The organism is Helicobacter sp. 23-1045, assembly GCF_053654655.1.
Genome location: NZ_JBSIUR010000001.1, coordinates 171,232 through 228,902 on the forward strand (window position 1 = coordinate 171,232; position 57,671 = coordinate 228,902).

62 protein-coding genes (2 of these 62 only partly in view) are annotated in these 57,671 nt (G+C 40.3%); 47 read left to right on the plus strand and 15 right to left on the minus strand.

The genetic code is table 11. From position 1 onward, the window contains the following. The 4 genes from polA to ACWIUE_RS01010 all read left to right on the plus strand — a co-directional run. A protein-coding gene (gene polA / locus ACWIUE_RS00995; RefSeq protein ID WP_454134047.1) for a DNA polymerase I crosses the window boundary here: on the plus strand, positions 1 to 980 show its 3' portion. Its footprint begins 2,479 nt before the window's first position; the window shows 980 of its 3,459 coding nt (coding positions 2,480-3,459); its start codon lies off the left edge, out of view; it ends in the stop codon at positions 978 to 980. A 68-nt stretch (positions 981 to 1,048) separates the two neighbouring features. Further along, positions 1,049 to 2,215, plus strand: a complete 1,167-nt coding sequence (locus ACWIUE_RS01000; RefSeq protein ID WP_454134520.1) for an FtsW/RodA/SpoVE family cell cycle protein — start codon at positions 1,049 to 1,051, stop codon at positions 2,213 to 2,215. Continuing rightward, positions 2,216 to 2,842, plus strand: a complete 627-nt coding sequence (gene thyX / locus ACWIUE_RS01005; protein ID WP_454134049.1) for an FAD-dependent thymidylate synthase — start codon at positions 2,216 to 2,218, stop codon at positions 2,840 to 2,842. It abuts the gene before it with no gap. A gap of 98 nt (positions 2,843 to 2,940) precedes the next feature. After that, on the plus strand, positions 2,941 to 3,075 hold the full coding sequence (locus ACWIUE_RS01010; protein WP_454134051.1) for a hypothetical protein: 135 nt from the start codon (positions 2,941 to 2,943) through the stop codon (positions 3,073 to 3,075). Here the strand turns inward: ACWIUE_RS01010 and ACWIUE_RS01015 are convergent. The 3 genes from ACWIUE_RS01015 to ACWIUE_RS01025 form a co-directional block, all read right to left on the minus strand. Next, the gene (locus tag ACWIUE_RS01015) at positions 3,044 to 4,189 is read right to left on the minus strand and encodes a methyl-accepting chemotaxis protein (RefSeq protein ID WP_454134053.1); all 1,146 of its coding nucleotides are present in this window, start codon (positions 4,187 to 4,189) and stop codon (positions 3,044 to 3,046) included. The two genes, ACWIUE_RS01010 and ACWIUE_RS01015, sit on opposite strands and share 32 nt — an antisense overlap. Before the next feature lie 89 nt (positions 4,190 to 4,278). Then, the gene (ruvA, locus tag ACWIUE_RS01020; RefSeq protein ID WP_454134054.1) at positions 4,279 to 4,827 is read right to left on the minus strand and encodes a Holliday junction branch migration protein RuvA; all 549 of its coding nucleotides are present in this window, start codon (positions 4,825 to 4,827) and stop codon (positions 4,279 to 4,281) included. Positions 4,828 to 4,851: 24 nt separating this feature from the next. Continuing rightward, positions 4,852 to 6,660, minus strand: a complete 1,809-nt coding sequence (locus ACWIUE_RS01025; RefSeq protein ID WP_454134056.1) for a hypothetical protein — start codon at positions 6,658 to 6,660, stop codon at positions 4,852 to 4,854. Positions 6,661 to 6,832: 172 nt separating this feature from the next. On the opposite strand from ACWIUE_RS01025, the gene ACWIUE_RS01030 reads away from it, so the two are divergent. Together ACWIUE_RS01030 and ACWIUE_RS01035 are read left to right on the plus strand one after the other, a co-directional pair. After that, entirely contained in the window at positions 6,833 to 7,090 is a 258-nt protein-coding gene (locus ACWIUE_RS01030) for a hypothetical protein (RefSeq protein WP_454134058.1), read from the plus strand. Then, positions 7,074 to 7,361: a type II toxin-antitoxin system YafQ family toxin gene (locus ACWIUE_RS01035; protein ID WP_454134060.1), complete on the plus strand. Its 288-nt coding sequence runs from the start codon at positions 7,074 to 7,076 to the stop codon at positions 7,359 to 7,361. The genes ACWIUE_RS01030 and ACWIUE_RS01035 overlap by 17 nt, the downstream gene beginning before the upstream one ends. Positions 7,362 to 7,377: 16 nt before the next feature. Here the strand turns inward: ACWIUE_RS01035 and murI are convergent, their stop codons facing one another. The 4 genes from murI to ACWIUE_RS01055 all read right to left on the minus strand — a co-directional run bounded on the left by murI (position 7,378) and on the right by ACWIUE_RS01055 (position 11,707). Continuing rightward, the gene (gene murI, locus ACWIUE_RS01040; protein WP_454134062.1) at positions 7,378 to 8,136 is read right to left on the minus strand and encodes a glutamate racemase; all 759 of its coding nucleotides are present in this window, start codon (positions 8,134 to 8,136) and stop codon (positions 7,378 to 7,380) included. Between the two features lie 3 nt (positions 8,137 to 8,139). Beyond that, on the minus strand, positions 8,140 to 9,492 hold the full coding sequence (rho, locus tag ACWIUE_RS01045) for a transcription termination factor Rho (protein WP_454134064.1): 1,353 nt from the start codon (positions 9,490 to 9,492) through the stop codon (positions 8,140 to 8,142). A 76-nt stretch (positions 9,493 to 9,568) separates the two neighbouring features. After that, entirely contained in the window at positions 9,569 to 10,891 is a 1,323-nt protein-coding gene (locus ACWIUE_RS01050) for a 1-deoxy-D-xylulose-5-phosphate reductoisomerase (protein ID WP_454134066.1), read from the minus strand. A 3-nt stretch (positions 10,892 to 10,894) separates the two neighbouring features. After that, positions 10,895 to 11,707, minus strand: a complete 813-nt coding sequence (locus ACWIUE_RS01055; RefSeq protein ID WP_454134068.1) for a phosphatidate cytidylyltransferase — start codon at positions 11,705 to 11,707, stop codon at positions 10,895 to 10,897. Between the two features lie 90 nt (positions 11,708 to 11,797). On the opposite strand from ACWIUE_RS01055, the gene mnmG reads away from it, so the two are divergent. The 41 genes from mnmG to ACWIUE_RS01260 all read left to right on the plus strand — a co-directional run bounded on the left by mnmG (position 11,798) and on the right by ACWIUE_RS01260 (position 52,554). Continuing rightward, the gene (gene mnmG / locus ACWIUE_RS01060) at positions 11,798 to 13,654 is read left to right on the plus strand and encodes a tRNA uridine-5-carboxymethylaminomethyl(34) synthesis enzyme MnmG (RefSeq protein ID WP_454134070.1); all 1,857 of its coding nucleotides are present in this window, start codon (positions 11,798 to 11,800) and stop codon (positions 13,652 to 13,654) included. Positions 13,655 to 13,697: 43 nt separating this feature from the next. Continuing rightward, positions 13,698 to 13,946 (plus strand): hypothetical protein, encoded by a 249-nt coding sequence (locus ACWIUE_RS01065; RefSeq protein ID WP_454134072.1) that lies wholly within the window; start codon positions 13,698 to 13,700, stop codon positions 13,944 to 13,946. Between the two features lie 38 nt (positions 13,947 to 13,984). Then, positions 13,985 to 15,820, plus strand: coding sequence for a glycosyltransferase (locus ACWIUE_RS01070; RefSeq protein WP_454134074.1), 1,836 nt, complete (start codon positions 13,985 to 13,987; stop codon positions 15,818 to 15,820). Positions 15,821 to 15,899: 79 nt separating this feature from the next. Next, positions 15,900 to 17,303: a glycosyltransferase gene (locus ACWIUE_RS01075; RefSeq protein WP_454134075.1), complete on the plus strand. Its 1,404-nt coding sequence runs from the start codon at positions 15,900 to 15,902 to the stop codon at positions 17,301 to 17,303. Then, positions 17,293 to 19,791, plus strand: a complete 2,499-nt coding sequence (locus tag ACWIUE_RS01080; RefSeq protein WP_454134077.1) for a GDP-mannose 4,6-dehydratase — start codon at positions 17,293 to 17,295, stop codon at positions 19,789 to 19,791. Before ACWIUE_RS01075 ends, ACWIUE_RS01080 begins: the two co-directional genes overlap by 11 nt. Further along, a complete protein-coding gene (locus ACWIUE_RS01085) occupies positions 19,736 to 19,927 on the plus strand; it encodes a hypothetical protein (protein WP_454134079.1) in 192 nt (63 codons plus the stop codon). The genes ACWIUE_RS01080 and ACWIUE_RS01085 overlap by 56 nt, the downstream gene beginning before the upstream one ends. Beyond that, complete coding sequence (locus tag ACWIUE_RS01090; RefSeq protein ID WP_454134081.1) at positions 19,928 to 21,175, plus strand: glycosyltransferase family 9 protein; 1,248 nt, start codon at positions 19,928 to 19,930, stop codon at positions 21,173 to 21,175. After that, positions 21,165 to 21,908, plus strand: a complete 744-nt coding sequence (locus ACWIUE_RS01095) for a class I SAM-dependent methyltransferase (RefSeq protein WP_454134083.1) — start codon at positions 21,165 to 21,167, stop codon at positions 21,906 to 21,908. Before ACWIUE_RS01090 ends, ACWIUE_RS01095 begins: the two co-directional genes overlap by 11 nt. Before the next feature lie 80 nt (positions 21,909 to 21,988). Next, positions 21,989 to 22,840 (plus strand): glycosyltransferase family 2 protein, encoded by an 852-nt coding sequence (locus tag ACWIUE_RS01100; protein WP_454134085.1) that lies wholly within the window; start codon positions 21,989 to 21,991, stop codon positions 22,838 to 22,840. 84 nt (positions 22,841 to 22,924) lie between these two features. Next, positions 22,925 to 23,380 (plus strand): hypothetical protein, encoded by a 456-nt coding sequence (locus tag ACWIUE_RS01105; RefSeq protein WP_454134087.1) that lies wholly within the window; start codon positions 22,925 to 22,927, stop codon positions 23,378 to 23,380. 126 nt (positions 23,381 to 23,506) lie between these two features. Next, complete coding sequence (locus ACWIUE_RS01110; protein ID WP_454134089.1) at positions 23,507 to 24,835, plus strand: ankyrin repeat domain-containing protein; 1,329 nt, start codon at positions 23,507 to 23,509, stop codon at positions 24,833 to 24,835. A gap of 12 nt (positions 24,836 to 24,847) precedes the next feature. Next, positions 24,848 to 26,641, plus strand: a complete 1,794-nt coding sequence (locus ACWIUE_RS01115; RefSeq protein ID WP_454134091.1) for a pyruvate/oxaloacetate carboxyltransferase — start codon at positions 24,848 to 24,850, stop codon at positions 26,639 to 26,641. A gap of 99 nt (positions 26,642 to 26,740) precedes the next feature. Further along, positions 26,741 to 27,571 (plus strand): zinc transporter ZupT, encoded by an 831-nt coding sequence (gene zupT / locus ACWIUE_RS01120; protein ID WP_454134522.1) that lies wholly within the window; start codon positions 26,741 to 26,743, stop codon positions 27,569 to 27,571. A gap of 12 nt (positions 27,572 to 27,583) precedes the next feature. Continuing rightward, entirely contained in the window at positions 27,584 to 29,059 is a 1,476-nt protein-coding gene (locus tag ACWIUE_RS01125) for an NAD(P)H-hydrate dehydratase (RefSeq protein ID WP_454134093.1), read from the plus strand. Between the two features lie 9 nt (positions 29,060 to 29,068). Continuing rightward, complete coding sequence (locus ACWIUE_RS01130; protein ID WP_454134094.1) at positions 29,069 to 29,851, plus strand: thiazole synthase; 783 nt, start codon at positions 29,069 to 29,071, stop codon at positions 29,849 to 29,851. Positions 29,852 to 30,128: 277 nt separating this feature from the next. Further along, a complete protein-coding gene (locus ACWIUE_RS01135) occupies positions 30,129 to 30,851 on the plus strand; it encodes a cytochrome c biogenesis protein CcdA (protein ID WP_454134096.1) in 723 nt (240 codons plus the stop codon). A gap of 12 nt (positions 30,852 to 30,863) precedes the next feature. Next, positions 30,864 to 32,075, plus strand: coding sequence for a hypothetical protein (locus ACWIUE_RS01140; protein WP_454134098.1), 1,212 nt, complete (start codon positions 30,864 to 30,866; stop codon positions 32,073 to 32,075). Positions 32,076 to 32,091: 16 nt separating this feature from the next. After that, positions 32,092 to 32,385: a hypothetical protein gene (locus ACWIUE_RS01145; protein WP_454134100.1), complete on the plus strand. Its 294-nt coding sequence runs from the start codon at positions 32,092 to 32,094 to the stop codon at positions 32,383 to 32,385. A 10-nt stretch (positions 32,386 to 32,395) separates the two neighbouring features. Continuing rightward, positions 32,396 to 33,286 (plus strand): mechanosensitive ion channel family protein, encoded by an 891-nt coding sequence (locus ACWIUE_RS01150; RefSeq protein WP_454134101.1) that lies wholly within the window; start codon positions 32,396 to 32,398, stop codon positions 33,284 to 33,286. 7 nt (positions 33,287 to 33,293) lie between these two features. Continuing rightward, positions 33,294 to 34,544 carry an aminofutalosine deaminase family hydrolase gene (gene mqnF / locus ACWIUE_RS01155; protein ID WP_454134103.1) on the plus strand — a complete coding sequence of 417 codons (1,251 nt, stop codon included), beginning with the start codon at positions 33,294 to 33,296 and terminating at the stop codon, positions 34,542 to 34,544. Beyond that, complete coding sequence (gene sppA, locus ACWIUE_RS01160; protein ID WP_454134105.1) at positions 34,531 to 35,403, plus strand: signal peptide peptidase SppA; 873 nt, start codon at positions 34,531 to 34,533, stop codon at positions 35,401 to 35,403. Before mqnF ends, sppA begins: the two co-directional genes overlap by 14 nt. Beyond that, entirely contained in the window at positions 35,400 to 36,239 is an 840-nt protein-coding gene (purU, locus tag ACWIUE_RS01165) for a formyltetrahydrofolate deformylase (RefSeq protein ID WP_454134106.1), read from the plus strand. Before sppA ends, purU begins: the two co-directional genes overlap by 4 nt. A 70-nt stretch (positions 36,240 to 36,309) precedes the next feature. After that, positions 36,310 to 36,990, plus strand: coding sequence for a homeostatic response regulator transcription factor HsrA (hsrA, locus tag ACWIUE_RS01170; protein ID WP_454134108.1), 681 nt, complete (start codon positions 36,310 to 36,312; stop codon positions 36,988 to 36,990). Positions 36,991 to 37,160: 170 nt separating this feature from the next. Next, on the plus strand, positions 37,161 to 39,293 hold the full coding sequence (locus tag ACWIUE_RS01175) for a hypothetical protein (RefSeq protein WP_454134110.1): 2,133 nt from the start codon (positions 37,161 to 37,163) through the stop codon (positions 39,291 to 39,293). A 249-nt stretch (positions 39,294 to 39,542) separates the two neighbouring features. Further along, positions 39,543 to 40,331 carry a ParA family protein gene (locus ACWIUE_RS01180; RefSeq protein WP_454134112.1) on the plus strand — a complete coding sequence of 263 codons (789 nt, stop codon included), beginning with the start codon at positions 39,543 to 39,545 and terminating at the stop codon, positions 40,329 to 40,331. Then, positions 40,331 to 41,221 (plus strand): ParB/RepB/Spo0J family partition protein, encoded by an 891-nt coding sequence (locus tag ACWIUE_RS01185; RefSeq protein ID WP_454134114.1) that lies wholly within the window; start codon positions 40,331 to 40,333, stop codon positions 41,219 to 41,221. Before ACWIUE_RS01180 ends, ACWIUE_RS01185 begins: the two co-directional genes overlap by 1 nt. A 55-nt stretch (positions 41,222 to 41,276) precedes the next feature. Then, on the plus strand, positions 41,277 to 41,702 hold the full coding sequence (locus ACWIUE_RS01190; protein WP_454134116.1) for a F0F1 ATP synthase subunit B family protein: 426 nt from the start codon (positions 41,277 to 41,279) through the stop codon (positions 41,700 to 41,702). A 13-nt stretch (positions 41,703 to 41,715) separates the two neighbouring features. Then, a complete protein-coding gene (locus tag ACWIUE_RS01195; protein ID WP_454134118.1) occupies positions 41,716 to 42,219 on the plus strand; it encodes a F0F1 ATP synthase subunit B in 504 nt (167 codons plus the stop codon). After that, positions 42,220 to 42,744, plus strand: coding sequence for a F0F1 ATP synthase subunit delta (locus tag ACWIUE_RS01200; RefSeq protein ID WP_454134120.1), 525 nt, complete (start codon positions 42,220 to 42,222; stop codon positions 42,742 to 42,744). Positions 42,745 to 42,759: 15 nt separating this feature from the next. Next, a complete protein-coding gene (gene atpA / locus ACWIUE_RS01205) occupies positions 42,760 to 44,274 on the plus strand; it encodes a F0F1 ATP synthase subunit alpha (protein ID WP_454134122.1) in 1,515 nt (504 codons plus the stop codon). Between the two features lie 9 nt (positions 44,275 to 44,283). Continuing rightward, positions 44,284 to 45,195: an ATP synthase F1 subunit gamma gene (gene atpG / locus ACWIUE_RS01210; protein ID WP_454134123.1), complete on the plus strand. Its 912-nt coding sequence runs from the start codon at positions 44,284 to 44,286 to the stop codon at positions 45,193 to 45,195. Positions 45,196 to 45,240: 45 nt separating this feature from the next. Next, entirely contained in the window at positions 45,241 to 46,668 is a 1,428-nt protein-coding gene (atpD, locus tag ACWIUE_RS01215; protein ID WP_454134125.1) for a F0F1 ATP synthase subunit beta, read from the plus strand. A 13-nt stretch (positions 46,669 to 46,681) separates the two neighbouring features. Beyond that, entirely contained in the window at positions 46,682 to 47,065 is a 384-nt protein-coding gene (gene atpC / locus ACWIUE_RS01220) for an ATP synthase F1 subunit epsilon (RefSeq protein ID WP_454134126.1), read from the plus strand. 21 nt (positions 47,066 to 47,086) lie between these two features. Then, a complete protein-coding gene (locus tag ACWIUE_RS01225) occupies positions 47,087 to 47,689 on the plus strand; it encodes a MotA/TolQ/ExbB proton channel family protein (RefSeq protein WP_454134128.1) in 603 nt (200 codons plus the stop codon). A gap of 10 nt (positions 47,690 to 47,699) precedes the next feature. Then, positions 47,700 to 48,101 (plus strand): biopolymer transporter ExbD, encoded by a 402-nt coding sequence (locus tag ACWIUE_RS01230; RefSeq protein ID WP_454134524.1) that lies wholly within the window; start codon positions 47,700 to 47,702, stop codon positions 48,099 to 48,101. Then, positions 48,094 to 48,897, plus strand: a complete 804-nt coding sequence (locus ACWIUE_RS01235; RefSeq protein WP_454134130.1) for a TonB C-terminal domain-containing protein — start codon at positions 48,094 to 48,096, stop codon at positions 48,895 to 48,897. The genes ACWIUE_RS01230 and ACWIUE_RS01235 overlap by 8 nt, the downstream gene beginning before the upstream one ends. Then, on the plus strand, positions 48,894 to 50,159 hold the full coding sequence (gene tolB / locus ACWIUE_RS01240; RefSeq protein ID WP_454134132.1) for a Tol-Pal system protein TolB: 1,266 nt from the start codon (positions 48,894 to 48,896) through the stop codon (positions 50,157 to 50,159). The genes ACWIUE_RS01235 and tolB overlap by 4 nt, the downstream gene beginning before the upstream one ends. Before the next feature lie 31 nt (positions 50,160 to 50,190). After that, positions 50,191 to 50,412, plus strand: a complete 222-nt coding sequence (locus ACWIUE_RS01245) for a hypothetical protein (protein ID WP_454134133.1) — start codon at positions 50,191 to 50,193, stop codon at positions 50,410 to 50,412. Positions 50,413 to 50,455: 43 nt separating this feature from the next. Next, positions 50,456 to 50,809, plus strand: a complete 354-nt coding sequence (locus ACWIUE_RS01250; protein ID WP_454134135.1) for a hypothetical protein — start codon at positions 50,456 to 50,458, stop codon at positions 50,807 to 50,809. A gap of 133 nt (positions 50,810 to 50,942) precedes the next feature. Then, on the plus strand, positions 50,943 to 52,268 hold the full coding sequence (gene hisD, locus ACWIUE_RS01255) for a histidinol dehydrogenase (protein WP_454134137.1): 1,326 nt from the start codon (positions 50,943 to 50,945) through the stop codon (positions 52,266 to 52,268). Positions 52,269 to 52,281: 13 nt separating this feature from the next. Beyond that, positions 52,282 to 52,554, plus strand: a complete 273-nt coding sequence (locus ACWIUE_RS01260) for a DUF2018 family protein (protein WP_454134139.1) — start codon at positions 52,282 to 52,284, stop codon at positions 52,552 to 52,554. A 51-nt stretch (positions 52,555 to 52,605) separates the two neighbouring features. Here ACWIUE_RS01260 and ACWIUE_RS01265 read toward each other — a convergent pair whose 3' ends face one another. From ACWIUE_RS01265 to ACWIUE_RS01300, 8 genes are all read right to left on the minus strand, one after another. After that, positions 52,606 to 52,737, minus strand: coding sequence for a hypothetical protein (locus tag ACWIUE_RS01265; RefSeq protein WP_454134141.1), 132 nt, complete (start codon positions 52,735 to 52,737; stop codon positions 52,606 to 52,608). 14 nt (positions 52,738 to 52,751) lie between these two features. After that, positions 52,752 to 53,453, minus strand: a complete 702-nt coding sequence (locus tag ACWIUE_RS01270; protein WP_454134143.1) for a 1-acylglycerol-3-phosphate O-acyltransferase — start codon at positions 53,451 to 53,453, stop codon at positions 52,752 to 52,754. Then, positions 53,450 to 54,280, minus strand: coding sequence for an SH3 domain-containing protein (locus tag ACWIUE_RS01275; RefSeq protein WP_454134526.1), 831 nt, complete (start codon positions 54,278 to 54,280; stop codon positions 53,450 to 53,452). Before ACWIUE_RS01275 ends, ACWIUE_RS01270 begins: the two co-directional genes overlap by 4 nt. Positions 54,281 to 54,464: 184 nt before the next feature. After that, a complete protein-coding gene (locus ACWIUE_RS01280) occupies positions 54,465 to 54,671 on the minus strand; it encodes a hypothetical protein (RefSeq protein ID WP_454134144.1) in 207 nt (68 codons plus the stop codon). Between the two features lie 2 nt (positions 54,672 to 54,673). Then, the gene (gene purQ / locus ACWIUE_RS01285; RefSeq protein WP_454134146.1) at positions 54,674 to 55,399 is read right to left on the minus strand and encodes a phosphoribosylformylglycinamidine synthase subunit PurQ; all 726 of its coding nucleotides are present in this window, start codon (positions 55,397 to 55,399) and stop codon (positions 54,674 to 54,676) included. After that, complete coding sequence (gene purS / locus ACWIUE_RS01290; RefSeq protein WP_454134148.1) at positions 55,396 to 55,638, minus strand: phosphoribosylformylglycinamidine synthase subunit PurS; 243 nt, start codon at positions 55,636 to 55,638, stop codon at positions 55,396 to 55,398. The genes purQ and purS overlap by 4 nt, the downstream gene beginning before the upstream one ends. Before the next feature lie 27 nt (positions 55,639 to 55,665). Beyond that, positions 55,666 to 56,379, minus strand: coding sequence for a phosphoribosylaminoimidazolesuccinocarboxamide synthase (gene purC, locus ACWIUE_RS01295; protein WP_454134150.1), 714 nt, complete (start codon positions 56,377 to 56,379; stop codon positions 55,666 to 55,668). Between the two features lie 16 nt (positions 56,380 to 56,395). Further along, positions 56,396 to 57,671: the 3' portion of a S41 family peptidase gene (locus ACWIUE_RS01300; protein ID WP_454134152.1), read on the minus strand. Its footprint extends 71 nt past the window's final position; only the last 1,276 of its 1,347 coding nucleotides appear in the window; the start codon falls outside the window, past its right edge; it ends in the stop codon at positions 56,396 to 56,398.

The following is a 57,671-nucleotide window of genomic DNA, read 5'->3' on the forward strand; positions in this document are numbered from 1 at the left end:
GGGCGTTGAAAAACAGCGCGTTTAGCACTGATGAAAAGACGCTTGAATCATTGCGCGATTCACACGCGGTAATCCCGCTACTGCTTGATTATAGAGAGATTAGCAAGTTGCTAAATACCTATGTCGCGCCTTTTTTAAGCCTAAATAAAAATCGCAAACTTTACACTTCGTTCGTGCAGACGGGCACTAGCACGGGGCGACTTGCGTCAAAAAATCCAAATTTGCAAAATATCCCCGTGCGTAGCGACATAGGGCGCAAGATTCGGCAGGGATTTATCGCAAAGCAGGGATTTAGCTTTGTTTCGGCGGATTATTCGCAGATTGAGTTGCGACTTTTGGCGCATTTTTCGCGCGATTCATCGCTATTTGAGGCGTTTGAGAGTGGCAAGGATATTCATTTGGAGACGGCAATCAAGCTTTTTGGCGATGAAGTGAGCGCGAAAGCAAAGCGAAATATCGCAAAGAGCATAAATTTTGGGCTGATTTATGGTATGGGTGCGCGAAAACTCTCACAAAATCTCAAAATCCCGCAAAATGAAGCAAAATCATATATCGATAGCTATTTTACGAAATTCCCTACGATTAGGGACTTTTTGGCGGACAAAGAGCGCGAGATTTTGCAAAATGGCTATGCGGAGAGTTTGCTAGGGCATAGGCGCAAGTTTGATTTTACGCGCACGGCGGATTATGAAAGGGCGGCGTTTTTGCGCGAAGGCATAAATGCGATTTTTCAAGGCAGTGCGGCGGATTTGATAAAATTAGCGATGATTGAATGCGATAAATTTTTTACGCAAACATACAAAAACGGCGAAGTCGCGCTTTTGTTGCAAATCCACGATGAGCTGATTTTTGAAGTGCGCGATGATTTGGTAGAGCGCGTGGCAGATAAAATCAAATCAATTATGGAGGGCGCATACAGGCTAAATATCCCGCTTACCTGTGGCATAAGTGTCGGCAAAAATTGGGCAGAGTTGAAGTAGGGCAGAGCGACAACTAGCGACAAAAGGAATAATTTTAGCTTGAAAAATAATAAGGATTTAAAAAATTGATGGATAGACAATTATTTTATTTAGTCACATTTTTGCTCTCATTTAGCGTGGTGATGGCATATTCGCTAAGTGTTTATGCGGTGGATTATTATGAATATGGCGCATTTCACTTTTTTATACGGCAGTTTATAGCGGTTAGTTTTGGGATTTTGATAATGTGGATTTTATCGCAAATACCGGCAGAAAAGCTTATTACAAAGTTTGGATTTTTCGTGCTGTTTTCATCGGCACTGCTTCTTGTGGCGATGCAGTTTTTGCCTGAGAGCTTTGCGACAAGTGCGGGCGGGGCGAAGCGGTGGATACGGCTTTTTGGCTTTTCTCTTGCGCCTAGCGAGTATTTTAAGATTGGATTTATTATGTTTTTGGCGTGGAGCTTTTCTAGGCGATTTGTGGGGCAGAAAAAAGAGAGTTTGTGGAGTGAGATTTTGACGCTTTTGCCTTATATTGTGGTTATTTTTGGATTTATTATTGCATTTATTGCTATTATGCAAAATGACTTGGGGCAGGTTGTTTTGATGGCGATTATTTTTGGAATTATGCTGTTATTTGCTGGGGGGAGTTTGAAACTATTTGGTGTGATTGTGCTTAGCTCGCTAATACTTTTTATTACAGCGGTGGCTAGCTCGCAAAACCGCATTGCGCGAGTGAAAATGTGGTGGGGAAATATTCAAGATTATGTAATTAGCTTCCTACCGCAGAATCTAGCCGAAAATATCCGCGTTGATAGCTCACCTGAGCCATATCAAGTGTATTATTCGCTTTCTGCCGTGAGTAATGGCGGGATTTTTGGCAGAGGGTTAGGCGATGGGAGCATAAAGCTAGGATTTTTAAGCGAAGTGCATACCGATATCGTGCTAGCGGGGCTATGCGAAGAGCTTGGGCTGATTGGGCTTGGGATTTTTGTGATTGTATTTGCGCTGATTTTGCATAGGATTTTAAAAATCGCAAACCACGCGCCAAATCATATTTATTCGCTATTTTGCATTGGCGTGTGCGTGAGCTTTGCCTTTTCATTCCTAATAAATGCCTTTGGCGTGGCGGGAATAATCCCTATAAAAGGCATTGCCGTGCCGTTTTTAAGCTATGGTGGAAGTGCTGTTGTGGCAAGCTGCATTTGCATAGGAATGGTGCTATCCATCAGTAAATCTAAATTAAAGGACTCATAAATGAAAATAACACTACTACACTACACACCATTAGATATTTGTTCTCACGCTATTAGAACTTGCTGGCAAAGCTTTGATAAAAGTGATAATGGTGGAGAGATTGATAAAGCATTGATAGATAGAGTAGGAAATAAATATAAGCATTCTAGCACATTAGAACACCTTTCTTACAGCTTTTATATACAAGGTATATCTAGAGCTTGCCTACAAGAGTTAGCAAGGCATAGAATAGCTTCTTTGAGTGTTAAATCAAGCAGATATACTTTAAAGGAACTAATGAAAGAAGAAGTAAGTTTCTTTAAAGGTGTAACTAACAAAGAAAGAATTGAAAAATATATTGTTTTAACTAATGATGAAAGAGTGAATCATTGTAGCATTCAAGCATTAGAGAATTTACGAATGTTAGTTAGAAATAAAGTATCTAATGACATTGTTAAATATGCTATGCCTGAATGCTATAAGACTGAATTAACTTGGACTATCAATGCTAGAAGCTTGCAGAATTTCTTATCTTTAAGAAACTCTAATCAAGCTTTGTGGGAAATAAGGCAATTAGCTAGTGAGATATATTCAAAAATACCTGCAACTCATAAATTTATTTTTGAAAAATGTGTGGAAAATAGTTAGATTCTGCGTTTTTGTGCGAGATTCTGCGATTTGAGATTTTTTCGCTAGATTCTGCGAATTTTTTGTGCTAGATTCTGCGAATTTTTAGATTCTGCGTTTTGAAATTTTTTTTCGCTAGATTCTGCAAATTTCGCATTCAGATTCTGCGTTTTTGGTTTAAAATCGCAGAATCTGCGTTAATTTTACACAAAATCGCAGAATCTATCCACCCAAAACTCCCACTTGTGCTTTGAGTTTGTCGAAGTTTTGCTCGATATTTTTTGAAGTGCTATCGATATTTTGCGATAACTCATAATTACTATTTGAAAACTCCGCAATCTCCGCCACACCGCAGATTATCGCCTCTATGTGCGTTTGCATTGAGTGCGAATTTTGAATAATGCTTTTTGTGGTGGTGAAATTATCGTTAAAAATATCATCAAAGGATTTGATATTTTGCTCTACGACTTTGCCCCGCGCGAGTAAATCGCCCACCACTTGCTTTGTCTGCTCTAATCCATTTTTGTTGTCATCGACTTTTTGCGTAATTAGCGCGATATTTGTGGTAATGTCGCCAAGCGAATGATTTGTCCGCTCTGCGAGTTTTCGCACTTCATCGGCGACTACGGCAAATCCCCTCCCGTGCTCTCCCGCCCGCGCCGCCTCAATCGCGGCATTTAGTGCCAAAAGATTCGTTTGCTCGGCGATACCTTTTACGGTCTCTACGATATTTACGATGGACTGCGTATTGCCCTCTAACTCTTCAAAATGCGCGAGTAACTCCGCATTTTGCGAGAAAATCTGCTCGATTAAATGCGACAGAGAGCCAATTAGCGTCTTTATCTCATTTGACACCTTCATCATATCCTCTTGCTTGTCCTTTGTGGATTGGACTTGGGTGCTAAACTCGCCTAAAAGATTTTGTATAAGTCCTGCATTTTGCGAAGTTAGGGCGACTTTGTCATTCATCGATTTGCTTTTTTGGTGGAGCGAATCGCTTATGAGTGATAGGCGATTGATATGCCCTTTGACGGCGTTTGCCTCGCTGTTTATGGTATTTATCGTGGCATTTATTCTATCTTTGAATCCATCGATGGCGACTAGCACATCGCCATTTTCCTTGCACCACGAAGTATCAATCTTGCTTTTTGAATCTAACTTCATCTCTTGCAATTCTTTCATCACCGCCTTTGTCTTATCTACGCCATTTATTTTCTCATCAATATCGTGCAAAATTAGCGCGACTACCGCGATAAATTGAATGATTTGCCCGATGATATTATCTGTGAAAAATAGCGCATTTATGATTAAAAGCACCATACCGACAAAGTGAAGCACCCGCATACGAATATAAAGCGAAGATAGCATAAAAACCTCCGAAAAAATAAAATTTATTATATTATAGCATTGTTGAAGTTTGCATTAAAATTCGCAGAATCTGATAAATTTCGCAGAATCTACTTCATTTTTTGTAAAATTTCTTTTATTATTCCTTCGGTGGTGGTAGATTCTGCGTTTTGTAGCATTTTTAAAATCTCGCTATTTTTAAAGCCAAGCGATTCAAGCGCATTTAGCGCGTCAATCTTGCTTTGCGGGAGATTTAGTTGCGCGATAGCTCCAAGTTTTCCGCTAATTTCTACGATGATTCGCTTTGCCATTTTCTCCCCAATGCCGGGCACTTTTTTAAGCGTGGCAAAGTCATTGCAATTTGCGATATTTAAAAATTCCGCAGGTTTAAACGCAGAGCAAATACTCAAAGCCACCTTTGGTCCTATGCCGTTGATTTTTATTAGATTGTCAAACAAATCCTTTTCGTCCTTGTTTAGAAAGCCGAACAGCGCGATACTATCCTCACGGATAATCTGCGTAATCAAAAGCGTATCATTTTCTTTCACGCAAGAAAGCGCATTTAGCGACATTGAAACTTCATAAATCACGCCATTTACATTAAACAAAACGCCACTTACACCGCGCTTATACACGCTTCCAATCAAACCCGCTATCATTTCACAACCTTTGCTATCATTTTTTTAAAATCCTTGATTGTTGATTTCTTCATCGCTTTCACTTCTAAAAATCTTGTGATGAACTATGCACTTTTCGCCTGAATCAAAGCAATATTTGCCTATGCCTTTGATGATGGTTTTGCTTTGATAGACTTTTGGCGAAATTAGCTCAAAAATCACATCATTATATTTTAGCCACCCGTCCTTGCATAAAAACTCCGCGCTAAACACGCTTTGCTGATATTCTCTAATGGTGTTTATGATGATTGTGTGCTGTTTTGCGATGGATTCAATCTCTGCCTTTGTCGCCTTTAAATTATGCACGATTTCTAAAAACGCCTTATAATTATTTAGCACATATTCTGGCGTGGCGCGGTTTTTGGATTTATTATCCTCAATTTGTGCTTTTAGCTCTCGCGCGGTTTTGGCAAATTTGTTGTATTGATAAGTTAGGGCGGTTTCTCTTTTCTTTAAAATCTGCTCGTTTTTTTGGTTTGATTCAAGTTCATTTAAAAGCGATTGAATCTTTTGCTTTATCTGGCGACTTGCAAGGGGCGTGAAAATGATTTTATTGTCGCTACCTTTTAGGCAATCCACCACCAATTTCGCGCTAAATTTCACATTTGCGCCCGAAAAAAGCTCAATTATGTTGATATTGTTCGCGCAAATTTCGCCACCATTTGCCTTTGCGATTTCTACATTTTCGCCATTTACGATTCCGCCCTCTAATGCGGTGATATTTGCGCATTCACAATCCAAAATCCCTCTATGTGTGGCGATTTGCGCTTTTTTGCAAGTCATAGTCGTGGTTTTGTGCGTTTGTCCGCTGATTTCGATTTCATTTGCGACTAAATTCGTATTTGCCGCTAGATTGCCGCTAATGCTGATTTGATTTGCGATTAGATTCACGCCACTTTTTAGCGCGTCCTCAAACTCGCCTCCAGAGCTAACGACAATTTTGCTTTTCGTATCCACATCGCCCAAAAAGTTGTAATTGTCCTTTAACTCGACATTTTGGAGCGAAATTTCATTGCTAAAAGAAAAGTGATTTTTCTCAAAAATAACAAAGCCATTTTTAGCGGTGGTGTATTCGTAAATGCCGTTTTTCTCGCTTTTTTTAATCTCATCGCTACAACTTGGTGGGAGCGAAGTTTTTGCCTCAGGGGTTATAATTTCGCCTTTTAGGTTGCGCCCGATTTTGCCTAGCTTTGCCAAAGCATAAGTGCAGATTTTGGTATTTTCTTTTAGCGCAATCACATTTTTTTTTGCCAAATCAACCCCCGCGATAAAAAAATCGATTTTGCCCTCTTTTGAATCTATGAAATTTTGAGAGCGCAAAAGCTCTATGCAAAGAGTGCTTTTTAGGGGCGATTCTGCGTTTTTGAGTTTTTCATAGAGCAAATTTTTTTGTGCGTTTGTTTTGCGTAAAATGATGCCTTGTGAAATTTGGGCGACTTTGATTTTTTCAAATAGCACTTCAAAATCTTTGATATTTTGCGGGGGCTGAAAGTCTTTTTGAAAGATAATGTGGGCAGATTCTGCGTTTTTTGGCACTTCTAAATGAAAATCTTGCAAGGTTTTTGATTGCGTTTTGAAAATCCGCACTTCATAAATTTGCTTAATTTGCGTATTTTTATCTTCAAAAATCTCATCGCTAATCTCATCTACTAGCTCAAATGCGCCACTTTTTGGCGTTTTGACAAATGATTGAATTTTAAGGATTTTAACGGCAAGTTTCGCTTTCTCAATGCCCTTCTCTGCGCTAATCTTATTTAGCAAATAAGCGATATTTTCGACATTTTGCACAAAACCTATCTCTTTTAAATGCTCCATTTTTTATAAAAACTCCATTTGCCCCCGAAAAATTTATGCGGAGATTGTAGCGAATCTATGCTATGAATGCGCTTAAAAGATTTGCGTTTTTGGGGATTTTTGAGCGTTTTTTTTGAGCGTTATGGCGTGGATTTATGATACAATTTCAAAATCTTATTTTTGGGAGCTTATGATGACGCGAATTATTATAGATAATGTTAAGGAAGAGTATATCTCGGCGTTTAGGGACTTTGCGGAGAAAATGAATGCGACACTTAGCGCAGAATCTGATATTTGTGAGTTTGGATATAGCCACGAGCCAAATGATGAGACGATAAAGGCGTTGCAAGAGTGTGAAAATGGCGATGGTGGCGAGATTGTAGAGAATTTTAGTGCGATAGATTTTCATAAGCGAATGTTAGCGGAGTTAGAGAATGAAAACGGAGCTTGAAAATGCCTATAAGCGCGATTATAAAAGGATATTAAAGCAAGGCATTTTTGGCGAGAATGAGCTTTTTGAGTTTGATATAATCACAAAAACTTTACTATCAAAAGAGCCACTCGATAAAAAATACAAAGACCACGCGCTAAAAGGCGACTACAAGGGCTACCGCGACTGCCACATAAGCTCTGATTTAGTCCTAGTGTATAAAATCCAAAATGACACACTCTATCTCTCACGCATAGGCAGACATAGGGATATTTTTAAGAAATATAGTTAGATTAAAGATTCGCCCTTTACGACTTTAACCATAGCTTTGCCGTAGATTCTAATGCTTTTTTATCGCCAGAAGCATAATAATAAACTTTTGGCGTTTGTAAAATCGCAGAATCTGTGATATATTTTTGCTTTAAAAACTCCACAATCGCCTCACCTGAGTGAATCAAAATAGGTTTATTTTCAAAATATGCACGAATTTCACTTGCGATTAGCGGAAAATGTGTGCAAGCCAAAATAATCGCCTCTGGCGCGGATTCGCCCCTAAATCGATTACCAAAATAATACCTAAATGTCGCCTCCAAAATCTCGCCACTCAAAATCCCCTCTTCGACTAATGGCACAAAAAGCCCCGTTTGCAAACTCACCAAATTTTCATAGCCCAATTTTCGCAAATGTTTTTCGTAGATTCCGCTCTCTGTCGTGGCTTTTGTGGCGATGATTAGAATCTTTGCATTTTTACTCTGAATCTTATTGCTAATGCTAAGGACGCCTGATTCAACCACGCCGATTACGGGAAATGGCGCGATTTTTTGCATTTCATCTAGCGCGTATGCACTCACAGTGTTGCAACCTACGATTAGCATATCGATTTTGTGCGGGATAAAAAAATCCACGCATTCAAGCGAAAAGCGCACAATGGTGGCTTTGTCCTTGTTGCCATAAGGCACTCGCGCCGTATCGCCATAATAGATGATTTCGCTAAAAAGCTTTGAATCTAAAAGCGACTTTAAGACGCTCAAACCGCCCACACCGCTATCAAAAACGCCGATTTTCAAAACTTACTCTTGCTCATTCATTTTGCTTAAAAATTCATCATTGCTTTTTGAATCTTTCATTTTGGAGTAAATCAGATTCAACGCCTCAATGTCGCCTAATTGTTGCATAAAGTTGCGTAAAATCCACACTTTTTGGAGTTTTTCAGCCCCTAAAAGCAATTCATCTTTTCTTGTGCCGGATTTCAAAATATCAAACGCAGGGTAGATTCGCCTATCTGCGATTGAGCGCGCTAGGACGATTTCGCTATTGCCAGTGCCTTTAAACTCTTCAAAAATCACTTCGTCCATTCGACTGCCTGTATCAATCAACGCCGTTGCGATGATTGTGAGACTCCCGCCCTGCTCGATATTTCGCGCACTACCAAAAAATCGCTTTGGCTTGTGAAGCGCGTTTGCATCAACGCCACCGCTTAAAACCTTGCCACTTGAAGGCGTAGCAGCGTTATATGCCCTTGCAAGGCGCGTGATTGAATCAAGCAAAATCACCACATCTTTACCACTCTCCACGCGCCTTTTTGCGCGCTCCAACACAAGCTCAGCGACTTTGATATGATTTGACGCTGGTAAGTCAAAAGTCGAAGCATAAACCTGCCCTTTCACGCTTCGCTGCATATCGGTAACCTCTTCTGGGCGTTCATCGACTAGCAAAACCATTAGTTCAACTTCGGGGTGATTTGCGCTAATGCCGTGTGCTAGTTCTTTCATAAGCTCCGTTTTCCCTGTGCGTGGGGGCGCGACAATAAGAGCCCTTTGCCCTTTGCCGATGGGTGAGAATAAATCTAAGATTCGCCCCGTTACTTTTGAACTATCATACTCTAATTTCAACTGCTCTGTGGGGAATAAAGGCGTTAGGTTGTCAAAAAGTGGGCGATTTTTTGCCTCTTCAAGCGATAAATGATTGATTGCTTCAATCTTTAAAAGCGCGTAATATCGCTCTTGTTCTCGTGGTGGGCGCACTTGCCCTGTAACCAAGTCGCCATTTCTTAACGCAAATTTGCGAATCTGTGTCAGCGACACATACGCATCATTTTGCGAATCGGTGAAATTTTCATCTACACCGCGCAAAAAGCCGTAATTTTCATTTGCAATATCCAAAATCCCGCTAAATAAAATATATCCCGCTTGATTTACTTGCGTTTTCAAAATCTCAAACATCAAGTCCTGTCTGCGGTATTCTTGCGGGTTTTCTACGCCTAATTTGTTTGCGATTTCAATCAGCTTTGCTAAACTTAAAGTTTTTAATTCTTCGATTTTGTAGGCGTCTGCGGGAATGTGGCTCTTGCGATTATCTCTATTTTCTCGAATCTCTTTGCCGTTGCCGTTTTCTCTTGCGCCGTTATTGTCTTTTGTAGCCATTTTTGTCCTTAAAGATTTTAGTGGTTTTGAAAAGTAGAAGTGCGAATTTTAGTTGCTATTTTGTTAAAAGTCAATACTAGCGCAAAAAATCTGCAATTTTTGCGTTGATTTCCGCAATGTCGGCGATATTTTGTAGCGTATCTAGTGCGCTCTCATCGCCGAATCGCTCCACAACCTTAAAAATCTGCGTTGCAATATCGCCAAAAATGATTTTATTTTCCAAAAATTGCGCCACCAAAATATCATTTGCTGCATTTAGAATAATGCCTAATTTTGGGCATTTTAGAAGCGAATCTTTGAGCGTCCAAAGCGGATAGCGATTTGTATCAATTTTTTCAAATCGTAAGTTTAGATTTAGCAAATCCAATTCTTTGATAAATGCCTTGCACTTTGCCTTTGCGCCCAAAAGCGCGGTTGCGATGGGCAATCGCATATCATTGCTACTTAAATGCGTGATTATTGCGTTATCAGCGCTCTGAATCAGCGCGTGAATCGTTGAAGTGCGCTCAATAACGGCGTCAATGTGATTTGTGTTTGAATTTACGCCCTGATTCGTGGCAAGATTTGCATTTAGATTCGCGCCAAAAAGCCAATATGCCTCCAAAATCTCAAAAAGTTTATTTATCATTGTCGCGCTATCGATTGTGATTTTGCGCCCCATAGCCCAAGTGGGGTGATTTAGTGCGGATTTTGCGCTTTGGTGCGGGATTTCACTCAAAGGCAAATCGCGAAACGCCCCGCCACTTGCGGTAATGATGAGTTTTTTAATGGTTGATTCGCCACTAATCCCGTCATTGCGAGAATTGCGTAGCAATTCGTGGCAATCCAAATTAGATTTGTGGATTGCTTCGTTGCACTCGCTAACGCTTCGTGCGCCTCGCAATGACGAAAAAAAAGCAGATTCTGCGAAATTCGTGCGATTCGCAGAATCTAGTGCAGATTCTGCGTTTTTTGTCGCAGAATCTAGCAATTCTTTTAGCGCGAAATGCTCACTATCCACAGGCAAAATTCGCGCTAAATTTTCGCCCCCCATTAAAAATCCCGCCACAACCAAACTCTCTTTATTTGCCAAAGCAAGGGTTTTACCACATTTGATAGATTCAATGCTAGGATTCACGCCACTAAATCCCACAAGCGCGTTTAGCACGAGTTTTGATTCGGAGGTATTTATCGCCTCTAAAATCCCGCTTTCACCACAAAGCACACGATTTATGCCACGAATCAAATGCTTTTTTTTGCTATCTTTTATAACGACAATTTTTGGGCAAAACTCCGCAATTTGCGCATTTAAAAGCTCAATATTATCCCCTGCACAAAGGACTTCAACGCTTAAATGCTCCGCCCTTGCGATTTGCAAGGCTTGTGTGCCGATACTGCCAGTAGAGCCCAAAAGTATCAAATTTTATTTCACCCATTCAAGCAAAAATATCATCATTACCGCGCCAAACAAAATCCCATCAACTCTATCTAAAACGCCGCCGTGTCCGGGCAAAATATTGCCACTATCCTTGACATTTGCGATTCGCTTTAACATACTCTCAAATAAATCGCCAAAAATCGAAATAGATGCCACACACACGGATATGAAAAACGCGCTTATAAAGCCGATTTTATCAGCATTTATGTCGAGCGTTATGATAGAGCCTATGAGTGTGCCTACCAAACTTGCGACAATTAGCCCGATTAACGCGCCTTCAATGGTTTTTTTGGGCGAGACGGGGGAGAGTGGCGATTTGCCAAATGCTTTGCCACCAAAATACGCACACGAATCGCTCAAAGCAACGATTGCGATAAGCCATACGATTGCCATCGCGCCAAAATTATCATAAATCCCAAAAAGGCATAGAAATGGAATTGTAGGATAGATTAGCACCGCGTAGTCCTTGCTTTTTGTGCGATTGTGAAATGCGTTATACGCGGCAAAAATCGCCAATGCCAAAATCCCAATATACAAAGGCGAACCCTTATAAAAATACGCCACAATCCACACAATCCCCGCAGTCGCGTATAAATGAATCCGCTCTTCAATATCAAAAAGTTTGCAAGATTCAGCAAGGGCAAGCAGATAGCAACCCCCAAGCACCGCCCAAAGCAAAAATTTGATATTTAGCACGATGATTAAAGCTATGATTGCCACCAAAATCGCGCCTGTGTAGTATCTAGCGAAGTTTTCGCCACTTATTTTTTCTAATTTGTCTTTGAAAAAATTTGACATTTTGTCCCCTTTAAGCTAAAAAACATAAAATTTCAAATTCTAAAAACGAAATCGTAGCAAAAAATCATTAAAATTTTTAAGGGAGTGCTTTTGGATTCATTTGATATTATTGTGGTAGGTGGCGGACACGCGGGAGTTGAAGCGAGTTTGGCTTGTGCGAAAATGGGGCTAAAAACGCACCTTTTGACTTTGCTAGTGGATTCAATTGCGCTAGCAAGTTGCAATCCAGCCATCGGCGGACTTGCAAAGGGACATTTGGTAAAAGAGATTGACGCGCTAGGCGGGGCGATGGGCGAAATCACAGACATTAGTGGGATTCAGTTTCGCACACTAAATGCGTCAAAAGGACCCGCAGTGCAAGGCACAAGGGCGCAAATCGATATGGATTTATATCGCATAACAGCGCGAAATATGCTTTTGGCGCAAGAAAATCTCACTATTTCGCAAGAAATGGCAGTTGAGATTTTGCTAGAAAATGGCGTGGTGTGTGGGATTCGCACGGCTATCGGCAAAAAATACCTTGCAAAAAAAGTCATTTTAACCACAGGGACATTTTTGGATGGCAAAGTCCATATCGGCGAATCCATCTCACAAAATGGGCGATTTGGCGAATCTAGTGCGGTGGCTTTGTCGCAAAGTTTGCGAGGTTTGGGGCTAAATGTCGGGCGACTAAAAACGGGCACTTGTCCGCGCGTGAGCGGGAAAAGCATTGATTTTAGCAATTTGGAGCGACATAATGGAGACAGCAATCCCCCGCATTTTAGCCATAAAACGCGCGATTTTAACCCCACGCAATATCCTTGCTATATCACTTACACAAATGAATCTACGCACGAGTTTATCCGCGCAAACTTCGCTCGTGCGCCACTTTTTAGCGGACAGATTAAAAGCGTGGGTCCTAGATATTGCCCAAGCATTGAGGATAAGGTAAATCGATTCGCCGAAAAGCCACGCCACCAGCTATTTTTAGAGCCACAAACAAAGGCGCAAAACGAATATTATGTCAATGGGCTTTCTACTTCACTGCCTTTTGATGTGCAAGAGGCGATGATTCGCACAATCGCAGGGCTAGAAAATGTCGAAATTACGCGCTTTGGCTATGCGATAGAGTATGATTTTGTCCAACCCACCGAGCTTTTTCACACGCTTGAATGCAAAAAAATCAAAAATCTCTATTTGGCAGGGCAAATCAACGGCACGACAGGCTATGAGGAAGCCGCAGCACAGGGGCTTATGGCTGGAATTAACGCAGCTTTAAGCGTGAAAGGCGCACCTGAATTTATCTTAAAGCGCAGTGAGGCTTATATCGGCGTGATGATTGATGATTTGGTAACCAAAGGCACAAATGAGCCATATCGCGTTTTTACCTCCCGTGCGGAGTATCGTTTGCTTTTGCGCGAGGATAATGCGATTTTTCGCTTATCAAATCGCGGAAAAGAGCTAGGATTGCTTGAAAATATCGATGAGATTTTGGCGGATTCAAATGCGATAAAGGGCGCGATTGAATTTTTGGAGCGCAAAATTTATACGCCAAATGCGGAGTTTTTGGCATTTTTGGAATCTTTGGGAGAGGATAAAATCAATGACGCCACGCAAGGGATTCAAATCGTAGGGCGCAAAAGTTTTGATGAATCAAAGTTGCAAAAATTTGACGATAGATTCGCAAATCTATCGCTCCGTGCGTTAAAGGAAGTGCTAATTGAGTGCAAATATTATCACTACATAAAAAAGCAAAATGATGAAATCGCAAATTTGGATTTGACGCTTGGCGTGGAGATTCCGCGTGATTTTGTGTTTGATAAAATACCGGGTTTGAGTGCGGAAGTCATCGAAAAACTAAATAAATTTCGCCCCAAAAATTTGCGCGAGGCACTAGCGATAAGTGGCGTAACGATGGCGAGCGTTGATGTGTTGCATTTATATATCCACTTGCGAAATAAACGCTGACAATTTGTTTTAGTGCAATTTGTGTCTTGGGTAATCATTTGCTTTGTTTTGGCACAAAATTTCGCTCAATGAACGACTAGTTCTATTTCGCTCATTTCGCGCCAAAACAACGCAAAGCACTACCGCCATTACTTCGATTGTTTTTCACGCGATTTGGCAATTTGGCACGAATCTAAAAATAAAAAAAATCGTCATTGCAAGATTCTACAAAGCAAAATATCGCAGTGACGAAAATATCCCAGATTCTGCGATTTTGCAGAATCTAAGAAAATATTTAAGTGTTTTTATGTAAAATTACCGCTTTTATAAAAATATTTTTAAGGTTTATGTGTGAGAGTTTTGCATTTATGTAGTTCGGATTCTGGTGGGGCGGGGAGGGCGTGTGCGCGCCTTCATAAAGCACTGCTAGAAGCGGGGATAGATTCTATAATGTTAGTGCAAAATAAAACGGGCGATTCTCCGCACACATATCGATTAGCGCGAAGCAAAGTGCAAAAGGCATTTGAAAAAATCCGTCCATTTTTATCGCAAATCCCACTTTCTTTTTACCCCAAACGGCACAAGGATATTTTTTCTCCGCAATTACCATTTTTTATCCCAAAAAATAGGGCGTTGCTAAAATATATAGCGGAGTTAAAACCAGATATTGTGCATTTGCATTGGGTTGAAAGTGGGTTTATAAATATCAAAGATTTAATTAAAATTGACGCTCCAATAATTTGGAGCTTACACGATGCTAACCCCTACACAGGCGGCTGCCACATAGTGGCAGCCGCCTGTGTAGGGGTTAGCATCGGTTGTAAGAAATGTCCCCTGCTTGGCGGAAAAATGCCTTATGATATTAGTTACTTTTCATTTAAGCGAAAGCAAAAAGTGTATAATAAAATAAATATCACTATAAATGGTCTATCGCGGTGGATTGCTAAATGCGCCAAAGATTCTGCGCTTTTTAGCAATAAAAGCATTATAAATTTGCCAAATCCGATTGATACAAGCATATTTGCCCCCATTCCAAAAAATATCGCTAGACGCCTTTTAAATATTCCAAATTCGCAAAAAATAATCGCATTTGGCGCAATAGCACCGATGAGTTTGGAGCGCAAGGGATATGATGACTTAAAAAATGCCCTGTGTTTGTTGAAAGATAAATCGCGTATCAAGTTGCTGATTTTTGGTGCAAGTGATGGAGGGGAAATTGAGGGTATTGAAAGCAATTATTTGGGGCATTTGAGCGATGATATCGCATTAAAAATCGTGTATAGCGTGGCGGATGTGGTGCTTATGCCAAGTCATATTGAGAGTTTTGGGCAAGTGGCGGTGGAAAGTTTGGCGTGTGGAACGCCTGTGGTGGCGTATAATACGAGTGGATTAAAAGATATTATTTCACACAAGCATAATGGATATTTGGCGAATTTGATGGATGTAGATGACTTGGCAAGGGGATTGGATTGGATTTTAAATTTAGATTCTGCGAATTATGAAGTTTTACGCCAAAATTCAAGAGATAGTGCCACAAACTTTGATTTTGCAAAAATCGCCCCGCAGTATGTTTCTCAATACCAAAAAATATTAAATGGGGGGGGGCAGCACAGAGAATTCTTATTAGAGTTATTGTCCCTTGCGCTAGATTCTGCAAAGAAAAATATTTATTACATTGGATTTGGGGCGATTGATGATATCCCGCGCAAGGGTTATGCAGAGTTTTTAAAGGCATTAGCGTTATTAAAAATTCCTTATAAATTAGTCATTTTTGGCGCAAATAATAATACTTTTGGCGCAGAATCTATTGCCTTTGGGCGTTTAAGTGATGATTATAGCATTCGCCTTGCGTATAATGCGTGTGATATTTTTGTCGTCCCAAGTTTGGCGGAAAATCTAAGTAATGCCATTATGGAGGCACTTTCTTGTGCTGTGCCTGTGGTCGCCTTTGATATTGGTGGCAATGGCGATATGATATCACACAAGCAAAATGGATATTTGGCAAAAGATATTGGCGATTTGGCGTGTGGGATTGAATGGTGCTTAGATTCTGCGAATTATGAAGTTTTGCGCCAAAATGCAAGAGATAGTGTAATAGCACATTTTAATTCCGCAAAAATCGCTAAACACTACATTTCTCAATATGCAAAAATTGCAAATAGGGGGGGGCAGAAAGGTATAAATTAGTAGTAAGGTATAAATTAGTAATTTTCCTCCATCTTTCTTTTAATCAAATATCAACCAAATCACATTCAAAGGCAGTGGCGTGAAAGTGCTGCATTTAGTCGCTGGTGAGTTATCTGGCGGAGCAGCAAAAGGTGCGCTAAATTTGCATAATGCACTTTTGGATTTAGGTGTAAAAAGTCACATTTTAACCACTGCAAAAGATATTCAAAACCACCCAAATATTAGCAATCTCAATAAATATCAGGCATTTTTTTACGCAAAGATTGATGGCGGTATTTCTCGCATTTGCGGGAGTAAAAATATTTTTAGTAATAATTTTTTTGGATTTAATATTTTAAGGCACAATGTATTTCAAAAAGCAGATATTATCCATCTCCATTGGATAAATAACGGATTTATCTCACTATCCACCATCGCCAAAATCAAAAAACCGATTGTGTGGAGTGTGCGCGATATGTGGGCGTTTAGTGGCGGATGTCATTATGCTATCGCTAATAATGCGCTATGTTTCAAATATCAAACTTCGTGCAAAAACTGCCCTGCGTTGTCGCCAAAGATAAAGATTCTGCGAAATTTGGCGCATTTTAATCAGCGCACCAAAATTAGGCACTATCCGCAGAATTTGCATTTTGTAGGCATTAGCAGTTTTATTAGCGAGTGTTTGCAAAAAAGTGCCATCACAAAAAATGCACTCATAAGCACAATTGCGAATTGTATCGATGAAAGCGAGTTTATGCCTATTGATAAAAATATCGCAAGGCAGATTCTGCGACTTAACACACATAAAAAAATCATTTTATGTGGGGCAAATGCGCTAGGTGATTTTTATAAAGGATTTTCGCATTTTTTAGAAGCGCTGAAATTTTTGCCAAAAGACAAATATTTTTTGTGCTTTTTTGGCAAATTAGATAGGCAGAAAATCCCGCAAGGATTTGAATTTAAGAGTTTTGGTTATCATAATAGCAGTCTTGCTTTGCGTTTGATTTATAGTAGCGCAGATGTATTTGTCGCTCCAAGTCTGCTAGATGCCGCGCCAAAGACTATTATAGAGAGTTTGTCTTGCGGAACTAGCGCGGTTGCGTTTGATAATAGTGGCGCAAGGGATATTATTTCACACAAAATAAATGGATATTTAGCGACATTTGATAGCACAAAAGATTTGGCGCGTGGCATTGAGTTTGTGGCAAATAATGCTTTGAATGCAAGGAAAGGCATATTAAAATTTAGTGCGAAAAATATCGCAAAGCAATATTTAGCATTATATGAAAAAATGCTAAATGGGGGGGGGCAGAATGAGTTAATATTTATCGCAGAATCTAATCCAAAATTCGCAGATTCTGCGATATTTGTCATTGCGAGACTTGACAAAGTCAAGTCACAGCAATCCAAAAATAATTATTTAGATTCTGCAAAAATCGCAGAATCTAGCACAGATTCTGCATTTTTTGCAAAATCTCATTTTAGGACTTTTTATGCTGCGTAAAAATCTAAAAGTCCTATATTCCCACGATATTTTTTCAATGCAGTTTGTCGGAGGTATTTCGCGCTATATTTTTGAATTATTCATCCGCAATAAAAATGCCAAAATCCCGCTTCTTTATAGCGAAAATCTCTATTTAAACAAAAATAAAAAAACAAAAGATTTTAGAGGCAAGGTGCGTTTAATTAGCGCGCTAAACGAACTGCACGAGCGATTTATCGCAAAAAATATTTTTGAAATTTATCACATTAGTTATTATAAAAAAACGCGAAATCGCCCCAAAGGCGCGGTTTTTATCGTTAGTGTTTATGATATGATACACGAGATTTATGCAAATTCTTATTTCAAAAATGATAGCAAAACTTCCGCCTTAAAACGCGCTAATTGCGAGAGTTGCGATGGGATTATCGCTATTTCTCACACGACAAAAAGGGATTTAATCAAATTTTTTGGCATTGATGAAAAGAAAATAAGAGTAATTTATTTAGGGCATAGTCTGCAAAAATCGCAGAATCTTCCGCAAAATCTCCCGCAAAATTACATTTTATTTGTCGGCACTCGTGGCGGATATAAAAATTTTGCCAATTTTGCAAAGGCGATGGCAGAAATTATCGCCTTTAATCCGCAGATTACGGCACTTTGCGTTGGGGCTGAGTTTTCTAGTGATGAAATCAACTTTTTGCAATCGCTAAAAATAAAAGAGCATTTTGTTGCCATCCAAGCAAAAGAAGATGAATTATATGGTATTTATAAAAATGCGCTGTGCTTTGTGTTTCCGTCATTTTATGAGGGATTTGGCATTCCTATTTTGGAGAGTTTTTTTGCGGAGTGCTTGGCGGTTTTGAGTGATATTGAGGTTTTTAGAGAGATTGCGGGGGATTGCGCGATTTATTTCAATCCAAATGAGGCGCATTCCATCGCAAATGCGATTTTGGATGGCATTCAAAATAAAAATTTAAAAGCACAAAAAATCGCACACGCAAAAGAGCGATTAGAAATGTTTGGCTGGGAGGCGACCTACAAACAAACGATTAAATTTTACAGAGACATAATAAATACTAAAAACGCAGAATCTGTCCTCAATTCGCCTTTAGAGAAGCATTCCGCAGATTTGCTAAATTTCGGGCGTTCGCAGACCGCTAGTCTAGTCTCACGCCCCAAATTTAGCAAAAACTACGAAAGCCATCCCGAAAATCCTTCCGTTGTTTTAAGAGTAGATTCTGCGGTAGATTCGTTATTGCGAGATTTGCCAAAGGCAAATCGTGGCAATCCAAAAAATAATTATTTAGATTCTGCGAAAATCGCAGAATCTAATAAACAAAATGGCGAAAATATCGCAGATTCTGCGAATCGCACAAGATTCGCAGAATCTAGCGCAAAAATTCCAAAATTCGCAGAATCTACAAAGCAATCTCAACCTTCCACGTCCAAAATCGCCCTAATAATCGGTGCTAGCGGACAAGATGGATATTTTTTGATGAAACTCTTATCGCAAAAAAATTACATCATCCATATTTTCGTGCGAAAAGTGCCAAAATACGATGATTTGTGCTTTATCCATTATGATGATTTGTATTTTGATGGGGCAGATTCTGCGATTATTTATCATTATGGCGATGTGAGTGATTTTAGTTGCATTATTGATATTTTAGGCAAGGTGCGACCAAATGAGATTTATAATCTAGCAGGCATTTCAAATGTTAAAATTTCCTTTTCGCTCCCGCAAAGGACGGCAGATTCCATTGCGCTAGGCACACTTCGCATTTTAGATGCCATAAAGTTACTAAATCTAAATGCCAAATTTTATAATGCGTGCAGTAGCGAGATTTTTGGTTCAAGTGATGGTGTGCTAAATGAAAACTCGCCATTTAATCCAAAATCTCCCTATGCCATCGCAAAATTATATGCTTTTTATATGGTGCGACATTATAGGGAGGCATATAATATTTTTGCGACAAATGGCATTTTATTTAACCACGAAAGCGAACTGCGAAGCGATGAGTTTGTAAGCAAAAAGATTATTAAAGCGGCACTAAAAATCGCCTTTGGTTTGCAAGAGAAATTATATCTTGGGAATTTGAATGCAAAGCGGGATTTTGGTTACGCAAAGGATTATGTAGAATGTATGCACTTAATGCTTCAACACAGCGCGCCAGAGGATTTTATCATCGCCACAGGAAAGCAAACAAGCATTAGAGAATTTTGCAAAATTGCCTTTAAAAAAGTCGGCATAGATTTGCACTTTATCGGCAGTGGCGTGGATGAAAAAGGCGTAGATTCTGCGAATAATAAAGTGCTAATTGAGGTTAATCCAAATTATTTTCGTCCGCTTGATGTAAAAAGTTCGCTTGGCGATGCAAAAAAAGCACAAAAGATTTTAGGGTGGAATCCAAAAAAGACAAGCATTGAAGCGATGATAGAAATTATGATTAGATATGAAGCAAAGATATTGCGCCAAAAAATGCAAATTGGGGGGGGGGGGGCAGAATGAGTTAAAATTCGCAGAATCTCCGCTAGATTCTGCAACAATTTGCGTAAATTTCGCAGATTCTGCCAGAATCTTATATAAATCCACGAAATATCGCATTTTTTACACGCCATCAAATCATTTCGCAAGGTGCGCATAAATGGCGTATTTAAGAAATCTAACAAAATCCCTGCGAGATAAAATAGCGCGTTTAATTATCCCGCCCTTCCCACCAAAGGCAAAAAAGCGACTTTTGATTATTCGTATCGATGCAATCGGAGATTTTGTGCTGTTTTCGCCATTTTTAGCGCAAATACGGGAGTTTTTTGGCGATTATCACATTACGCTACTTGCAAATAACTGCGTGAAAAATTTGGCACTTGGATTGCATAGCAAAAATATCGATGAGTTTATTTTCATCTCGCCAAGGCAGTTTAATCGCAGTCTTTTTTATCGCATTTCATTTTTGCACTCGCTTAAAAAACGCCATTTTACAATTTGTCTAAATCCCATTTATTCGCGCGATTTGCTTTGCAAAGAGATTATTTCTTACATAAATGCGCAAATTTGCCTAACGCCAAGCGGAGATGATAATAATCTCCCACTGCATTTAAAAAACGCAAATGACAAATACTACACGGCACTTTTGCCCTGCAAAGATGGCGTTTTGTTTGAGTATTATCGCAATGCGGAGTTTTGCAAAAATGCCTTTGATTTTTTAAAGCATTTCGCAGAATCTAGTGCAAAAAATCCAAATTTTGCAGATTCTGCGCCACATTTCGCAGAATCTATCCCAAAAGCGAAATTAGATTCTGCGCTTTTGCCAAAATTGGAGAGTTTTGTGGATGAAAATACGTTTGAAAAGTTGCGCCAAAATTATTGCATTTTATTTATCGGTGCGTCTGCAAAATATCGCAAATGGAGCGTTGAAAACTTCGCAAAAGTCGCAAGGCATTTGATTGCAAAATACAATCAAAATATTGTCATTTGTGGCGGGGTGGAGGATAAAAATAGCGCGAAAATTTTGGTGGATTTGATAGATTCTGCGAATGTGCTTGATTTTAGCGGGCAAACCTCGCTAATGCAACTTGCCTCACTTGTGTATAATGGCAATCTTATAGTTAGCAATGAAACAAGTGCAGCGCATTTCGCAGTCTTTTTAGACACAGCGATTATCGCTGTGTCTAATGGCAATCATTTGGGGAGATTTATCCCCTATCCAAAAAATATCGCTACTAAATATTATCCTGCATTCCATCCTTTTATAAAGGCAAATATGCGAAAATACCGCGAGTTAAGCAATGCCTTTGCATATAAAAGTGATTTGGATATAAATGAAATTAGCGCAGAATCTGTGATAAAAATTATCGATGAAATCTATCAAAACGGAGGAAAAAATGAAAAATGACTATTTTAGCGCAAGAGGCGTAGGGTGCGGTGATTATAATGACGCGAAATTGGCGCATTATTTCAAAGAAGTGATAGAAGGTCTGCCAGCAAATGCGAGGATTTTGGACTTTGGGTGCGGATTTGGGCAAATTCTAAATGCGATAAAACATAATAATTTCGCGTGGAATTCGCAAAATGCTAACGGGGGGGGGGATTTAAGTAAAAACTATCAATTACTTGGCATTGATATAAATGAAAATGCGATTGAAGCGTGCAAAAATTTAGGCATTGATGCGATAAAAGTGGATGATATTTTGAAGTTTTCCCCAAAGCAAAAGTTTGATTTGATAATAACTACGCATTGTTTGGAGCATTTGGAAAAAGGGCAAATCATCCCAATTTTAGCGCATTTTAGGGAAATGCTAAATGAAAATGGAAGCATTTTTATCGCCGTGCCAAACGCACAAAGTGCCACAGGTGCTTATTGGGCGTATGAAGATTTTACACATAATACACTTTTTACTGCGGGAAGTTTGATTTTCGTGCTGAAAATGGCGGGATTTAGCAAGGTGGATTTGATTGACAAAGATGCACTCGCTGGAAGCAAGGGGATAAAAAGGATTGTTAGAAAAATCTTTTTGCGGATTTATAGAAGCAAAATTGCTTTTTGGAATAAAATCACAAATTCCGCCTTTCACGCGCCAAGTCCGCAAATTTTTAGTTATGAAATAAAGGCAGTGGCAAAAAAATAATATTAGATTCTGCGAAATCGCAGAATCTAGCGCAAAAATCTGTATAATTTCGCTTTTATTTTATTATGAAAGATTTTGCGATGGAGAAAATTTCAGTAATTACGGTCGTCTTTAATGACGCAAATAATATTATAGAGACGATGAATTCAGTCCTAAATCAAACTTATGGCAATATCGAATACATCATCATCGATGGCAAAAGCACCGATGGCACGACAGAAAAGATTGCGGAATACATCAAAACCATCGCAAATATCACAAAAAATAATGGCGAGTATTTAGAAGCGACAAAAAAAGATAATGCAAATTTTAGTTTGAAGTTTCTCTCGCAAAGCGATAGTGGCATTTATGATGCGATGAATAAGGGCATTGATTTAGCAAGTGGTGCGTGGTGTAACTTTATGAATTCTGGCGATAGATTTTATAATAATAGCGCGATTGAACGCATATTTGCGGCATATCGCGCTGGGGGGGGGCAGAGTAGTATTATTTATGGCGATACAGAAATTATCTATGATAATCTTAATCGCAAAATCCTAAAAAGCACCACGCAAAAGCACAAATACCGCCATCATTTCATCCACCAAGCAGCATTTATAAAATCAAATATTATGAAATCCTACAAATACGACACAACCTTCAAAATCGCAGGCGATACGGACTTTTTTACCCGCTGTTATAATAATGGCGAGAGTTTTAGGCATTTTGATGAGATTGTAATATCATTTAATGTCGAAGGGGTGAGTTCGCGTCTATCGTGGTTGATGTTTAAAGAGGATTGCATAATTGGATTTAAATATAATAAATTTTTCCCCTTGCGACATTTTGCGTATTATGTATTTTGGGTCGTGCCTCGTGTATTTACGCGAAATATTATCCCAAGCAAATATCGCAACAAAGCACGGGTATTTTTTGGTAAAAAAAGACATTAAATATGCTAAAATCGCGAGTTAGATTCTGCGAAATTATGCGAGATTCTGCGATTTGAGTTAGATTCTGCGAATTGGAGGCAAGGGATGAAAAAAATCAAAGTAATTTATGGCGATATCGCGTTAAAAATTAGTGATAAAATCTCTAAAATACCGCACTTTAAGTCAAATCCAGCATTTAGAATGCCATTTTGCCATCAAAGTGCGTTTGTAAAAACGGAGTTGCTTAAAAAATATAAATTTGATACGAACTTTAAAATTTGCGCGGATAACGACTTTTTTACCAAAATTTATCATTTGGAAAATGTGCGATTTTTTAACTCAAAAGAAATTGTTGCATTTTACGATGGGAGCGGGATTTCCGCAAAACCAAGTGTGATATTTTTCAAAGAGGAAATTCGCATTATTGCAAAATACAATAAATTATATATCCCCATATTTTGCGTAAAATTTCTAAATATGCGTCTAAAATATTTTATAAAAACGCACCTTCCGCAGAATCTAAGCATAAAGTTGCAACTTCACATTAATGCAAAACGCTAGATTCTGCGAAATGTAAATTTTGGCGTAGATTCTGCGAAAATATGCGAGATTCTGCGATAAAATTCGCATTTTTCTATTTTTACTTGTTATAATTTTACAAAAAATCGCAAAAATCGGAGGTTGCCTGTGAGTGTTTTGGAGCAAGAGTTTATAAAAGCGGTGATTGAAAATAACGCACCCAGCGTGAAATATTTGATTAAAAACGGCACAAATATCGATGCGGTGGATAGTGATGGCTGCACCGCGCTAATGTGGGCGTGTAAAGATGGCAATTTCAAAATGGCAAAGTTTCTAATCGAAAATGACGCAAGATTAGATATCCGCGCAAATAACGGCTATACCGCGCTTATGTTTGCCGCACTTAGTGGCAATAAAGCCGTTGTTTCGCTACTTTTGGATTTGAATGTCGATGTTAATGAAAGCGATAATGACGGGTGGAGTGCCCTTATGAGCGCGGTTAGCGAAGGGCACATTGACATTGTGAAAATTTTGGTAGAAAATGGCGCAAATGTCAATGCCAAGCGAGATGACAGCACCACCGCGCTAATGCTTGCAAGCTCATTTAATCATTTAGAAATCGTGCGATTGTTGCATAAAAATGGCGCGGATATTAACGCCGCTGATGAAAATGGGTGGAATGCGCTGATGTGGGCGTGCTCATTTAACCACCTAAAAATCGTGCAGTATTTAGTCAAAAACGGCATAAATATTAACGCTACGCGAAATGACGGCTACACCGCGCTAATGAGCGCGAGTTTTAAGGGGCATTTTGAGATTGTGAAATTTTTAGTGACAAATGGCGCGGATGTAAATTCGCATAAGACTGATGGCTACACGGCTTTGATGAGCGCGAGTTTTAAGGGGCATTTGGGAATCGTAAAGTTTTTAGTTGAGAGTGGCGCAAATGTAAATGCAAGCAAAAATGACGGCTATACGGCTTTGATGAGCGCGAGTTTCAAAGGGCATATTGAAGTTGTGCAGTTTTTGCTAGATTCAGGGGCGGACTTTCGCTCAAATAATGCGTGGAATGCCTTTATTTGGGCGGCTGAAAAGGGGCATTTGGAGATTGTGAAACTTTTGCTAAATAATGGCGCAGATATCGATGACATCGATAATGATGGCAACTCCGCGCTAATGCTCTCCGCTATTGAGGGGCATTTGGAAGTGGTGAAATTTTTAGTGGCAAATGACGCCTTTATCAACGCAAGGGATTACAACAACGCAACGGTGCTTATGAAGGCGACAAATAGCGGGAATTTGGATTTGGTGTGCTATTTGGTAGAAAATGGTGCAGATATTTTTGCAAGTGATATCGCCGGAAGCACGGCATTTAGCATAGCGCAGACAAATGGCAATAATGACATAGCGCAATATCTCAAAAAAGAAGGACACCGCCAAATGGAGGCGAAACGCAAGCAGGCAGAGAAATTAGCACAGCTTGATAAAATCATATAAAGGGGAGATTGAATGATAAAAATTACAGAAAATTCATTGCGTGATGGACATCAGAGCTTACTTGCTACGCGTGTTCGCACGGAGGATATGTTGGAAGTGGCGCGGATTTTTGAGGAAATCGGCTTTTATAGCGTGGAAGTGTGGGGGGGCGCGACTTATGATACTTGTTTGCGCTATCTTAAAGAAGACCCTTTTGAGCGACTTTACAAGTTTAAAGAGATTTTCAAAAAAACGCCCCTTCAAATGCTACTTCGTGGGCAAAATTTGGTAGGATATAGGCACTATGCCGATGATGTGGTGAGAGAATTTATAAAGCTTTCAGCACAAGGCGGAATCGACATTTTTCGCATATTTGACGCGCTAAATGATAGTAGAAATCTAAAAACCGCAATCGATGAGGTAAAAAAGCAAAACAAAATCGTGCAAGGCGCAATCAGCTACACAACTTCGCCCATTCACACGATTAAGGGCTTTGTGGCTTATGCCAAAGAGCTAGTCAAAATGGGAAGCGATGAAATTGTCATCAAAGATATGGCAGGGCTAATCACGCCTTTTGATGCTTATGAGTTAGTCAAAGCATTAAAGGGCGAAATTAACAAACCAATCGTGCTTCATACGCATAGCACGGCGGGATTTGGATTTGCATCGCATTTAAAGGCGATAGAAGCGGGAGCGGAAATCGTGGATTTAAGCAACTCTGCCTTTGCAAGTGGGACTTCGCACCCTTGCACTCAATCAATGGTAGCCACACTCAAAGGCACAAAATGGGACACCAAATTAGACATTGCCAAAATGGAAAAAGCCGCCGAAATCTTGCGCCGTGTGCGTAAAAAATATAAGAAGTTTGAATCGCATTATAGTTTGATTGATACGCGTGTGCTTGTGAATCAAATCCCCGGCGGTATGATTTCAAATCTAGCAAATCAGCTAAAAGAGCAAAACGCGCTAGATAGAATGGACGAAGTGCTAGATGAAATCCCTGCTGTCCGCGCAGACTTTGGCTATCCGCCACTTGTTACGCCTAGCTCACAAATCGTAGGCACACAAGCCGTCCTAAATGTCCTAACAGGCGAGAGGTATAAAAGCATTAGCAAAGAGGCAAAGAATTTGGGGCGTGGATTTTATGGTAAAAGTGCCACTGAGATTGACAAAAAGCTAAAAAGCAAACTTGTGGCTTTGAAAGAAGAATTTATCACCAAACGCCCAGCGGATTATTTATCGCCTGAAATATCAAAGGCAAAGAAAGAAAGCAAAGATTTTGCGCTTTCCCAGACAGATGTCATAAGCTACGCAATGTTTGAGGGCGTGGCAAAGACATTTTTGGACGAGCGCAATCACAATGCTTTGAAACCTGAGCCAATCGAATCTTTTGAAAATATCGCGGAGGATTTGGCAAAAGAGTTTAAGATTATCGTAAATGGGGAGCAGTATGGCATAAAGATTGAGGGCTCTGGCAGGACTACAAATGGCGTGAAACCCTTTTTCTTGCGACTTGATGGGGAATTAAGGGAAGTGTATGTAGAGCAAGATTCTGCGAATAGCGCAGAATCTACCACGCAAAAGTCGCCCAAAGGCGCGATTATCGCAAATGATGAAAATCACATTAGCTCAAATATGCCCGGCACCATTCGCAAAATCAATGTCAAAATCGGCGATAAAGTCAAAAAGGGCGATGTTGTGGCGATTGTAGAGGCTATGAAAATGGAAAATGAAATCACCGCGCAAAAAAATGGTAGCGTGAAAAATATCTTTGTGGATTTGGATAGCGCAGTGGTGGCGAATCAAGCGATTATGCTAATCGAATAGGACGAATCTAAATGCAAAATAATTGCGTTAAATCTCAAAATCTACATAAGATTCGCATAGATTCGCATAGATTCGCATTAGATTCACGCAAATTTAGGAATTTTTATGACTTTTGAATCTATGCTTTTTGCCTTTTTGCTAACGCTAATCGCTGGGATTAGCACGGCATTTGGGGCATTTTTGGCATTTTTTAAGACAAAAGATGAGACGCGCGTCCTATCCTTTGGGCTTGGATTTAGCGGTGGGGTTATGGTGTATTTGAGTTTTGTAGAGATTTTGCCAAAATCTATCGACTATTTTTTGCGAATAGATTCAAGCAATGCCGAATCGCTTGGCATTTTGTGCTTTTTTGTGGGTATGATTTTGGCATTTGGAATCGACATTTTAATCCCCAAAGATGTCAATCCCCACGAGCTAAAAAGCCAAAATGAAGTCTATTGCGAACTAGATTCGCGAGAACGCCACATTTCACGCAACAACGCCATAAAACGCACGGCGATTTTTACGGCAATCGCAATTACGATTCACAACTTCCCTGAGGGCTTTGCGACTTTTATAAGTGCGTTAGATAGCTTTGCCTTTGGCGTTAGCATTGCGGTGGCTGTGGCGATTCACAATATCCCTGAGGGTTTGGCAGTGTCTTTGCCGATTTATTATGCCACAGGCGATAAAAGACAGGCGTTGAAACTCACGCTTTTATCTGGGCTATCAGAGCCACTTGGCGCGGTAATCGGGTATTTTTTACTTGCGCCACTTTTGGGCGAAGCCACACTTGCCATTAGCTTTGGAATCATCGCTGGGATTATGGTTTTTATCTCAATCGATAGCCTTTTGCCAAACTCCAAATTAAGCACCAAAGGGCACGAATCAGTGGCTGGTGTTTTCTTTGGGATGGGCATAATGGCAATTAGTTTGCTAATCTTAAAATAAATGGAGGCAAAAATGCAAAATGTTTTTAAAAGCGCGGATTTGCTAGACAAAAACGCGGTAGAGCGATTTAATTTAAGCAATGAAATTTTGATGGAAAATGCCGCGTGTGCGATTGAGCGAATCATCGATGAGCGCGTATCTGCGCCAAACGCGCTAATAATTATCGTGTGTGGCAGAGGCGATAATGGCGCGGATGGATTCGCCCTTGCTAGGCGTTTGAGTGGCAAATACAATGTCAAAGTTTTTGCGCCCGAATCGCTTCAATCTCGCACACAAAGCGAACTCAATGCTTTGCAAAAAGCGCGATTTGAAGCGGTGGGCGGGAGTTTTGTCGATAAACTTTTTTTGTGTGATATTGTTGTGGATTGCCTTTTTGGAAGCGGATTTAGCGGGGAGTTGGATTTACAAATGGGCGATTTGATAGCGCAAATGAATGCGGTAGGACGGCTAAAAATCGCCTGTGATATATCAAGCGGACTTTTAGCGACAAATGCAGAATCTAAAACAAAATTTATCGCAGAATCTAATCTTTTCGCAGAATCTAGCGCAAAATCCCACAAAATCGCAGAATCTAGCACAGATTCTGCGATTTTCAAAGCCGACATTACAATCGCAATGGGCGCATTAAAAATTGCGTATTTTAGCGACTTTGCAAAGGATTTTGTAGGCGAAATAGCCGTAGCAAATTTAGGCATTTCGCGCGCAAACTATGAAAGCGATTCACATATCAAATTGCTTGAAAGGCGCGATTTAAAACTCCCGCACCGAATCGCAAAAAACACACACAAAGGGCGATTTGGGCATAGTTGCGTAATCGCTGGGGAAAAAGAGGGTGCGTGTATTTTAAGCGCACTCTCTGCATTTGCCTTTGGTAGCGGACTTGTAAGCATTATTGGCGAGGTGAAAAATCTCCCGCACCACATTATGAATGCCACGCAACTGCCAAATAACTGCAACGCAATCGCCTTTGGTATGGGGCTTGGCGCGAAAATACAGCGTTATAATTTTGATTTTTTGGGGAAAATCCCATCGGTGATTGATGCGGATATGTTTTATCATAACGATTTGCGCGGGATTTTAGAAAAGGGCAATTTGGTGCTAACCCCGCATTTAAAGGAATTTAGCTCTATGCTAAAAATTTTGGGCTTTGGCGAATTTAGCATTAAAGAGATTGAGCGCAAAAAAGTGGATTTGATGATGGATTTTTCGGCGCGTTACCCAAATGTCGTGCTACTGCTAAAAGGCGCAAATGTATTCATCACACAAAAAGAAAAAATCTACATAAACACGCTAGGGTGCAATAATTTGGCAAAGGGTGGCAGTGGCGATGTGCTAAGCGGACTAATTGTCGCGCTTTTGGCGCAAGGATATTCGCTACTAGATTCGGCTATCAATGCGTCTTTGGCGCATTCTTTGGCTTCGCAAAAGATTCAAAGCGACTTTGGATTAGAGCCTATGGATTTAATAAATGCGATAAAATCATTATAAAGGATAGAAATGCAAAATGATATTTTAAAAATTGGCGACATTGAATTTAAGTCGCGTTTGATTGTCGGTAGCGGGAAATACAAGGACTTTGCAACCACGCGTGAAGCGACTTTGGCAAGTGGCGCGGAGATGATAACTATTGCCGTTCGGCGCGTAAATATCACCGATAAAAATAGCGAAAATCTTATGGATTATTTCAAAGATAGCGACATAAAATTCTTGCCAAACTCCACTGGTTGTACAAGAAGCGATGAAGCGATTGCGCTTTTTAATGTGGTGCGCGAGGCGACAGGGATTCGCACAATAAAGCTTGAAATCATCGGCGATACCGCAAAAACGCTTTACCCTGATATGATTGAGACGCTTTGTGCGTGTGAGATTTTGGCAAAGGATAATTTTGTCGTTTTTGCCTACTGCAACGATGACCCGATAATGGCAAAACGCCTTGAATCCGCTGGGGCAAGTGCCGTAATGCCCCTTGCTGCGCCTATCGGCTCGGGGCTTGGGATACAAAATCGCTACAATGTCGCCTTTATCAAGGACGCCGTGAAAATACCCGTGATTGTCGATGCGGGAATCGGCTGTGCAAGCGATGCAAGCGTGGCTATGGAGCTAGGGGCGGATGCTGTTTTAAGCAATAGCGCGATTGCTTTGGCAAAAAATCCTATTCTTATGGCAAGGGCGATTAAAAATGCCGTGATTGCGGGACGACAGAGCTATCTAGCAGGGCGAATCCCGCGCAAACCTTATGCCACCGCAAGCTCGCCAATCGATGGCGTTGTGGCGTGGTAGGGTGGATTTGGCGAAAATCAAGCGAGATTCTGCGAGATTGAAGCGATTTTTGAGTAAATCGCAGAATCTAGTGCGAAAAACGCAGAATCTAATGTAAAATTCAAGCGAGATTCTGCGAAATGTTGCTTTTTTTAAGTAGATTCTGCGAAATTAAAGTGATTTTTACATAAATCGCAGAATCTAACATTATTTTTTTCTTAACATTACCATAATTTTTTTTAGCTATAATTCGCGCTTAAATTTTGCAACAATTTTGCAAACGCAAAAAAGGAAGCGCGTGGAACTCGCATTAGTTAGTCTATATGAAAATCTGCCCTATCTTGCGGCGTTTTTGGCAGGTATCCTTACATTTTTAAGCCCTTGTGTTTTGCCACTAATCCCGCCCTATATGAGCTACATTGGGGGCGTTTCGGTGAGTGAGTTAAAGGCGCAAAATCGCCTTTTTATATTTCAAAAGGCAGCTCTCTTTGTGGCGGGATTTTCGGTGGTTTTTATATTGCTTGGCATTAGTTTTAACTCGCTTTTGGGGCGATTTTTAAGCAATCCTATCGCAAATTACATCGCTGGGGGCATTATCATTATCTTTGGGGTGCATTTTTTAGGCATTTTTCGCCTTGCTATTCTCTATAAAACAAAGCGATTTGATTTTGTGCGAATCGCGCAATCTATCCCATTTTTGCGCATAATTGCGCCATTTATTTTAGGCATAGGCTTTGCGCTTGGGTGGAGTCCGTGCGTAGGACCGATTTTAGGCTCGATTATCGCGCTAAATAGCATAAGTGTGAGCGGTGGCGGAGTTGCCTTGCTAGTGATTTACGCGCTTGGGCTTGGTGTGCCGTTTTTGCTAACTGCGCTTTTGATTGAGCGACTTTTTAGCGTGTTTGAGCGCATAAAGCGATATTATCGCGTTATTGAAATCATCAGCGGGGCGTTGCTTGTAACAATCGGCGTTGTGATTATTTTGGGCGGATTAGATAGAATCGCCGTAGTTTTTTCGTAAAAAGGGGACAAAATGCAAATCATAAAAGGCAAAAATCAAAGTGTGGCAATCGAAAATGGCGTAATTGTGGGCGTAGATTCTGCGAACGCAGAATCTTTTGGCTCACAAATCGCAGAATCTAGCGAAGTTTTGGATTTGAAAAACGCGCTAATCGCCCCGCAACTCATTGATTTAAATGTCTATCCTAAAAATAAATCGCTCTTGCGCACTTCGATTTTGTCGCTTGGAGAAAAGGCAAAGCGCGGTGGTGTGGGGATTATCGCGCTAAATTCTGCGAGTAATCCTGCAATCGACAATGAAATGGCAATGGAGTTTGTAAAAAATATCAACGCAGAAGTGGCGATTTTGCCACTGATTAGCTCAAATGTGGCGGATTTTGGTGATAAAGGTGCGAATCAAAAAGGCGATTCAAAAATCTGTGATATTACGATTTTAAACGCGCTTGGGGGCGTTGGGATAAATATTGACAGCGCAAAGGACGCAAACACCATTGACAAAGTCGCCAAATACGCCAAAATGCTTGACATTCCGCTTTTTATAAACGCAAATGACAATTTGGGCGGAATGATAAATTATGGCGAGTTAAGCGCGAAATTGGGCATCCCCGCGCGAAGTCCGCTTAGTGAAATCAAAGAAGTGGCAAAAATGCTTGAAGTGGCGATTTTTTATGATATAAAAGTCGTTTTTAGCGCGATTAGCGAGATTCGTAGCCTTTCACTCATAAATGAAGCCAAAAAGCACAATCCGCGCATTTTCGCCGAAGTTTCGATTCATCATTTGATTTTGAATGAAAGCGCGTGTGAAAATTACAACACTAGTGCGAAAATAAATCCGCCCCTAAAAGACAAAAAAACGCGCGAAAAGCTATGCGAATCCCTGCAAAATGGCGAGATTGATTTGCTTACTTCGCTGCAATGTGCGCATTTTAACTCCAAAAAAGAGTTGCCATTTGGCAATGCGGAGTATGGGATTGACGCAATCGCGCATTATTTTGCGTTGCTTTATAGCAATTTGGTTGCGACAAAAATCATAAGTTTGGAGCGACTATTTGAGATTTGCGCTGAAAATCCAGCCAAAATCTTAAATCTAAATTGTGGCAAAATAGAGCAAAACAAAGAAGCGCGACTTATGGCGGTTGATTTGGATTCAAATGTGGCGGTGGATGGCGCGTTTTCGCCGTATAAAAATGCGGATTTGAAGGGGGAGATTCTGCGATTTATTTAACGCAGAATTTAGCAAAATGAAGTTAAAATCGCAGAATCTAATGCAAATTTCGCAGAATCTAACCCACCCCCTTAATCCCCCTCCGCAAGGGAGGGGGAGAGTATTGGCAAAATCTCCGCAAGGGAGGGGGAGAGTAATAGAGAAAGCCCCTCCCCTTGCGGGAGGGGTTTGGGGTGGGGTATTCTCCACAAAAGAGAATGTGGGTTTAGATTCTGCGGATTTTGTGCGATTCGCAGAATCTTTGAGATTTTTCGCTTCGCTCAGAATGACAAGCGATTCGCAGAATCTAGCGCAGAATCTAAAATCTTAAAGGACAAAAAATGAAAGAAAAAATCTTAAATGTTTTAATGCTGATGGGCGATGAGCTACTAAATGCCATCATTGTCGGCTCAAAGGCGATTTTTATCTTAATCTTTGGGTGGTGGTTTGCCTACTTTATCGCGGGGCGAGTGCGAAAAATTTTAATGCGCGTTTTAAAAGATGAAATGCTTGCGGGATTTTTATCAAAAATCGCCTTTGTGGGGATTATGATTTTAGTGGTGGTTGCGACACTTGGCACGATGGGCGTTCAAACGACTTCAATCATCGCGGCACTTGGCGCAGCGGGATTGGCGATTGCGTTAGCACTAAAAGATTCGCTTTCAAACCTTGCAAGTGGCATAATGCTAGTAATTTTTCGCCCATTTACAAAAGACGATAGGATTGAAACCGCCGGTATGATTGGCGTGGTAGAAGAAATCTCGCTTTTTCACACTTATATGCGAACAGGCGATGGCAAATTAGTCATTATGCCAAATACGAGCGTTGCCACAGGGCGAATCATAAATTACACCAAAAAGCACACACGCAGAATCGGACGCGATGAAGCCCTGCCACTCGCGATAAATAGCGATAATATCATCTTGCGAATCGATTGGCTAATAAGCGTGGGATACACAAGCGATATTGAGCGCGTGAAAAAGGTGATTTATGATGCCGTAGAATCTACCGAAAATATCGATAATGGCGCAACAAATGCGAGTAAAAAAATCTTTGTAGGCGTAAATGAGCTTCAAGCAAGTGGCATTGAATTTGCCGTGCGGGCGTGGGTTATCGATAATGGCGCATTTGGTAGCACAAAAAGCAAAATGATAGAAAATGTCAAAAATGCCCTAGATTCTGCGAAAATCGAAATACCATTTAATAAATTAGATGTGAATCTAATAAAATAGGATTATTATGGCGATTAAAGAACTTCAGCTAATTGGCGCAAGTGCGGTGATTTCGTGCAATAAGCATTTTGAGATTATCAAAAATGGCGGGATTTTGTTTGATGGGGATAGGATTTTAAAAGTGGGCGATTATAATGCGCTCCAAAGCCCAAAGATTAAAAGCAAGTTTTATGAATCCTGCGTCATTACGCCTGCTTTTATCAATCCGCACATTCATTTTGAATTTAGTAGCAATTTTAGCACACTAAATTACGGCAATTTTGGCGTGTGGCTTGATTCGGTTATGCAAAAAAGGGGCGAATTATTTGAAGATTCGCAAAAATATATAAAAAATGCAATCAAAGAAGTTTTGCGCTCTGGCACAGCTTGTGTAGGCGCGATTAGTAGCGTGGGAGCGGATTTGGAGGATTTAAGCACAAGTCCGCTAAAAGTGATATATTTTAATGAGATTATGGGGACAAATCCCGCGAAATTTGATACGATAAAAGAAAATTTTGAGATTAGATTAAAAAAAGCAAAATTGCTAGAAAATCCGCGCTTTAAAAACGCAATCGCGCTTCATTCGCCTTATTCGTTGCATAATGATTTGGCAGAATTTGCGATTGATAAAGCTAAAAAAGGCAAAATGCTAGTATCGGCGCACTTTATGGAGTCGCGTGAAGAATTGCTGTGGTTGGACTATGGCAAGGGCTATTTTAAGGACTTTTTCAAAAATAATTTGGGCGTTGAATCTGCAAAGCCATTTTACACAAAACGCGCATTTATGGAGCTTTTCTCGCAAGTGCCTACGCTTTTTGCGCATTGTCTTTATTTAAATAATGATGATTTTGAATTTTTGAAACGATTAGATTGCGAAATCATCTCTGCGCCCCGCTCAAATCGCCTTTTAAATAATCGCTATTTTGACTTTTTTAAGGCAAAGGATTTTAGATTTAAGCTCATTTTAGCCACAGATGGCAGAAGCTCAAATAATTCGTTAAGTTTGCTTGATGAGGGGCGAATCGCACTTTTTGGTTACCCGAAATTTGATGTAAATGCCCTTGCAAAAGAGATATTGCTAGGAATCACGCGCAATATCGCCAAACGATTTGGCTTTAACAACGGCTCTTTGGAGAGAGGCAAGGCAAGTGATTTGGCGGTATTTTATGTCAAAGATATTGAAAAAAGCAATCAAGTGGCACTGCATTTCTTGCTCCACGCAAGGGAGGCAATGGATTTATATATCAACGGAAAAAGGATAGACATTGAAGGCATTTAAAACAATATGGCGATTTTTTGTGTTAAAACCGCTAAATTTCATTCAAAATTATTTTAAAAGTTGCTTATTTATTTTGCTAGTAATCGTGCTTTGTGCGGCATTTACGCCACCGCAAACGCAAAACATAAATTTGGCAAAAATCTATTTAGAAGGTCCCATTTTTAGAAGCGATTTATTTGCCACACAAATCGAATCGCTAAAAAATTTCCCAAATTTAAGGGGCGTTTTGTTAGTCATCGATTCGCCCGGGGGCGGATTGTCGCCTAGTGTAGAAATCGCAGATATGATTGAAGAGCTAAACGCCAAAATCCCCGTAGTCGCCTATGTGCGCGGGACGATGGCTAGTGGAAGCTATTATGCGGGAATGTATAGTCGATTCATAGTGGCGAATCGGGGCGCGATGATTGGCTCTATTGGCGTGATTTTTAATGGATATAATATCGAAGAATTGCTTGGCAAAATAGGGATTCAATCGCAAGGACTAAAAGCAGGTGAGTTTAAGGAAGCGGGGACTTTTACTAGAAAATGGAGCGAAAATGAGCGGGCGTATTTGCAAAAATTCTTAAATCAGCAATACGCGATGTTTGTAAGAGATGTGGCAAATGCTAGGGCAAAAACGCTTGGGCAAATTGACTATCGAATCTACGCAGAGGGCAAGATTTTTAACGCTTATGACGCAAAAGAAGTGGGGCTTATTGATTTAGTTGGCACACAAAAACAAGCGATAAATTTATTGCAAGAATTAAGTGGCGTTAGCAACCCTGTGTGGGCAAAAGAGGGCGTTATTGATAGCTATTTGAAAAAATTTAGCGCAGAGGCAGTGAGTGCGATTTTTTCGCAAATAAATACCATACGATGAATCTTATTATTTTGATTAGCACACCTGATTCGCGTGGTTTGGTGCATAAGGTTACGGCGAATCTGTTAGAATTTAATATCGAAAAAAACGATGAATTTGTGGATAGGACAAGCAAACATTTTTTTATGCGCACTGAAATTAGCCTAAAAAGCGATGAAAGCGCAGAGATTGAAGCGATTGCAAAAAAAATAGAGGCGAATCTAAATGCGATTCTCCCGCAAAATGCTTTCATAAAAATCGCGCCAAAAAGCAAAAAATCCGCTGTTATTTTTTGCACCAAAGAGGCGCATTGCTTGGGCGATTTGCTAATCAAACACTACAATAACGAGCTAGACATTGACATAAAAGCGGTGATTTCAAATTATGAGAGTTTGCGAAGTTTGGTAGAAAAATTTAGCATTCCATATTTTCACATTTCACACGAATCTAAAAATTACGAAGATTTAATGCTTGAAATTTGCGGTAGATTCGCACCAGATTTTATCATTTTGGCAAAATATATGCGGATTTTAAGCCCAAAATTTATCGCACATTATGAAAATCGCATTATAAATATTCATCACAGCTTTCTCCCCGCATTTATCGGGGCGAATCCTTACAAACAAGCCTTTGAGCGAGGCGTGAAAATCATCGGCGCAACGGCACATTTCGTTACAAGCGAATTAGACAGCGGACCGATAATCTGTCAAGATATTATGCAGGTAAATCACACTTTTTCGTGGGTGGATATGCAAAGGGCAGGGCGCAATATTGAGCGCGTGGTTTTGGCGCGTGCGGTTGATTTGGCGATAGAGGCGCGAATCTTTATCCACAACAACAAAACGATTATTTTTTAAAATTTGCTTAAAAATCGTTTAAATTTATGGTATAATCCCAAATTCATTTTAATTTTAAAGGATTAAATAAATGCGTGTTTTAATCATAGACAACGATGAAACGCTTGGCGAATCGCTTAGCGATGCGTTAAATGAAAAGAAATACCAAACCGACATCGCCGAAAATCTCAAAGATGGCAAGTATTATGTCAGCATTAGAAATTACGACTTAATCGTATCAAATTGGAATCTAAGCGACATAAATGGCGTAGATATTATAAACCAAATCAAAGAAAGAAAACCCAAAATCCCCGTAATCATCACTTCAAGCAAAGAGGATATAAGCATTGAAGTAAATGCGCTAAATGGCGGAGCAGATGACTTTATCCGCTTCCCCTGCGCTAATGAAGTCTTTGTCGCAAGAGTAGAGGCAAGGTTGCGTTCGTGGGGGAGCAATCTAATTGAAATCGATGACTTGCTAATCAACCCCGATGAGGAAAAAATCGTCTATAAAGGACAAGAAATCGAAGTCAAAGGCAAACCATTTGAAGTGCTAACGCACCTAGCAAAGCACAGAGACCAAATCGTAAGCAAAGAGCAACTTTTGGACGCTATTTGGGAAGAGCCCGAGCTTGTTACGCCAAATGTCATTGAAGTAGCGATTAACCAAATCCGCCAAAAGATGGATAAACCGCTGCGAATCTCTACCATTGAAACCGTGCGCAGACGCGGGTATCGCTTCTGCTATCCAAAACCAGCGGAAGAGGAATAGTTAGCGGTAGTGCAAATCGTGCGCGATTTACGCAAGATTTAGCGTGAAACTGAAATATAATTTGATAAAAAGGGAAATTATGAAATCTACACGAACACTGACAATGCCTTGTTATATCGGGGGGGGGGGGAAATGCTTATAACCCTATAAAAGGCAAATTTTTTGCATTTTTGTTTGGCATTTCACTTATTACAAATCTTTACTCTGCTACACTTCCTACTTATAAATTAGATACTTATGAGCTAGATGCGCTTTGTGCTTCAAGCACGGATTGTAAAATCGATAAAAGCAACTACGGATATGGTGGCTACATACATTTTGGTAATAAAAGTTTAGAACTAAATAAACTAACTTTTGAAGGCGTAACGATTCTTACATTGACAAATGAAGGTGCGATTAACATAAAAGATAGCATAAGCACTAGCGCAATTATAAGTCAGCTATATAACAAAGGCACAATCCAAACGGCAAATGGCATAATTATAAATCCATCAAATGCTGCTGGTGGTGGAATAGGCAATCTTTATAACTACGGCACAATTAGCGCAAATAATGGCGTCGCCATAACTATCAAAGATAAAGCACATTTGACAAATCTAATCAATCACAACACAATCAATGGATACATAAACGCAGAATCTGGCGCAATTCTTGGCAATATCGAAAATCACGGCATTATGGGCGGAATCGTTCTGCCCGTCAGTCAATACACGCACAATCTTACAAATTACGGCACAATCAATCGCGTGAATGGACAATCTTATCATTTAGGTGGCGGTGGCACATTTACTATACACGATTATGCTATGAAAATTACCGAAAATGCGGAAACATTTAATAAATATAATGGCGCAAATACGGGCGATAATTCACATCTTGTCGTGGATAAAGGCACAAAATTACAATTTTACAATAACGATGGACTCGCTCGTGGGTTTGGCAAGCTGATATTAGAGCTTGACGGAGATTTTGAATACGATACGCCATATTCGCTAGATAAGCTAGTGGTGGATACAGACGGCGCAAATGCGTTAAAGGTTGATTTATCACACTTGGATTTGCTAAACAAAGATATTTTTACGCTTATGCAACAAGGCGATAGTTTTGTCGTAAGCATAGGTGGTAGCAATACGCCCATAACCGCCACAAGCAAGGCAAATGTCGCTACTATGAATAATCTATTTTTGGCAAGTGGTGCGATAATGCCAAGCAGTAGAAATAGTGTGCGATATGCGCAAAAAATGGCAAATCGCTCTAATGCGCGAAATGCGTTTTATGCCAAATCTCACAAATCTATCACGCTAAATTCACTAAAATCAAATGAAAATTTCTTTTATGATTCGCAAATATTGACTACAAATGCGAAGAATAAAGCGATAAATTTAGCACAAAAAAACACGAATGCAAACAAAAGCGCAGATTCTGCGAATCGCACTGCGAAAAAAATCTCAGATTCTGCGAATCGCATTGCAAATCAAAGCGCAGATTCTGCGAAAGAAAGCGATAAATATAGTTTTCTTTTTACGCCATTTATAAATCATACTTTGTTTTACAAATCGGGGAATTACGAAGTTTCGGGCGTTGATGGCGGATTTATAACCGCATTTAGCGGAAAGCTAAATGATAGCAATACGCTAGGCACTCATTTTGCTTTAAGCTACGGGGCGTTGAGCGATAAAAATGACAAGGATTTTAAATCCACAAATCTAAATTTTATGCTTGGGCTAAACTATCATTTAGATTTGGCTTATGCTATGTTTTTAAAGGCGCGTGGGGATTTTTACTATTTTTTAAATGAAGTGGGCGCAAATCCTGCCGATACAGCCAAGCCAAATAATCTTGGTTTTGGCGTAAGCGTGGCTTATGGCAAGGACTTTGATTTTGATAAATGGGGCGTTTTAGGAATCGAAGGTGCAATTGATTACAAAGCACTAAATACAGGCAAAGCAAGCATTTCTAGCGTGGATTATAATAGCGCGTTTTATCACTTGTTATATTTGGATTTGGGGTTAAATTATTATAAATATTTTAGTGTGGATTTTGGACTTTTGGGACTTGATGCGGGGCTTGGAATTCGCGGGAATCTCACTCCAAAGGCAACAAACGGCACTTTAATGGTAGCAAATCGCGCTGTGGATATAACGCTAGATAATGATAATGTGCTAGGCTATGTAAGCGTGGGAGGTAGCTATGTATGGCAAGCGCAAAGATTTGATATGGAATTTACATTGCGCTACAATGGGAGCTTTGGGGATAAAAGCATAAGCAATGGCGGAAGCTTTGAGTGGCGAGTGAAGTGGTAGATTCTGCGAATCGCAGAATCTGTGATTGAAATATTTATAAATTCTTGCGAATTTTTGGTATTAGATTCTGCAATTCGCAGAATCTCTAAAAATGATGAAATATTCGAATCCTGCGCGCTTTGGCGGGGTTGTTACGATTTTTCACATTCGCAAATTTTGCAAAAAATCTTAAAATTTATCTATTTTATAAGATTTGATTTATAAAAAAATCGCTAGAATTCTCAATTTTCAAAATTTTTAGGGGCAGTTATGAAATGTGAAGTTATTACTATTGCAAATCAAAAAGGTGGCGTGGGTAAGACAACTACGGCGGTGAATCTCTCTGCGTCTCTGGCATACAAGGGCAAAAAAGTCCTTTTGATTGACGCAGACCCGCAGTCAAACGCAACTACAAGTCTTGGCGTCCATCGCAACAATATCGATTACTATCTCTATCACACGCTAACAGGGTCAAAAAAGCTATCCCAAATCATCGTAAAAACCGATGTGCGAAATCTCTTTTTAGCACCTTCAAATATCGGGCTAGTGGGGTTTGAAAAAGAATTTTATAGTAAAAAAACGCAAGGGCGCGAGTTAATTTTAAAGAAAAAGATTGATGAAATAGTTGGCGAATATGACTTTATGATTATCGATTCGCCCCCTGCACTGGGACCTTTGACGATGAATGCGTTGAGTGCGTCAGATTCGGTGTTAATCCCAATTCAGTGCGAATTTTTCGCGCTGGAGGGCTTGGCGCAACTTTTAAATACGATTAAACTTCTAAAAGAGCAAATAAATCCAAATCTAAACATAAAAGGATTTTTGCCAACGATGTTTGCCGCGCAGAATAATCTCGCAAAGCAGGTTGTTTGCGACTTATCACAGCATTTTGATAAATATATGTTTAAAGATATGAATATGCAAAATCTAATCATCCCGCGAAGCGTGAAACTCGCAGAATCTCCGAGCTTTGGCAAGCCGATTTTGCAATATGATATGCGCTCAAACGGCTCTCTTGCCTATCAAAATTTGGCAGAAGCAATCTTGCAAGGCGCATAATGGCAAAGAAACAAGCACTTGGGCGCGGACTAAGCGCGCTAATTGGCGAGATGGAGCAAGCTTATGAGCAGAATTTGGGCGACGATTCGCAATTAGTGGTAGAAATTGACATTGATTTAATCCACCCAAATCCAGTGCAGCCGCGCAAAAAGTTTGATGAAACAAGCATCGCAGAACTCGCAGAATCTATCAAAGAATACGGCATTTTACAGCCCATTTTGGTTTATGAAGAAAATAATGAATTTTATTTGATTGCCGGTGAGCGCAGACTTCGCGCATCAAAAGTTGCGAAATTATCCGCGATTAAGGCGATTGTAGTAGATATAAAACCTGAAAAGCTCCGCGAGATGGCGTTAATCGAAAATATCCAAAGGGAGGATTTGAATCCCATCGATTTGGCATTGTCGTATAGCGCGTTAATTAAGGACTATGATATCACGCAAGATGAGTTAGCACAAAAGGTGCAAAAGTCCCGCCCACAGATTACAAACACTTTGGCACTTTTGAAATTGCCAAAAGGTGCGCAAGATTTGCTAATTAGTGGCAAAATCACGCAAGGACACGCCAAAATTTTGGTGAATCTAAATGAAAAAGATTTAAAAATTGCGCTAGATTCGATAGTGGGGCAGAAATTATCGGTTAGTGAGAGTGAAAAATTAGTCCAAAAAATCAAAGAAAATCGCGCAGATTCAGCCTTAAATAATCGCAAACAAATTGCCAAAAAACCAAAAAAAGAGTTAGATTCTGCGATGAATGCGCTAATTAGCGTATTTCAAAAGTTAGAAATCATCGCAAAAATAAGGGGCGATTCGCTTGTGCTAAACTTCAAAAATGATGAAAAAATTCACCATTTGGTAAAAATTTTAGAAAAAAATGGCAAATTTAAATGAAAAAAAGACAGAATTTTGTTAGCATTTTAAATTTAAAAAAATACGGGGGTAATTTATGGGCATAAGTTTAAATCCGCAGTTGATGGCGCTAGTGTTTGTGCTATTTATTTTGTCTATTTATTTGCTGAATAAATGGCTCTATCAGCCAATTCTTGCCTTTATGGACGCGCGCGATGCGATGATAAAAAATGACTTGGATAATGCAAGTGGCAATGAAAGCGAGATAGCGCACATCGATAGCCAAATACAGGCGATTTTAGATTCAGCCAAAAAAGAAGCATTTACCATTAAAGAAAAGGCGACTTTGGAGGCAAAGGCAGATTCTGCGAATAATATCGAGCAACTAAAAACTGAAAATGATAGAAAATTAGTGGCATTTTTAGAAGTATTAAATAGCGAAAAAGAGAGCGCGAAATCCGCCCTTTTGGCGCAAATCCCGGCGTTTCAAAATGCGCTTAATGATAAAATAAAAAGTATGTAAAAGGGGGATGGCGATGAAAATATTATTACTTCTAATGCCAATTTTTGCCTGTGCGGCGGAAGTTAGCTTTGAAAATAGCGACTTTGTAATGCGAAGTGTGAATTTTGTGATTTTTGTCGCGCTTTTGTGGTGGCTTGTGGCAAAGCATATCAAAAACGCACTCAAAGCAAGGCAAGATGAGATTTCAGCGCAATTAAACGCCGTGCAAGTCAAACTCGCAGAATCTAACAACAAAAAATTAGAAAAATTAAAAGAATTAGAAAATGCCAAAAAACTCGCCCTTGACATCGTGGCAAACGCCCACAAAGAGGCAGAAGTCATCACTAAAAATATTCAAAATCAATGCAAAAAAGATTTAGAGATTTTGCAAAAATCTTATATCGAGCGAATGGGATTTGAGCAAAAACGCGCTAAAAAGTCCATCGTTAGCGAGGTTTTAAGTGAGATTCTGCGTGATGAAAATATCGCGCTTGATAAAAAGAAATTTGTTGAAATCATCACAAAAAAGGTCGCATAAATGATAGCAAAAAGATACACAAAAGCGCTCGTAAATGCGCTAAATGAGAAAGAAGTCGCTACGGCGATAAAGGTGCTTGAATCAATTAGTAAAAGTTTTGCAGATTCTGCGTTTTTAAATATTATAAATTCGCCTTTTATCCCAAAGGTGCGTAAGTGTGAGCTACTTATCGAAACTTTTAAGATTAAGGATAAAACGCTAAAAAATTTTATCAAAGCATTAAGCGAGAAAAACCGCCTGTGTGAGATTCCGCGCATTTATGATGAGCTGAATCGCCACATTCGCGCCAAAAACAACGAATTTGAACTCATCGTGCAGTCAAATTTTGCGCTGGATTCAAAGTCGCTTTCAGAAATTAAGCAAAAGTTAGAGCAAAAGTTTGGCGTCTCGCTTGTGGCAACGCATAAAAAAAGCAATGTCGATGGGATAAAGATTTTCATCGATGAGCTGGGCGTTGAGGGCGCGTTTTTAAAGCAGAGTTTGACAAATGGCATAAAAAGCCACATCTTAAAAGCATTTAATTAAAAGAAAGGAGTAAAAATGTCAAGTAAGATTCAGGTAGATGAAATAAGCTCAATAATCAAACAAAAAATCGAGGATTTTGAGCTAAAAATCGACATAGATGAGGTAGGGTCGGTCATAAATTACGCGGACGGCGTGGCGCGAGTTTATGGGCTAAAAAATGTAATGTATTACGAAATGGTAGAATTTGAGACAGGCGATAAAGGCTTGGCTTTGAATTTGGAGGATAACAGCGTTGGCGTGGTTGTGCTTGGTGCTGGGAGAGAAATCAAAGAGGGCGTATCAGTCAAAAGGCTAGGCACTCTTATGAGTGTGCCTGTGGGCGATGCGGTTGTGGGGCGCGTAATAAATGCGCTTGGAGAGCCCATCGATGGCAAAGGCGCGATTGAGGCAAAAGAGTATAGATTTATCGAAGTCAAAGCTCCCGGCATTATGGCGCGAAAATCAGTGCACGAGCCATTGCAAACGGGGATTAAAGCGATTGACGCGCTTGTGCCGATTGGGCGAGGACAAAGAGAGTTAATCATCGGCGATAGGCAAACCGGCAAAACAACCGTTGCCATTGATACAATTATCAATCAAAAAGGGCAAGATGTCATTTGTATCTATGTGGCAATCGGGCAAAAAGAATCCACAGTGGCGCAGGTTGTCCGTAGGTTAGAAGAACACGGCGCGATGGAGTATAGCATTATCGTAAATGCACCTGCTTCAGATTCGGCTACTATGCAGTTTTTAGCACCTTATGCAGGGGTTACGATGGGTGAATATTTTAGAGACAACGCCCGCCACGCGCTAATAATCTATGATGATTTAAGCAAACACGCCGTAAGCTACCGCGAAATGTCGCTAATCTTGCGCCGTCCGCCCGGTAGAGAGGCATTCCCCGGCGATGTTTTTTACTTACACTCTCGGCTTTTAGAGCGCGCAGCGAAATTAAGCGATGATTTGGGAGCTGGCTCGCTAACGGCACTACCCATCATCGAAACACAAGCAGGCGATGTCGCAGCGTATATCCCTACAAATGTAATCTCAATCACCGATGGGCAAATCTTTTTAGAGACAAATCTATTTTACTCTGGGATTCGCCCTGCAATCAATGTCGGCTTGTCAGTTTCGCGCGTGGGTGGCGCAGCACAGGTTAAGGCGATGAAGCAAGTCGCTGGGACTTTAAGGCTGGATTTGGCGCAGTATAGGGAGCTACAAGCGTTTTCGCAATTTGCGTCTGATTTAGATGAAGGTAGTCGAAAGCAATTAGATAGAGGGCAAAGAATGGTTGAGGTGCTAAAACAGCCACCATATTCGCCTTTGTCGGTTGAAAAGCAAATTGTCATCATTTTTGCGGGTGCAAAGGGCTATTTGGATAATGTCCCAGCAAGTAAAATCACCAAATTTGAAGCGGATTTGTATCCATTTATCGAAGCGAAATATCCAAAGATTTTTGAAACGCTAACTAGCAAAAAGGCGATTGATTCGGACTTGGAGGCACTTTTGAAACAAGCATTAGAAGAGTTCAATAATTCATTTACGGCGTAGGGTAGAGCGATGGGAAATAGTTTAAAAGAAATTCGAGGCAAGATTACGAGTGTAAAAAACATCCAAAAAACCACTCGTGCGATGAAGCTCGTGGCAAATTCAAAGCTCAAAAAAGCCGTAGAAGCCGCCAAGCGCAGTCGAATCTATGCTGAAAAGCTAAATGAAGTATTTGATGAAATTATCCAAAAAACGCTCCACAACGGCAATTTGTTTGAGAAAAATGACATTTTGTTTGTGGATAAGGATAGGGCGGTAAAAATGGTGGATATTGTGTTTATCACATCCGACAAGGGCTTGTGTGGCGGATTTAACGCTAATACGATAAAAGCCGTTGTTTCGCTTATGAATGAATACAAAAAGCAAGACATCAAAGTGCGACTGCGTGGCGTGGGGAAAACGGGCATTCGGTATTTTAACTTTAATGAAATCGAGCTATGCGATGAGGGCGATGGGCTTTCATCAAATCCTAGCGATTCAGCGGCAAGTGAGTTTATTATGAAAGCGGTAAATGACTATGTGGAGGGCATTACAGACAAAGTCATAATTATTCATAATGGCTTTAAAAATATGCTATCACAAGAGATAGAACAAGTGGAGATTCTGCCCTTTAAAGTCGATTTGGACGAAGTCGCCGCGAAATCAAGTGGCAGAGTTGAAGGCGAAATGCTTATTGAGCCAAGCGATAGCGAAAAGCAGATTTTAGATGAGTTGGTGCGACAATATATAAATTATAATATGTTTTACGCGCTAATTGATTCACTTGCAGCGGAGCTAAGTGCGCGAATGCAGGCGATGGATACAGCGACTAAAAATGCTTCGGAGCTGGTTAGAGATTTGACAATCAAGCATAACAAAGCGCGTCAAGCGGCAATCACTACCGAGCTAGTAGAGATAAATGCCGGCGTTGAAGCGATGAAATAATGGCAAGCGATGAAATAGGCGATAAAATAACAAAAAGGAGAACTTATGAAAGCTAAAAATTTAAATGGGACAATCTCACAGATTATGGGTCCTGTGGTGGATATTGACTTTGTGAGCGAGGGCGAAGAGGCGTATTTGCCAAAGATTTATGAGGCGATTGATGTAATTTATCAAATGGATGGCGAGGAAAAGCGACTTGTGCTTGAAGTCGCCGCGCATTTGGGCGATAATCGTGTGCGAACAATCGCTATGGATATGACAGAGGGACTTAGTCGCGGGCAGCAAGTAACGGCGCGTGGCACGATGATTGAAGTGCCTGTGGGCGAGGAAGTTTTAGGGCGTATCTTAAATGTCGTAGGCGATGTAATCGATGAGGGAGCACCGCTCTCACGCAAAATTACAATGCCGATTCACCGCTCTGCGCCTAGCTTTGAAGAGCAAAGCACAAAAACAGAAATGTTTGAGACAGGCATAAAAGTCGTAGATTTACTTGCGCCATATTCAAAAGGCGGAAAAGTCGGGCTTTTTGGCGGTGCTGGTGTGGGCAAAACGGTCATCATTATGGAGCTAATCCACAATGTCGCTTATAAACACAGCGGATATTCGATTTTTGCAGGTGTCGGGGAGCGCACAAGAGAGGGCAATGACTTGTATAATGAGATGAAAGAAAGTAGCGTTTTGGATAAAGTCGCGCTTTGCTATGGGCAGATGAATGAGCCACCGGGAGCGCGAAATCGCATCGCATTTACAGGGCTTACGATGGCTGAATATTTCCGCGATGAAAAGGGACTTGATGTGCTAATGTTTATTGATAATATTTTTAGATTTGCGCAATCTGGGGCAGAAATGTCCGCTCTTTTAGGGCGAATCCCATCAGCTGTGGGCTATCAGCCTACACTTGCCACTGAAATGGGCAAATTGCAAGAGCGAATCACTTCTACCAAAAAAGGCTCAATCACTTCTGTCCAAGCGGTTTATGTCCCAGCGGATGACTTGACTGACCCTGCGCCGGCGAGTGTTTTTGCGCACCTTGATGCCACCACAGTGCTAGATAGAAAAATCGCTGAAAAAGGCATTTATCCCGCAGTTGACCCACTAGGCTCTACATCGCGAATCTTAGACCCGCATATCGTTGGCGAAAAGCACCACAAAGTCGCTATGGGCGTTCAGCAAGTGCTTCAAAAATACAAAGATTTGCAAGATATTATCGCATTGCTTGGTATGGATGAGCTATCCGAGGAAGACAAACGCACCGTTAGCCGTGCTAGGAAAATGGAGCGATTCTTATCGCAACCATTCTTTGTTGCAGAGGTTTTCACAGGCAGTGCGGGTAAATATGTGAGCTTGGAGGATACAATCAACGGCTTTGAGGGCATTTTGGAGGGCAAATACGATGATGTCCCCGAAGCGGCATTTTATATGGTTGGCAACATAGATGAGGTAGTGGAAAAAGCACAAAAGCTAAAAAGCTAAAAGGTAAAAAGCAATGGAGCATATTAAATTAAGCATCGTTACGCCCTATGGTGAGATTTTTAGCGATGAAGTAAAGTCCGTGTTTTTGCCCGGCAGCGAGGGCGAATTTGGCGTGTTGCCCGGGCATTGCGATTTTTTGTCGCTTTTGAAAGTAGGCGTAATTGATATTTTAAAAAAAGATGATAAAAGAGAGCTAGTCGCGATAAATTGGGGCTATGCGGAGGTGACAGATAGCAAAGTCGCCGTTTTGGCAAATGGCGCGGTGGCGATTGAGGGTAGTAGCGATAGTGAGATTAGCGATGCGATTGACAATGCTAAAAATTTGCTAAAATCCGCCGCCGCAGAAGAGGCACTAGTCTCTATTGCCATTACAAAGATTGAGAATAATTCACGCTAGATTCTGCGAAGGTGGCTATTTTTGAGTAATTTTTTAAGCGATATTGGACCTGTGACTTGGGCGGTTTTGGCGTGGCTGTCGCTTTATTTTGTCATAAATATTTGGATTTTTATTTGGCGTATTATTAAGCTAAATGATGTTATGCGAATCGAAAAGGACACGCTAGACTTGCTTCTATCCGCTCGTACGCCACTGCCAAATGCGGTGTTTTTTAAGATTTTTGATGAGAATAATATCAGCGAAAATATTTTAAAAGTCTATAAGTTAAAAGCCGTATCTTACGCAACTATCGGGCTTTCAATGCTTAGCATTATCTCATCAACCGCGCCATTTATCGGGCTTTTTGGGACGGTGGTAGAGATTTTGGAGGCGTTTTATCATTTGGGAGGCGAGGGCAAAGTGAGTTTTGACATTATCGCACCCATCATTTCAAAGGCACTCATCGCTACGGCATTTGGCATTTTAACGGCAATCCCGGCGTATTCATTTTATATCATTTTGCGCCGAAAAGTCTATCAAATCGGCTCATTTTTGGATATGCAAATAAATGTAATGCTTTCAGCCCCACCCAAAAAAGACGACTTTAAAATCACTTTAAGCAAATCGAGCAAATCGGTAGAGTAGGGCAGGGCGCATTTTGGATATTTACGATGATTTAGATGATAAGCCCGAGCTAAATATCACGCCATTAGTGGATATTATGCTTGTGCTTTTGGCGATTTTGATGGTGACAACGCCTACGATTGTTTATAAAGAGGATATAACTCTTGCGCGTGGCTCAAAAACGCAAAAAGTCATAAATGAGCCACAAATCGAAGTGCGAATCGACAAAAAACGCAATATTTACATAAAAGACACCACTTACAATTTCAAAAATTTTGTGGATAATTTCAATCTTTTGGGGCAAAGCTATGACAAAGCCACGGAGGTGCGAATCCGTGCGGACAAAGACATAAATTACGGCGATGTGATTTTTGTGCTAAAAAGCATTAAAGAGGCTGGATTCTTAAAGGTGTCCTTAATTACAAATGGATAGATTTGGCAATAATTATAAAGACGGCATTTTCGTGCTTAGCGGGGTTTTCTCGCTATCGCTTTATGTGCTTTTGCTACTTTTGATGGCGTTATTTTTTAAGTTAAGTAGTGAGCGCATAAATATCTCCATAAACGCCAAAAGTGCGATTCAATCAATCAGCGTGAATCTAGTCGAAGTGCCAACAAAAAACGCAGAATCTACCGCAGAATCCCCCAAAATTACCGAACAAATCGCCCCAAAAAATGAAAACAAACCAAAAGAGAGCGGTTCAAAAAGCGCGATTAGCGGACTTGGCGCGAGTGATTTATTTAGCAAAATTGATACCAAAAAACCATCGCAGAATCTAAATGAGATTCAAAGCGACAGAGATAAAATCGCCCTTAACAAAAAGGGCGAAAATCCCGCAAATGACGCATTAAATAAGATTTTGCAAAGCACGCAAAATATCGAAAAAACCTTGCAGAATCTAAACTCAAATATTATGATTACCGATTCAACCGCGTCCAAATTTTGCGAAAAGCACGGCGATTATTGCAAGAAATTAACGGAGATTTTATACAAAAGCTGGAATGCCAAAAGTGCCTTTGATGAAGTGCTTTCATCGATTGTGCAAATTTCTATTAGCAAAGATGGAAATTTTAGCTATACTATCAAAAAAAAATCAGGCAATGCGACATTTGATAGCGAGCTGGCGCACTCTTTGCAGAATCTAACGACACAAAAAGTCCCCGTGCTTGAAAATGTCCGCATTGACAAATTGGAAGTAAATTTCACAAATAAAGGAAGGATGGAATGAAAAAAATACTTGTAATTTTCGCGCTATGCGTAGCGTTTGTGGCGAATCTATTTGCGATTGATGCAACTATCGAAGTGGTAAAGGACGCAAACAAACTGCCTACAATCGTGGTTGAAAATCTAAACGCAAACAAAAATGATGTGCTAATCTCAAGCAAGATTCACAAAATGCTAGTGGCAGATTTAAAGGTGAGTGGGCATTTTAGTGTAATTGAACGAAATGAGGGTGCAAAAGATATAGATTATGAATCTTACGCAAAAGAAAATGTAAATTTGGTAGTAAAGCTCGAAAGCCAAGCAAGTGGCGGTGAGCTAATCTCTACGATTCAAGTCTATGATGTCAATGTCCGCCAAACCGCGCTTTCAAAGCAATACAGCGTAAAAGAAGAAATGCGCTTTCCGTTTTTGTCGCATAAAATGGCGATTGATATAAATGGCTACATTCAAGCACCCAGCATTGATTGGATGAATCGATTCGTGGTTTTTTCAAAATATACGAAATCCAAAGAGAGCTACATTGTGATTGCTGATTATACGCTAACTTATCAAAGTGCGATAATTCGCGAGGGGCTAAATGTTTTCCCAAAATGGGTGGATTTGGAGCAAACTACGATTTTATTTACCAAATATCTGCCAAAGCCAACCCTTGTGCGCTACAATATCTACACAGGCAAAATGGAGCGATTGCTATCTAGCGATGGGCTAATAATCGCAAGTGATGTCAGCAAAGATGGCAAAAAAGTGCTGATAACTATGGCACCAAAGGGGCAAACAGATATTTATCTCTACGATATGACAACAAAGCAAAATACAAAGCTGACAAATTACAACGGCATTGATGTGGGCGCAAATTTCATAAATGGCGAAAAAAGCATAATGTTTATTAGCGACAGACTTGGCTATCCAAATATTTTTTCGTTAGATTTAAAATCGCGCCTTATTACACAGCTAGTCTATCACGGGCGCAACAATAGCTCTGCAAGCGCACACAACGAATATATCGTGTATTCAAGCAGAGAGAGCGCAAATGAGTTTGGACCAAATATCTTTAATCTATATTTGATTTCTACCAAAAGCGACTATATTAGGCGATTAACGGCAAGTGGCGTAAATCAAATCCCGCGCTTTTCGCGTGATGGCGGAAGCATAATGTTTGTAAAAAGCACAGAAGATGAGAGTTCGCTAGGCATTATCCGCCTAAATTACAACAAAAGCTACCTTTTCCCTTTGGCAAACGAAAAGATTCAATCGATTGATTGGTAGATTCTGCGATTTTAGTCAAAATGGAGCAATTATGGGCTTTGCAAATAAATATTTGGATAGATTTCGTAAAATTGGGCGAAAATTCATTTTACCAAGCGATGAAATCAAAGGTATTTTAGAGGCACATATAGATTTTAGCACAATAAAATCCGTGTGTGATTTTGGCGCAGGGACGCTCTTTTGGAGTGAATATTTTGCAGAAAAATTAGGTGGCAACAAAGTAGATTCTGCGATTAGGGGGGGGGCAGAATAGAGTTTTTGCAATCGATGCGATTTATGAAACTTATGCCCCGAAATTGGCGTTTGATAATGTGATTTTGGAGAGAGATATTTCGCTAACATCGCAAAAATTTGATTTGATTTTTGCAAGTGATGTATTTCATCATTTAGATAACGTAGATTTTGATAGGATTTTTAGCGTATTTCTCTCGCAGGGAGCGAAGTTTATCGTTATTAAAGACATCGATGCAAATCATAAATTTGGGGATTTTATGAATAAAACGCACGATTTGCTAATAAATGGCGAAAAGGTGCGCTCCATTTTTCCGCAAAAATTGCAAATGCGATTAGAAACGCACGGATTTAGCGTGGAATATTTTTATTTGCCAAAACTTTGGTATCCGCATTTTCTGCTTGTAGCACGAGCGTAAATGGCGTTTTTATTGTAAAATTTTTTGTAGATTCTGCGATTTATTGATTTTTTTGTGCCAGATTCTGCGATTTGCAGAATCTAGCGTGTAAATTTTTGCTATGATTGTAAAATTGTTTTAAAAAAGGATTAAAATGCAGATTTTAAATACAAGTGATTCGGCGTTCCGTGCGGACTTTGAGGCGATTTTAAATCGTGGCAATATGGATTTGGAAAATGCGAGTAAGATTGTGAGTGAATTGCTAAATGACATTCGCAAAAATGGCGTAGAAGCGATTTTAGCGCATATTGCGAAGTTTGATAAGTGGAGTCCCAAAAATTTGGAGGACATAAAATTTAATCCAAAAGATATGGAAAATGCCTACAATGGCTTATCAGCCGACTTAAAAGACGCGCTAAATCTTGCATACCGCCGAATCTATGATTTTCACACAAAGCAAAAGCAAAATTCGTGGTTGGATTATGAAAGCGATGGCACAATGTTAGGCGTAAAAATCACACCAATCGCCCGTGCAGGGCTTTATATCCCCGGAGGCAAAGCCGCCTATCCTAGCTCACTTTTGATGAATGCAATCCCTGCGCTTGTCGCAGGTGTGGGCGAAATCGCCGTTTGCTCCCCCACACCACAGGGCGAATCAAATCAAATGCTTTTAGCCGCGATGCACATCTGCGGGATAAAAGAGGCATACAAAGTCGGCGGCGCAAGTGCAATAGGGCTTATGGCTTATGGGTGCGCAAAAGGCGGCATTGCAAAGGCTGATACTATCACGGGACCGGGCAATATTTTCGTAGCGTGTGCCAAAAAGCTCGTATTTGGCGATGTCCATATTGATATGATTGCTGGACCTAGTGAGATAGGGATTATCGCAGATTCGGGCGCGAATCCTGCGTATTTGGCGATGGATTTGCTATCTCAAGCTGAGCACGATGAAATGGCAAGTGCGATTTTAATAACTGATGATAAAAATCTCGCAAACGCCGTTAGTGCAGAAATAAAGCGCGTCCTATCCACGCTAAAACGGCGCGAAATCACACAAAAATCTATCGACAATCGCGCCGCAATCATCATCACTAAATCTACTGCCGAATCTATCGCGCTGATGAATGAAATCGCGCCTGAGCATTTGGAAATCGCCACGCAAAATCCGCACAATTTGTTGCCATTTATCAAAAACGCGGGGGCAATTTTTTTGGGCGCATACACGCCTGAGGCGATTGGCGATTATATCGCTGGACCAAATCACACGCTCCCTACAGGCGGTAGTGCGCGGTTTTTCTCGCCTTTGAGTGTGGAGCATTTCATCAAAAAAAGCTCCATTATTAGTTTTTCGCCAAATGCGATGCGTGAGATTGGTGATAAATGCGCGATTTTAGCGCAAAGTGAAGGATTAGAAGCACACCAAAAATCCGTAGAGATTCGACTAAAAGATTTAGGCAAAGATTCGCGTGAATCACGCTGATTTAGGGGATAAAATGCAAAAAAACAATGATATTTTTGATGAAATTTTTGAGAGTTCGCCATTGGAGCATTTGATAAAGATTTTGCCACAGCTATCTCCAAGTGCGTTGCAAACTGCATTAGAGGCGATTTTTGCAGAATATGCGATAATGGAGCGCGTGATTGAAAATGAAAATTTGGGCGAAAAAGTGCGGGAGCTTAATCAAACCCGCGATTCTGCGATAGATTCGCGCAAACAAGACTTAGCATTGCGCCTAATGCACGAGGTTTTATCGCAAGGGGATTAAAGATTTTGGCTTTTATAAGATTTGTAGTAACTTTGCGTTACTCTAAATGCGCTAAAATCTTAAAGATTTACAGATACGCAGAATCTTGCGCGGTAAGTTAAAAAAAATCGTAGATTCTACGAATTTCGCAGAATCTTGCCTAAAAATCGCAGAATCTCGCCCGAAAATCGCAGAATCTGACAAAGAATCCGCAGAATCTACGCATTCATCTCATCATAATGTTTGTGATAAATTTCTTGCATTTTATTGCGCAAGTCATCATACCATTGTGGATTGCTAAAATCGGGCGTATAAGCCTCCAAACAAATCGCTCTTGCATTCCGTGAGCGCACCTCTAAGCTCGAAGCGTCAAATAAATTTCTTGTATTTACTAGCACTATGGGCTGGACTTTTAATTTGTATTTTTCAATTAGCATTTTTGCGCCGTTTTTGAAAGGCAAAAAGTCGCGTCCGCCTTTGCTTCGTGTGCCTTCGGGGAAAATAGCTAGGATTCGCCCCTCATTTAGCTTGTTTTTCGCCTCTTTGATTAGGTAAATAAGCGATTTTTTGTCCTCTCTATCGATTAAAATCATTTTTGGGGCTTTGAGCGCGTGTCCATAAAGCGGGACTTCGCCCAGCTCTTTTTTTGCCACCCAGCAAATATCCCACGGATAGTAAGCCTCCAAATAGGCTATATCCATAATGCCTTGATGATTTAGCACCAAAATTTGCGCACTTCTATCAAAGTCGCCGATTCGCGTCATCTTAAAGCCATTTAGCCAAAAAAATACACGGCTACTCTTGCGAAATGGGCGATTTATGGGGCGAAAAATATACAAACTCAAAATTATAAAAGGCAAAATGACAAGTGTGCTAAATGCCGCCCAAATCCCGCGAATACGGCTCATTACGCCTTTCATTTCACACTTGCCTTTTCAACCCACCCTGTTTTATTATCTTTCGTTAAAATTTTTATATAATCATTGTGCCGACTAATGATTTGCACTTCCGCATTTGCGGGGATTTTGGCGATGATTGTAGAATTTGTCGTAGGGAGGATTCGCAAATAACTATCATTTTTCATCGAACTTTTTTCATTGATATTTACACTAATCACCACAAAAAGCAACAGCAAAACGCCCACCACAAGCAAAGAGACGCGAATCTTAAATGGGATTTTGCGAATCAAAAACGCCACAAACAGCACAAAACTCAAACCCAAAATAACGATATTTTTAAAGATTAGCACTTTGTTTATGGGCGCGATTTCTTGATTTATGCTAACGCTCGTGCTTGTGGCGATATTTTTAATATGCTCTTGCTTGTAACTTTGCGATTTTAAGTCAAAATATTCAAAATCAAGCGCGGCAATTTGATTTGATAGCACCACATAAAAAAGTCCGTTGCTGCGCGTGATAATGCCCTCAAAACTCTCAAATCCCTGCTTTTTTAAATGCGGGATTTTGAAATCCTCTAAATTCGCCATCTCCGCGCTAAATTCAAGCAAAATAATGTTATTTTTTGCGTCATACTCGCGGACATTTGGCGTAACCTTTAAATTCTCCGCCACCACACCGCTAAAATTTGGATGATTTGGACGCAAATCTATCGCAGTGCCACGCATTTCTTTGCTGATGGAAACATCGCTAGATTCTGCGTTTTGCACGATTACTTCTAACTGCGGAAAGGCGAAATTTTTATCCAAAATCTTAAAATACACGATTTTTTCCAAACTGCCATCATCCATCGTCTCAAACGCAGAATCCGCATTTTGAATCGCCACTCCATTGCCCTCTAAAAATCCTATGGAGCGCACTTCGGCATTCTCTAACACAAGCACGGAGTATTTCACCGCGACAATCTCGCCTATGTAGCGCAACTCGCTTGGTTTGACAATCTCGCTTGTGATATAAACTAATCGCGATTTGATTTCATCGGCGTTCGCAAAACTCAAAATAAAAGCAAAAAATAGCAGAATCTGCGTGAATATTTTGGGGAGATTCTGCGGATTCTGCGATAGATTCTGCGAAAAATTGGCGAGATTCTGCGGATTCTGCGCTAGATTCTGCGAAAAATGTGATGAATTCTGCGGATTCTGCGGATTTGTTGATTTTGTAGATTCTGCGCTCATTTGCCAAACTCACACGCTAAAAATGTTAGATTCTGCGAATTTAGATTCATTAGATTCTGCGGTAGATTCTGCGATTTTAGATTCTGCGCTAAAAATATCTTTTAGCATTTTTGCGCCATCATCGCTTCCTAAAACGCGCTCAATGGCGCGTTCGGGGTGAGGCATCATTCCAAAGACATTTTTATTTTCATTGCAAATCCCTGCGATTCGCGCAGTAGAGCCATTTATATCAGCGGTGTATTTTAGCAAAATTTGATTGTTTGCGTTTAATTGCTCTAATCCCGCGCTATCGATATAATAATTCCCCTCTGCGTGGGCTATTGGGAGCTTTATTTTTTCACGCAAAGTGTAGCTTTTTAGCAAAGCGTTGTCATTAGCGCAAATCTCAAATTCGCCCAGCACACTTTTATACGCAATGTCCTTATTTCGCATAAGCACACCGGGCAACATTTTTGCTTCGCATAGGATTTGAAAACCATTGCAAATCCCAAAGACAAAGCCCCCATTGTCCGCAAAATTTTTCACCGCTTTCATTATGGGCGCAAACTTCGCAATCCCCCCGCACCGCAGATAATCGCCATAGCTAAATCCCCCCGGCACTATGACTAGATTTGTCCCGTGTGGCAGGGCGGTTTCTTTATGCCAGACAATCGCGCACTCGTTGCCTAAAAAACGCGTGGCGTATTCCACATCAAACTCGCAGTTTGTGCCTAAAAATCGCAATATCGCTATCAATTCAAAATCTTTATATTGTAATTTTCAATCACAGGATTTGCAAGTAAATCTTTTGCCATAGATTCTGCGCGAATCTGCGCCAAATCAGCGTCTTGTAAGTCCAAATCCACAATCATCTTTTTTGTGATTTTTAAATCTTTGACACAATCAAATCCTAGCGAATGCAACGCATTAAAAATCGTCTTTGCCTGTGGGTCTAAAATGCCTTCTTTTAGGCTAATCTCAATCTCTGCTTTCATAAAATGCCCTTATATAGATTCTGCGATTTATACGCTCTGCATTCGCGCCAAAACTTCCTTATACGCCTCGCTGACATTTCCCAAACTTTGGCGAAAAATATCTTTATCCATTTTTTTATTGCTATCTTTATCCCAAAGTCTGCAACCATCGGGGCTAATCTCATCAGCTAACAAAATCGCGCCACTCTCATCACGCCCAAATTCGACTTTAAAGTCAATCAAACGCAGATTCGCCTTTGCAAAAAACTCCACCAAAACGCTATTGATTTTTCGCGCCGTAGTTTTTAAGAAATCTGCCGTCTCGTCGCTATCAATAATCCCCATAATCTTGCAATGCTCATCATTTACAAGCGGGTCATTTAGCTCATCATTTTTGTAATAAAACTCAACGATGGGGAAATCTAGCGTTTTGCCCTCCGTAATGCCTAGCCGTTTGGTAAGCGAACCTGTGGCGACATTGCGCACAACTACTTCAAGCGGGATAATTTGCACTTTTTTGCAAAGCATAGAATTTTCATCAAGCGACTTTATAAAATGCGTTTTTATGCCATTTTGCTCCAAAAGATTAAATGCAATCGTGCTAATTTGGCAGTTTAGCGAACCTTTGCCTTTTTCATTGCCCTTTTTTTGCGCGTTAAACGCTGTTAAATCATCTTTAAACTCCGCAATTACCGCTAAATCATCGCTTGTCGCATATAGCTTTTTGCCCTTACCTTCATAAAGCAAATCTAACTTTTTCATAATTGCCCCCTTAAAATTATTTGTTTGCCACGCTGATTTTGCCTGAAATGCCTACAACCGTTAGCACTTTTAGCGCGTCAATCGCGCTTTTTAGCTGAATGTCATTGTAAATATCCTCGCTTGTGATTGTTTTGCTTTTGTTGTCTTTTGGCGATTTTGCGCTTTGTTGCGTAGCAGTTTGCGCCCCGCTATCCAACTTTTCTAGCTCACTTTGGAGGTGCTTTTTCAAATCTGCCTCTTTGATTGAAAAATCATCGCCATCTTTTGGCACAGCTCCCGGATACACGACAATATCTGGCGTAATACCGACTGCTTGAATCGTCCGCCCACTAGGCAAATAATATCTTGCAGTAGTTAATCGAAGCGCGTCCCCATTGTCGCTATTATCAAGTGGCAACACGATTTGGACACTTCCCTTGCCAAAGGTATTTTCGCCCACGATTATTGCGCGTTTGTGGTCTTGCAAACTTCCTGCGACAATCTCACTTGCACTTGCACTTCCGCCATTTACTAGCACCACAAGCGGGATTTTGGCAAATGGAGCTTTGCCATTTGCGCTAAATTCTTCATTGTTACTTTTAATTTTGCCTTTTTGGGAGACGATAACGCCCTCTTTTATGAAAAGATTGCCAAGTCCCACAGCTTGCTCTAAAAGTCCGCCCGGATTGTTGCGTAAATCTAAAATTATGCCTTTTGATTTGCTGTTTTTTACCAAAGATTCGACATTTTTGGTAACCTTTTCATCAAAGGTATTCACGCGCAAATAGAGATAGGGCGTCCCATCAATCTTTTTTGCATAAGTAGAATTTATCTCAATAGTATCGCGCTGTATGTCAAAAACAAGCGGTTTTGATTCGCCTTTGCGGATAATGGTGAGTTTTACGCTCGTTTTTTTCTTACCACGCATTAGATTCACGGCATCATCGATTGTCATATTTAGTGTGCTTTGGTCGTTGATTTTTAAAATCACATCACCTGCTTTTAGTCCCGCTTTGTCGCCCGGAGTCCCTTCGATTGGCGAAATGATAGTAAGTGCTGAATCTTTCATAGAGATTTGAATGCCGATTCCATCGAAATGTCCGCTTGTTTGCACCTTTAAATCCGTGTATTCTTTGGGCGTGAGATATGCCGAATGCGCATCCAAATTGCTCAAAAGTCCGCTGATTGCTTTATTTACAATCTCATTCATAGAAATATCATCGACATAGTAATTTTCGATATTTGAAATCACCGTGCGAATCTTGCTATAACCATCAAGGCGCGATTGGTTGGAGTTGCCTTTGGCAAAGAGA

Bases quoted from the DNA above. Each gene is read 5' to 3' on its own strand.
- ACWIUE_RS01000 (WP_454134520.1), top strand. From the start codon at position 1,049: ATGGATAGACAATTATTTTATTTAGTCACATTTTTGCTCTCATTTAGC.
- thyX (WP_454134049.1), top strand. From the start codon at position 2,216: ATGAAAATAACACTACTACACTACACACCATTAGATATTTGTTCTCAC.
- ACWIUE_RS01015 (WP_454134053.1), bottom strand. From the start codon at position 4,189: ATGCTATCTTCGCTTTATATTCGTATGCGGGTGCTTCACTTTGTCGGT.
- ruvA (WP_454134054.1), bottom strand. From the start codon at position 4,827: ATGATAGCGGGTTTGATTGGAAGCGTGTATAAGCGCGGTGTAAGTGGC.
- ACWIUE_RS01025 (WP_454134056.1), bottom strand. From the start codon at position 6,660: ATGGAGCATTTAAAAGAGATAGGTTTTGTGCAAAATGTCGAAAATATC.
- ACWIUE_RS01030 (WP_454134058.1), top strand. From the start codon at position 6,833: ATGACGCGAATTATTATAGATAATGTTAAGGAAGAGTATATCTCGGCG.
- ACWIUE_RS01035 (WP_454134060.1), top strand. From the start codon at position 7,074: ATGAAAACGGAGCTTGAAAATGCCTATAAGCGCGATTATAAAAGGATA.
- rho (WP_454134064.1), bottom strand. From the start codon at position 9,492: ATGGCTACAAAAGACAATAACGGCGCAAGAGAAAACGGCAACGGCAAA.
- ACWIUE_RS01055 (WP_454134068.1), bottom strand. From the start codon at position 11,707: ATGTCAAATTTTTTCAAAGACAAATTAGAAAAAATAAGTGGCGAAAAC.
- ACWIUE_RS01080 (WP_454134077.1), top strand. From the start codon at position 17,293: ATGCTGCGTAAAAATCTAAAAGTCCTATATTCCCACGATATTTTTTCA.
- ACWIUE_RS01085 (WP_454134079.1), top strand. From the start codon at position 19,736: ATGAAGCAAAGATATTGCGCCAAAAAATGCAAATTGGGGGGGGGGGGG.
- ACWIUE_RS01090 (WP_454134081.1), top strand. From the start codon at position 19,928: ATGGCGTATTTAAGAAATCTAACAAAATCCCTGCGAGATAAAATAGCG.
- ACWIUE_RS01095 (WP_454134083.1), top strand. From the start codon at position 21,165: ATGAAAAATGACTATTTTAGCGCAAGAGGCGTAGGGTGCGGTGATTAT.
- ACWIUE_RS01100 (WP_454134085.1), top strand. From the start codon at position 21,989: ATGGAGAAAATTTCAGTAATTACGGTCGTCTTTAATGACGCAAATAAT.
- ACWIUE_RS01105 (WP_454134087.1), top strand. From the start codon at position 22,925: ATGAAAAAAATCAAAGTAATTTATGGCGATATCGCGTTAAAAATTAGT.
- ACWIUE_RS01115 (WP_454134091.1), top strand. From the start codon at position 24,848: ATGATAAAAATTACAGAAAATTCATTGCGTGATGGACATCAGAGCTTA.
- ACWIUE_RS01125 (WP_454134093.1), top strand. From the start codon at position 27,584: ATGCAAAATGTTTTTAAAAGCGCGGATTTGCTAGACAAAAACGCGGTA.
- ACWIUE_RS01130 (WP_454134094.1), top strand. From the start codon at position 29,069: ATGCAAAATGATATTTTAAAAATTGGCGACATTGAATTTAAGTCGCGT.
- ACWIUE_RS01140 (WP_454134098.1), top strand. From the start codon at position 30,864: ATGCAAATCATAAAAGGCAAAAATCAAAGTGTGGCAATCGAAAATGGC.
- ACWIUE_RS01145 (WP_454134100.1), top strand. From the start codon at position 32,092: ATGAAGTTAAAATCGCAGAATCTAATGCAAATTTCGCAGAATCTAACC.
- ACWIUE_RS01150 (WP_454134101.1), top strand. From the start codon at position 32,396: ATGAAAGAAAAAATCTTAAATGTTTTAATGCTGATGGGCGATGAGCTA.
- mqnF (WP_454134103.1), top strand. From the start codon at position 33,294: ATGGCGATTAAAGAACTTCAGCTAATTGGCGCAAGTGCGGTGATTTCG.
- purU (WP_454134106.1), top strand. From the start codon at position 35,400: ATGAATCTTATTATTTTGATTAGCACACCTGATTCGCGTGGTTTGGTG.
- hsrA (WP_454134108.1), top strand. From the start codon at position 36,310: ATGCGTGTTTTAATCATAGACAACGATGAAACGCTTGGCGAATCGCTT.
- ACWIUE_RS01180 (WP_454134112.1), top strand. From the start codon at position 39,543: ATGAAATGTGAAGTTATTACTATTGCAAATCAAAAAGGTGGCGTGGGT.
- ACWIUE_RS01185 (WP_454134114.1), top strand. From the start codon at position 40,331: ATGGCAAAGAAACAAGCACTTGGGCGCGGACTAAGCGCGCTAATTGGC.
- ACWIUE_RS01190 (WP_454134116.1), top strand. From the start codon at position 41,277: ATGGGCATAAGTTTAAATCCGCAGTTGATGGCGCTAGTGTTTGTGCTA.
- ACWIUE_RS01195 (WP_454134118.1), top strand. From the start codon at position 41,716: ATGAAAATATTATTACTTCTAATGCCAATTTTTGCCTGTGCGGCGGAA.
- ACWIUE_RS01200 (WP_454134120.1), top strand. From the start codon at position 42,220: ATGATAGCAAAAAGATACACAAAAGCGCTCGTAAATGCGCTAAATGAG.
- atpA (WP_454134122.1), top strand. From the start codon at position 42,760: ATGTCAAGTAAGATTCAGGTAGATGAAATAAGCTCAATAATCAAACAA.
- atpG (WP_454134123.1), top strand. From the start codon at position 44,284: ATGGGAAATAGTTTAAAAGAAATTCGAGGCAAGATTACGAGTGTAAAA.
- atpD (WP_454134125.1), top strand. From the start codon at position 45,241: ATGAAAGCTAAAAATTTAAATGGGACAATCTCACAGATTATGGGTCCT.
- atpC (WP_454134126.1), top strand. From the start codon at position 46,682: ATGGAGCATATTAAATTAAGCATCGTTACGCCCTATGGTGAGATTTTT.
- ACWIUE_RS01235 (WP_454134130.1), top strand. From the start codon at position 48,094: ATGGATAGATTTGGCAATAATTATAAAGACGGCATTTTCGTGCTTAGC.
- tolB (WP_454134132.1), top strand. From the start codon at position 48,894: ATGAAAAAAATACTTGTAATTTTCGCGCTATGCGTAGCGTTTGTGGCG.
- ACWIUE_RS01245 (WP_454134133.1), top strand. From the start codon at position 50,191: ATGGGCTTTGCAAATAAATATTTGGATAGATTTCGTAAAATTGGGCGA.
- hisD (WP_454134137.1), top strand. From the start codon at position 50,943: ATGCAGATTTTAAATACAAGTGATTCGGCGTTCCGTGCGGACTTTGAG.
- ACWIUE_RS01260 (WP_454134139.1), top strand. From the start codon at position 52,282: ATGCAAAAAAACAATGATATTTTTGATGAAATTTTTGAGAGTTCGCCA.
- ACWIUE_RS01270 (WP_454134143.1), bottom strand. From the start codon at position 53,453: ATGAAAGGCGTAATGAGCCGTATTCGCGGGATTTGGGCGGCATTTAGC.
- ACWIUE_RS01275 (WP_454134526.1), bottom strand. From the start codon at position 54,280: ATGGATGATGGCAGTTTGGAAAAAATCGTGTATTTTAAGATTTTGGAT.
- purS (WP_454134148.1), bottom strand. From the start codon at position 55,638: ATGAAAGCAGAGATTGAGATTAGCCTAAAAGAAGGCATTTTAGACCCA.
- purC (WP_454134150.1), bottom strand. From the start codon at position 56,379: ATGAAAAAGTTAGATTTGCTTTATGAAGGTAAGGGCAAAAAGCTATAT.